51 protein-coding genes (2 of these 51 cut by a window edge) are annotated in these 56,525 nt (G+C 67.7%); 33 read left to right on the forward strand and 18 right to left on the reverse strand.

Going from position 1 to position 56,525, the window contains the following annotated elements; translation table 11 throughout:
• From M673_RS18500 to M673_RS18515, 4 genes are all read right to left on the reverse strand, one after another.
• A protein-coding gene (locus tag M673_RS18500) for an ABC transporter permease (RefSeq protein WP_061978174.1) crosses the window boundary here: on the reverse strand, positions 1-599 show its 5' portion. It extends 580 nt beyond the left edge of the window; the window shows 599 of its 1,179 coding nt (coding positions 1-599); the start codon lies at positions 597-599; its stop codon lies off the left edge, out of view.
• The gene (locus M673_RS18505; RefSeq protein ID WP_061978175.1) at positions 596-1,657 is read right to left on the reverse strand and encodes an ABC transporter ATP-binding protein; all 1,062 of its coding nucleotides are present in this window, start codon (positions 1,655-1,657) and stop codon (positions 596-598) included. The genes M673_RS18500 and M673_RS18505 overlap by 4 nt, the downstream gene beginning before the upstream one ends.
• A 73-nt stretch (positions 1,658-1,730) precedes the next feature.
• Positions 1,731-2,780, reverse strand: coding sequence for an ABC transporter substrate-binding protein (locus M673_RS18510; protein WP_061978176.1), 1,050 nt, complete (start codon positions 2,778-2,780; stop codon positions 1,731-1,733).
• A 95-nt stretch (positions 2,781-2,875) separates the two neighbouring features.
• Positions 2,876-3,424, reverse strand: a complete 549-nt coding sequence (locus M673_RS18515; protein ID WP_061978177.1) for a cupin domain-containing protein — start codon at positions 3,422-3,424, stop codon at positions 2,876-2,878.
• 133 nt (positions 3,425-3,557) lie between these two features.
• Here M673_RS18515 and hisD point away from each other — a divergent pair, with 133 nt between their 5' ends.
• Complete coding sequence (hisD, locus tag M673_RS18520; RefSeq protein ID WP_187301340.1) at positions 3,558-4,850, forward strand: histidinol dehydrogenase; 1,293 nt, start codon at positions 3,558-3,560, stop codon at positions 4,848-4,850.
• A gap of 106 nt (positions 4,851-4,956) precedes the next feature.
• Positions 4,957-5,646: a GntR family transcriptional regulator gene (locus M673_RS18525; RefSeq protein ID WP_061978179.1), complete on the forward strand. Its 690-nt coding sequence runs from the start codon at positions 4,957-4,959 to the stop codon at positions 5,644-5,646.
• Here the strand turns inward: M673_RS18525 and M673_RS18530 are convergent.
• Positions 5,643-6,977, reverse strand: coding sequence for an aspartate aminotransferase family protein (locus M673_RS18530; protein ID WP_061978180.1), 1,335 nt, complete (start codon positions 6,975-6,977; stop codon positions 5,643-5,645). The two genes, M673_RS18525 and M673_RS18530, sit on opposite strands and share 4 nt — an antisense overlap.
• A gap of 381 nt (positions 6,978-7,358) precedes the next feature.
• Here M673_RS18530 and M673_RS18535 point away from each other — a divergent pair, with 381 nt between their 5' ends.
• A complete protein-coding gene (locus M673_RS18535) occupies positions 7,359-8,351 on the forward strand; it encodes a phosphotransferase (protein ID WP_062215162.1) in 993 nt (330 codons plus the stop codon).
• A gap of 3 nt (positions 8,352-8,354) precedes the next feature.
• Here the strand turns inward: M673_RS18535 and M673_RS18540 are convergent, their stop codons facing one another.
• Together M673_RS18540 and M673_RS18545 are read right to left on the reverse strand one after the other, a co-directional pair.
• Complete coding sequence (locus M673_RS18540; RefSeq protein ID WP_061978182.1) at positions 8,355-9,509, reverse strand: CaiB/BaiF CoA transferase family protein; 1,155 nt, start codon at positions 9,507-9,509, stop codon at positions 8,355-8,357.
• Positions 9,509-10,729, reverse strand: a complete 1,221-nt coding sequence (locus M673_RS18545; protein ID WP_061978183.1) for an acyl-CoA dehydrogenase — start codon at positions 10,727-10,729, stop codon at positions 9,509-9,511. The genes M673_RS18540 and M673_RS18545 overlap by 1 nt, the downstream gene beginning before the upstream one ends.
• Before the next feature lie 103 nt (positions 10,730-10,832).
• Between M673_RS18545 and M673_RS18550 the strand changes: the two genes are divergently transcribed.
• The 3 genes from M673_RS18550 (at position 10,833) to M673_RS18555 (ending at position 13,158) form a co-directional block, all read left to right on the forward strand.
• Positions 10,833-11,834 (forward strand): LysR family transcriptional regulator, encoded by a 1,002-nt coding sequence (locus M673_RS18550; RefSeq protein WP_082639830.1) that lies wholly within the window; start codon positions 10,833-10,835, stop codon positions 11,832-11,834.
• A gap of 308 nt (positions 11,835-12,142) precedes the next feature.
• The gene (locus M673_RS23760) at positions 12,143-12,286 is read left to right on the forward strand and encodes a DUF1127 domain-containing protein (protein ID WP_082639832.1); all 144 of its coding nucleotides are present in this window, start codon (positions 12,143-12,145) and stop codon (positions 12,284-12,286) included.
• 398 nt (positions 12,287-12,684) lie between these two features.
• Positions 12,685-13,158, forward strand: a complete 474-nt coding sequence (locus M673_RS18555; protein WP_061978184.1) for a hypothetical protein — start codon at positions 12,685-12,687, stop codon at positions 13,156-13,158.
• A gap of 39 nt (positions 13,159-13,197) precedes the next feature.
• Here the strand turns inward: M673_RS18555 and M673_RS18560 are convergent, their stop codons facing one another.
• Positions 13,198-14,673: a protein adenylyltransferase SelO gene (locus M673_RS18560; protein ID WP_061978307.1), complete on the reverse strand. Its 1,476-nt coding sequence runs from the start codon at positions 14,671-14,673 to the stop codon at positions 13,198-13,200.
• A 351-nt stretch (positions 14,674-15,024) separates the two neighbouring features.
• On the opposite strand from M673_RS18560, the gene msuE reads away from it, so the two are divergent.
• From msuE to M673_RS18600, 8 genes are all read left to right on the forward strand, one after another.
• Positions 15,025-15,603: an FMN reductase gene (msuE, locus tag M673_RS18565; RefSeq protein WP_061978185.1), complete on the forward strand. Its 579-nt coding sequence runs from the start codon at positions 15,025-15,027 to the stop codon at positions 15,601-15,603.
• A gap of 22 nt (positions 15,604-15,625) precedes the next feature.
• Complete coding sequence (gene sfnG, locus M673_RS18570) at positions 15,626-16,732, forward strand: dimethylsulfone monooxygenase SfnG (protein ID WP_061978186.1); 1,107 nt, start codon at positions 15,626-15,628, stop codon at positions 16,730-16,732.
• Positions 16,733-16,768: 36 nt separating this feature from the next.
• Positions 16,769-17,641, forward strand: a complete 873-nt coding sequence (locus M673_RS18575; RefSeq protein ID WP_061978187.1) for an ABC transporter ATP-binding protein — start codon at positions 16,769-16,771, stop codon at positions 17,639-17,641.
• Positions 17,641-18,540 (forward strand): branched-chain amino acid ABC transporter permease, encoded by a 900-nt coding sequence (locus M673_RS18580; protein ID WP_061978188.1) that lies wholly within the window; start codon positions 17,641-17,643, stop codon positions 18,538-18,540. Before M673_RS18575 ends, M673_RS18580 begins: the two co-directional genes overlap by 1 nt.
• Before the next feature lie 4 nt (positions 18,541-18,544).
• The gene (locus tag M673_RS18585; RefSeq protein ID WP_082639835.1) at positions 18,545-19,579 is read left to right on the forward strand and encodes a branched-chain amino acid ABC transporter permease; all 1,035 of its coding nucleotides are present in this window, start codon (positions 18,545-18,547) and stop codon (positions 19,577-19,579) included.
• Between the two features lie 72 nt (positions 19,580-19,651).
• A complete protein-coding gene (locus M673_RS18590; protein WP_061978189.1) occupies positions 19,652-21,019 on the forward strand; it encodes an ABC transporter substrate-binding protein in 1,368 nt (455 codons plus the stop codon).
• Between the two features lie 65 nt (positions 21,020-21,084).
• Positions 21,085-21,888 carry an ABC transporter ATP-binding protein gene (locus tag M673_RS18595; protein ID WP_061978190.1) on the forward strand — a complete coding sequence of 268 codons (804 nt, stop codon included), beginning with the start codon at positions 21,085-21,087 and terminating at the stop codon, positions 21,886-21,888.
• Between the two features lie 22 nt (positions 21,889-21,910).
• On the forward strand, positions 21,911-23,158 hold the full coding sequence (locus tag M673_RS18600; protein ID WP_061978191.1) for an SfnB family sulfur acquisition oxidoreductase: 1,248 nt from the start codon (positions 21,911-21,913) through the stop codon (positions 23,156-23,158).
• 173 nt (positions 23,159-23,331) lie between these two features.
• On the opposite strand, the gene M673_RS18605 is transcribed toward M673_RS18600, so the two are convergent.
• Together M673_RS18605 and M673_RS18610 are read right to left on the reverse strand one after the other, a co-directional pair.
• Positions 23,332-23,766 carry a DUF1476 domain-containing protein gene (locus M673_RS18605; RefSeq protein ID WP_187301341.1) on the reverse strand — a complete coding sequence of 145 codons (435 nt, stop codon included), beginning with the start codon at positions 23,764-23,766 and terminating at the stop codon, positions 23,332-23,334.
• A gap of 122 nt (positions 23,767-23,888) precedes the next feature.
• Positions 23,889-24,968, reverse strand: coding sequence for an ABC transporter ATP-binding protein (locus M673_RS18610; RefSeq protein ID WP_061978193.1), 1,080 nt, complete (start codon positions 24,966-24,968; stop codon positions 23,889-23,891).
• A 51-nt stretch (positions 24,969-25,019) separates the two neighbouring features.
• On the opposite strand from M673_RS18610, the gene M673_RS18615 reads away from it, so the two are divergent.
• The 12 genes from M673_RS18615 (at position 25,020) to M673_RS18670 (ending at position 40,003) form a co-directional block, all read left to right on the forward strand.
• The gene (locus tag M673_RS18615) at positions 25,020-25,739 is read left to right on the forward strand and encodes a GntR family transcriptional regulator (RefSeq protein ID WP_082639840.1); all 720 of its coding nucleotides are present in this window, start codon (positions 25,020-25,022) and stop codon (positions 25,737-25,739) included.
• Positions 25,736-26,710, forward strand: coding sequence for an alpha/beta hydrolase (locus tag M673_RS18620; RefSeq protein WP_061978194.1), 975 nt, complete (start codon positions 25,736-25,738; stop codon positions 26,708-26,710). The genes M673_RS18615 and M673_RS18620 overlap by 4 nt, the downstream gene beginning before the upstream one ends.
• A 42-nt stretch (positions 26,711-26,752) precedes the next feature.
• Positions 26,753-27,952 (forward strand): ABC transporter substrate-binding protein, encoded by a 1,200-nt coding sequence (locus tag M673_RS18625; RefSeq protein ID WP_061978195.1) that lies wholly within the window; start codon positions 26,753-26,755, stop codon positions 27,950-27,952.
• A 195-nt stretch (positions 27,953-28,147) separates the two neighbouring features.
• The gene (locus M673_RS18630) at positions 28,148-29,056 is read left to right on the forward strand and encodes a carbohydrate ABC transporter permease (RefSeq protein ID WP_061978310.1); all 909 of its coding nucleotides are present in this window, start codon (positions 28,148-28,150) and stop codon (positions 29,054-29,056) included.
• Complete coding sequence (locus M673_RS18635) at positions 29,053-29,886, forward strand: carbohydrate ABC transporter permease (protein WP_061978196.1); 834 nt, start codon at positions 29,053-29,055, stop codon at positions 29,884-29,886. The genes M673_RS18630 and M673_RS18635 overlap by 4 nt, the downstream gene beginning before the upstream one ends.
• A gap of 56 nt (positions 29,887-29,942) precedes the next feature.
• The gene (locus M673_RS18640; RefSeq protein WP_061978197.1) at positions 29,943-30,824 is read left to right on the forward strand and encodes a sugar phosphate isomerase/epimerase family protein; all 882 of its coding nucleotides are present in this window, start codon (positions 29,943-29,945) and stop codon (positions 30,822-30,824) included.
• Positions 30,821-31,816 (forward strand): Gfo/Idh/MocA family protein, encoded by a 996-nt coding sequence (locus M673_RS18645; protein ID WP_061978198.1) that lies wholly within the window; start codon positions 30,821-30,823, stop codon positions 31,814-31,816. The genes M673_RS18640 and M673_RS18645 overlap by 4 nt, the downstream gene beginning before the upstream one ends.
• Before the next feature lie 511 nt (positions 31,817-32,327).
• Positions 32,328-33,623, forward strand: coding sequence for an extracellular solute-binding protein (locus M673_RS18650; RefSeq protein WP_061978199.1), 1,296 nt, complete (start codon positions 32,328-32,330; stop codon positions 33,621-33,623).
• A gap of 190 nt (positions 33,624-33,813) precedes the next feature.
• Complete coding sequence (locus M673_RS18655; RefSeq protein ID WP_244493139.1) at positions 33,814-34,644, forward strand: carbohydrate ABC transporter permease; 831 nt, start codon at positions 33,814-33,816, stop codon at positions 34,642-34,644.
• A complete protein-coding gene (locus M673_RS18660; RefSeq protein WP_061978201.1) occupies positions 34,641-35,483 on the forward strand; it encodes a carbohydrate ABC transporter permease in 843 nt (280 codons plus the stop codon). The genes M673_RS18655 and M673_RS18660 overlap by 4 nt, the downstream gene beginning before the upstream one ends.
• 20 nt (positions 35,484-35,503) lie before the next feature.
• Positions 35,504-38,524, forward strand: coding sequence for an alpha-mannosidase (locus M673_RS18665; protein WP_061978202.1), 3,021 nt, complete (start codon positions 35,504-35,506; stop codon positions 38,522-38,524).
• A 261-nt stretch (positions 38,525-38,785) separates the two neighbouring features.
• Positions 38,786-40,003: an ROK family transcriptional regulator gene (locus M673_RS18670; RefSeq protein ID WP_061978203.1), complete on the forward strand. Its 1,218-nt coding sequence runs from the start codon at positions 38,786-38,788 to the stop codon at positions 40,001-40,003.
• 215 nt (positions 40,004-40,218) lie between these two features.
• Here M673_RS18670 and M673_RS18675 read toward each other — a convergent pair whose 3' ends face one another.
• A complete protein-coding gene (locus M673_RS18675; RefSeq protein ID WP_061978204.1) occupies positions 40,219-41,262 on the reverse strand; it encodes a LysR family transcriptional regulator in 1,044 nt (347 codons plus the stop codon).
• 89 nt (positions 41,263-41,351) lie between these two features.
• Here M673_RS18675 and M673_RS18680 point away from each other — a divergent pair, with 89 nt between their 5' ends.
• From M673_RS18680 to M673_RS18690, 3 genes are read left to right on the forward strand one after another with little or no spacing between them, the layout of a single operon-like run.
• A complete protein-coding gene (locus tag M673_RS18680) occupies positions 41,352-41,993 on the forward strand; it encodes a GNAT family N-acetyltransferase (RefSeq protein WP_061978205.1) in 642 nt (213 codons plus the stop codon).
• A gap of 3 nt (positions 41,994-41,996) precedes the next feature.
• The gene (locus tag M673_RS18685; protein ID WP_061978206.1) at positions 41,997-42,260 is read left to right on the forward strand and encodes a hypothetical protein; all 264 of its coding nucleotides are present in this window, start codon (positions 41,997-41,999) and stop codon (positions 42,258-42,260) included.
• An 11-nt stretch (positions 42,261-42,271) separates the two neighbouring features.
• A complete protein-coding gene (locus M673_RS18690) occupies positions 42,272-42,622 on the forward strand; it encodes a hypothetical protein (RefSeq protein ID WP_062215161.1) in 351 nt (116 codons plus the stop codon).
• A gap of 27 nt (positions 42,623-42,649) precedes the next feature.
• Here the strand turns inward: M673_RS18690 and M673_RS18695 are convergent, their stop codons facing one another.
• From M673_RS18695 to M673_RS18725, 7 genes are all read right to left on the reverse strand, one after another.
• On the reverse strand, positions 42,650-43,021 hold the full coding sequence (locus tag M673_RS18695; protein WP_061978208.1) for a helix-turn-helix domain-containing protein: 372 nt from the start codon (positions 43,019-43,021) through the stop codon (positions 42,650-42,652).
• Positions 43,022-43,295: 274 nt separating this feature from the next.
• The gene (locus M673_RS18700; protein ID WP_082639876.1) at positions 43,296-44,564 is read right to left on the reverse strand and encodes a glycoside hydrolase family 5 protein; all 1,269 of its coding nucleotides are present in this window, start codon (positions 44,562-44,564) and stop codon (positions 43,296-43,298) included.
• Between the two features lie 13 nt (positions 44,565-44,577).
• Positions 44,578-45,735 (reverse strand): DUF1972 domain-containing protein, encoded by a 1,158-nt coding sequence (locus M673_RS18705; protein WP_061978209.1) that lies wholly within the window; start codon positions 45,733-45,735, stop codon positions 44,578-44,580.
• Positions 45,736-45,908: 173 nt separating this feature from the next.
• Entirely contained in the window at positions 45,909-47,102 is a 1,194-nt protein-coding gene (locus M673_RS18710; protein WP_061978210.1) for an FAD-dependent oxidoreductase, read from the reverse strand.
• A 29-nt stretch (positions 47,103-47,131) separates the two neighbouring features.
• Positions 47,132-48,610: a glucosamine inositolphosphorylceramide transferase family protein gene (locus M673_RS18715; RefSeq protein ID WP_061978211.1), complete on the reverse strand. Its 1,479-nt coding sequence runs from the start codon at positions 48,608-48,610 to the stop codon at positions 47,132-47,134.
• A gap of 166 nt (positions 48,611-48,776) precedes the next feature.
• A complete protein-coding gene (locus M673_RS18720) occupies positions 48,777-50,135 on the reverse strand; it encodes a VpsF family polysaccharide biosynthesis protein (protein ID WP_187301342.1) in 1,359 nt (452 codons plus the stop codon).
• 64 nt (positions 50,136-50,199) lie between these two features.
• Positions 50,200-52,233, reverse strand: a complete 2,034-nt coding sequence (locus M673_RS18725; RefSeq protein ID WP_244493137.1) for a GumC family protein — start codon at positions 52,231-52,233, stop codon at positions 50,200-50,202.
• A gap of 233 nt (positions 52,234-52,466) precedes the next feature.
• Here M673_RS18725 and M673_RS18730 point away from each other — a divergent pair, with 233 nt between their 5' ends.
• From M673_RS18730 to M673_RS18745, 4 genes are all read left to right on the forward strand, one after another.
• Positions 52,467-53,627, forward strand: a complete 1,161-nt coding sequence (locus tag M673_RS18730; RefSeq protein ID WP_061978213.1) for a glycosyltransferase family 4 protein — start codon at positions 52,467-52,469, stop codon at positions 53,625-53,627.
• The gene (locus M673_RS18735) at positions 53,624-54,895 is read left to right on the forward strand and encodes a hypothetical protein (protein ID WP_061978214.1); all 1,272 of its coding nucleotides are present in this window, start codon (positions 53,624-53,626) and stop codon (positions 54,893-54,895) included. Before M673_RS18730 ends, M673_RS18735 begins: the two co-directional genes overlap by 4 nt.
• Positions 54,888-56,102 carry a GNAT family N-acetyltransferase gene (locus M673_RS18740; RefSeq protein ID WP_061978215.1) on the forward strand — a complete coding sequence of 405 codons (1,215 nt, stop codon included), beginning with the start codon at positions 54,888-54,890 and terminating at the stop codon, positions 56,100-56,102. The genes M673_RS18735 and M673_RS18740 overlap by 8 nt, the downstream gene beginning before the upstream one ends.
• 165 nt (positions 56,103-56,267) lie before the next feature.
• Positions 56,268-56,525, forward strand: partial view of a SapC family protein gene (locus tag M673_RS18745; protein WP_061978216.1) — the 5' portion only. Its footprint extends 567 nt past the window's final position; 258 of the gene's 825 nt are visible here — the first part of the coding sequence; the start codon lies at positions 56,268-56,270; its stop codon lies off the right edge, out of view.

Genomic DNA, 56,525 nt, shown 5'->3' on the forward strand with positions numbered 1-56,525 from the left:
GCCATCAGCATGGCATAGGGCAGGCCGATGGCGAGACAGCAGAGCGTGATCGTGCCGGCGATGACGAAAGTGCGCGAGATGATGAGCCGGTTGGCGGAACTGCCGGCCGGCAGCTCGGCGATCGCGCCCGTGTCGTCCCGCCCGAGATCGGCGGCGGCCAGGAGATTGCGGTCGGTAAAGGCGGAGGAGGCGTTGCGGATCGCCGTCCAGAAGGCGGGGTCGGCCCAGCGCGGGTCGAGCGCGGTGAGATCCACCGGCGCGCCTTCGGCCGCGTCCTTCACGGCGCGCTGGGTCTTGGGGATCAGCGAGCGAAAGCCGGAGACTTCGCTGTTGAGGCGGCGCACCGCCGCCCCGAGTTCGATCGCCTGCACGCCGCGCAGGTCGTTGGCGAGCGCGCTCTGAACCTCCGGCGCCGGAACCCCCTCCCCGCTCCAGCCGGTAATCGCCGTGGCGGTCTGTGGCAGGGCCGAGGCCACGGCGGGATCGCGCATGGAGACGGAGATCATCGTCCAGAGCGGCCAGAGAAAGAAGAAGCCCAGAAACAGGAAGAGCGGCGCGATCAGTGCCACGCTGCGAAGGGACGAGCCGGCGCTGGTCATGCCGGAAACACCGCGCAGTCGGCCGGCGCGGCCGAGAGCCAGGTGCGCGAGCCCAGAGCGGGGGGCACGGCGGTCCGCTCGCAACGCGCGACGAAGCGCAGGGCACCGCGCGAGAGATGCAGCCGGAGATGATCGCCCTGATAGACGACGTCGTCGACGCCGGCCTCGATGGCGTTGCTCTCGGCCTGGGGGCGCAGATGCAGCCGCTCGGGCCGCACCGAGAGCATGACGCTGGCACCCGGCTCCAGCCCGGCCGGCCCTTCGGCCTCCAGCCGCGCGCCTTCGCCGAGATCGATGAGAAGCCTCTCTCCGTCGCGCCGCTCGACCTTTGCGGGCAGGAGATTGGTCTCGCCGATGAACTGCGCGACAAAGGCGTTCTCGGGATGGTCGTAGACCCGGGAGGCCGTGCCGATCTGCGAGATGCGGCCCTTGTCGAAGATGGCGATGCGGTTGCTCATGGTGAGCGCCTCGCCCTGGTCGTGCGTGACGAAGACGATGGTGAGGCCGAGCTGGCGGTGCAGCTCGCGAATTTCGAGCTGCATCTCTTCGCGCAGCTGCTTGTCGAGCGCGCCGAGCGGCTCGTCCATCAGGACGACCTTGGGCTCGAAGACAAGGGCGCGGGTCAGCGCCACGCGCTGCTGCTGGCCGCCGGAGAGCTGGTCGGGCCGGCGTTCGCTGAGATGGCCGAGGCGCACGCGGTCGAGCGCGCGCGCCACGCGCTCCTGCGTCTCCGCCTTGCCGAGCCGGCGCATCTGCAGGGGAAAGGCGACGTTCTCGGCGATCGTCATATGGGGAAACAGGGCGTAGTTCTGGAACACGACGCCGATACCACGCTTGTGCGGAGGCAGGTCCTCGATGCGCTCGCCATCCATGCGAATGGTGCCGGATGTGGCGTTCTCGAAGCCGGCCAGCATCATCAGGATCGTCGTCTTGCCCGAGCCGGACGGCCCCAGCAGCGACAGGAACTCGCCCTTCTCCACCTCCAGATCCAGGTTCTCAACGACCTTCGTCATGCCGAAGGATTTCGATACGTCGTGGAAATGGATGAAGTTCTTCATCGAGCCCTGTTCGCTTGCTGCGGGAGCCTTGGCGGTCCGGCGGGTCGGCAGAAGAGCCGGCCCGCCAGACGTCTTACTGAGAGACCCAGGCGTTGAAGCGGGCCGTCAGCGCTTCGATATTGTCCACCCAGAAGTCGGTGTCGAGCGGAATGGCGACATCGAGGTTGGCCGGCGCGGTCGGCAGGTTGGCGGCGACGTCCGGCTTCAGCATCGCGCCGGCTTCCTTGTTGGGAAGACCATAGGCGATATAGTCCGGCAGCTTGGACTGGTTGGCCGGCTCGCTGGCGAACTGGATGAAGTCGAAGGCGGCGTCCTTGTTGGGCGAGCCCTTGAGCACGACCCAGCTGTCCACGGCGTAGATCGAGCCGGGCCAGACGATCTGGAAGTTCTTGCCCTCGGTCTTGTTGATGCCGGCGAGGCGCCCGTTATAGGCGGAGGTCATTACCACTTCGCCCGAGGCGAGAAGCTGGATCGGCTGCGCGCCGGCCTCCCACCAGACGAGGTCCTTCTTGATCGTGTCGAGCTTCTTGAAGGCGCGGTCGACGCCCGCCGGGGTCGCGAGCGTCGTATAGACGTCCTTGGGCGCGACGCCGTCGGCGATGAGGGCGAATTCCAGCGCGTATTTCGGCCCCTTGCGCAGCGCGCGCTTGCCGGGGAACTTGGCGGTGTCGAAGAAGTCGGCCCAGCTTGTCGGCGCCTGCTTCAGCTTGTCGGCATCGTAGCCGAGGCCCGTGGTCCAGACGATGGCGCCGACGCCGCAATCGCTGACGGCGGAGGGGATGAACTTGTCCTTGCCGCCGAGCTTCGACCAGTCCACCGGCTCGTAGATTCCGTCGGCGCAGCCGAGCGCCAGTTCCTCGGCCTCGACCTGCACCGCGTCCCAGTTCGGCGTGCCGGCCTGCATCTTGGCCGAAAGGACACCGTAGCCGCCGTCCCACGATTCTTCCAAGAGCGGCTTGCCGGTCTTCTCGCTGAAGGGCTTGAAGTAGATGGTGCGCTGGGCGTCCTGGTAGTTGCCGCCCCAGGAAACCACCGTCAGGTCCCGCGCCGAAGCGGGAGCGGCGATCAGCAAGGTCGCGGCAACGAGGCCACCGAGGAGTTTGCGAGTTCCATTGCGTGACATCGAGCGTCTCCCAAATTGAAGAATTCAAACCTGAGGCACGAAGGCGCACGGGCGCAACGACTTCCCGCAGCTGGTCGAAAAACTCACCACGGCGCTCAATAGGTCGGCGGCGTGATCGCGCTGATCAGTTCCGCCGGCTCGGCGCCGGCGTTGCGGAAACGATGCGGCGTCTCGCTGTCGAAGTAGTAGGCGTCGCCCGCCTGAAGCCGGCGCGCCTGATCGCCGACCGTGACCTCGACCTGGCCTTTGAGCACGATGCCGGCCTCCTGCGCCTTGTGCGAGAAGGCATCCCCCGTATCGGCGCCGGGGCAATAGGTTTCGTGCAGCATCAGAAGGCGGCGGTTGGGATGGTTGATCCCGACCATGCGGTAGGAAATGCCGTCGCTTCGCCCGATTTCCGGCAGATCGTCGGCGCGGTAGAAGGGCGAATGGGGCAGCCGGTCGCCGATCTCGGAGAAGAAGCCGGTGAGCGTCGAGCCCATGGCTTCGAGAATGGCGCTCAGCGTATCGACCGAGGGGCTTAGCCGGTCCCGCTCCAGAAGCGAGATGGTGGAATGCGAGATGCCGGAGCGCACCGCGAGCTGGCGCGTCGTCAGCTGTCGGCGGCGTCTGAGCTCCCGGATCGCGGCTCCAATGGCGGGCATTCCCATCTCCAGGTTCGGCCCTTCAGGGCTCTGCGGTCTGGTGACGATACTAGACAGCGGCGCGCGGCGCCATTGTCCCTTCGTGCTGCGTCTGCGAGCGTTCTGCCGCAAACAGCGGCAAAGGATGAGTGACATGGCGCCCGAGATTGAAGCCCTTCGCAAGCGACTCACATTCGTAAAGGCGCCCCAGGCCGACAAGGAGACGCAAACCAGCGTGTCGGGCACCGTCGCGGAGGTTCTCTCGGCCGTTCGTCAGGAAGGCGACGCGGCGCTGCGGCGCTACTCCAAGGCCTTCGACAAGATCGAGCCGGAGGCGTTCGAGGTGACGCTGGAGGAGCGCGAGGCGGCGGTGGCAAAGCTCGACCCGCAGACCCGGGCCGACACGGAATTCGCCATCGGCAACGTGCGCGCGTTCGCCGAGGCGCAGCTGAAGACCATGCTGCCGCTGGAGATCGAGCTGCGGCCGGGCCTGCATCTCGGCCACCGCGTCATCCCCGTCGCGCGGGTCGGCGCCTATGTGCCGGGCGGCCGCTATCCCCTGCTTTCGGCGCCGATCATGACCATCGTGCCGGCCAAGGTCGCGGGCTGCGCGGAAGTGGTGGCGTGCCTGCCGCCGACGGCGGCCGAGGCCATGATCGCCGGATGTCACTTGTCGGGCGCGGACCGCATCTTCCGGGTCGGCGGCGCGCAGGCCATCGCCGCCATGGCCTTCGGCACGGAGTCGATCCCGGCGGTGCACAAGATCGTCGGACCGGGCAATGCCTATGTGAACGAGGCCAAGCGACAGGTCTTCGGACCCGTCGGCATCGACCAGCTGGCGGGGCCGAGCGAGATCTACACGCTGGCAGACGAGACGGGGAATGCCGAGATCATCGCGATCGACCTGCTGGCCCAGGCCGAGCACGACGTTCACACCCGCGTCGGCCTTCTCACCACCCATCGTCCGCTGGCGGACGCCGTGATCGCCGAGGTCGAGCGGCAGTTGCAAACGCTGTCCACCGCCGCGGTCGCGCGCGTCGCCTGGGAGCGACAGGGCGAGGTGACGGTCTGCGAGAGCGAGGCGGACCTCATCGCCTATTCCGACTGGATCGCCGCCGAGCATCTTCAGGTCCACACGCGGGACGCCAAGGGGCTGGCTGCGCGCCTGTCGGGCTACGGCTCGCTTTTCATCGGCACCAAAGCGAGCGTCGTCTATTCCGACAAGTGCTGCGGCACCAACCACACGCTGCCGACCATGGGCGCGGGGCGCTACACCGGCGGGCTCTGGGTCGGCTCCTATGTGAAGATCGCCACCCATCAATGGCTGGAGGACGAGGGTGTCGCGACGGTGGCCCCGCCCGCCGTCCGTCAGAGCGCCAGCGAGGGGCTGGAAGGCCACCGCCGCGCTGCCGCGCTACGCTTGGAGAAGCCCGAGCTTTTCGCCTGACGGCTGGCGAGGCCGAGCGGGAGAGGCGCCCAGTGCCTCCCCCGAAAGCTTAGGCGGGCTCGCGCCGCGATATATGATATGCAGGGTTTCGCACGGAGACGCCTGCTTGTCGAAGATCGAATACCGAACCCTCAACGACCTCGCCTATGACCGCATCCGCGAAGGGCTGATGGCGGCGTCCTTCCATCCCGGCCAGGTCCTGGTGATCCGCACGCTGGCCGAGAGCTACGGCATCTCGACGACGCCGGTGCGCGAGGCGTTGCAGCGGCTGGTGGCCGAGCGTCTTTTGGTTCTCTTGCCCAACCGCTCCATTGCCGTGCCGGGCCTGGAGGCGGCGAAATATGCCGAGATCGCGCGCATCCGCTGCGAGCTGGAGGGCTTGGCGGCGGAACTCGCCACGCCGCGCCTCGGCAAGCCTGCCTTGCGAAAGCTCGCCAAGCTCGTCTCCGATATGGACGCCAGTCTGGAGCGGCGCGATCACGACGCCTACCGCCGAGAGAACCAAGCCTTTCACTTCGCGATCTATTCCGAATGCGGTTCGCCGCGCCTGTTCCAGCTGATCCAGGATCTCTGGAGCGAGACCGGCCCCTATATGAAGGAGCTCTTCGGCGCGCCGGCCTACGAGCCCAAGGCCAACGAGGCGCATCAGGCGCTGCTGCGGGCGCTGGACCGGCGCGAGCCCAAGACCGCGCGCGCCAGCGTCATCGCCGATCTCACCGTCGCCGGCGGATTCCTGATCCCGCATCTCGAAGCGCTGGAAGCCTCACGCGACGGTAAGGCCAAGACGTCGACTTAAGCCGTCGCTTTCAGCGAGTCGGAGAGAACGGACACGAAGAGATCGGCATTCTCGCGGGTGAAGACGAGCGGCGGGCGGATCTTCAGGCTGTTGTGGTTCTTGCCCGAGATCGAGATCAGAACGCCGCGCTCGCGCATGGCGTTGACGACGCGCGAGGCGCGCTCGCGGTCGGGCGTCCGGCTCGCGCGGTCCTCGACGAACTCCACCGCCAGAAACAGCCCGACGCCGCGCACGTCGCCCACCGCCTCGACCCCGGCGCAGGCTTCTTCGATGCCGTGGAGAAGCGCGCGCCCGGTCTCCAGCGCGTTGAGCTGCAGGCCCTCCGTCTCGATCGCGTCGAGCACCGCCATGGCGGCGGCGCAGGACACGGCATTGCCGCCGAACGTATTGAAATAGCGCGCGTTGCGGCCGAACCGGTCGACCACCTCCGGCTTCATGACGACCGCCGAAATCGGCTGTCCGTTGCCCATGGGCTTGCCGAGCGTCACCATGTCCGGCACCACGCCATGCCGCTCGAAGCCCCACATGGCTTCGCCCGTGCGCCCGAAGCCGGGCTGCACCTCGTCCGCGACGAAGAGACCGCCCGCCGCGCGGATCGCCTCCGCCGCGCCGACTAGGAACCCGGTGGGGCCGGTCAGGACCCCGTCGCTGGTGAAGAGCGTGTCGACGATCAGGATTGCCGGCTTGATGCCATGGCGCTTGAGATCGCGGATCGCCGCCTCGACATCGCGTCTGAACGCGGCCCCGACGTCCTCACCGGCCAGATGATAGCGGTCGGGCGCCGGCACGGTGCGCACATGGGCGCCGAGATCGACCGAGGCGCCCAGCGAGGGCGAGAAGGCGGCGACGGCTTCGGTGATCCCGTGATAGGCGTTTTCGGTGACGATCACGCCCTGTCCGCCCGTGTGCGCCTTGGCGATGCGCAGCGCGAGATCGTTCGCCTCGCTGCCCGTGCAGGCGAACATGACCTGGGAAAGGTCCGTGGGGAAGGTCGCCGTCAGCCGCTCGGCATAGTCGAGGATCGCGGTGTGGAGATAGCGCGTGTTGGTGGCGAGCGTGCCGACCTGGGCGCGGATCGCCTCCACGACGCGGGGGTGGCAATGGCCGATCGAGGTGACGTTGTTGTAGGCGTCGAGAAAGCGCCGGCCCGTCTCGTCATAAAGCCAGACCCCCTCGCCGCGCACGAGATGGAGCGGCGAGTCGTACATCAGCCGATAGGCCGGCCCCAGCGTGCGCGCCCGGCGCTCGATCAAACCCGCGTTCTCCGGCGAAACGTCGCCGCGTCCGGGGACGAAGGCGTTCGGCATGGCGAGGTCGGCGGCGGAACTCATGAGGCACGACTCCAGCGGGCGTGAGGCGAAGGCTTTTGGCGCTTGGTCGCTAGGGTGCGAGCAGGGCGAGCAAGGGCCTTCGAGCTCTTGGGTTTGATGCATGATATATCATTGACCGAAGTGTGGAAAGTGCCGGCCGTGACTTGCTTGGCTGATCGTGTGAACGCCGGCCGAGATATGGACTAAACCGATTGATCGGCGGCCGGTATATGATATATCATGATAGCAAATCATGTCGTCCTCATCTGAGCGTCTTGCCACATAGGGTTGATCCGTCCCCCTCTCGCGCACCCTTCGGAGTCTCCATCCCTCATGTCCACAGGTTCCGACGGAGCAAAAGAAGCAAAAAACGCCTTCACGACGAGCGCGCCGGACTTTTCCTTGAGCGAGATCGAGGCCTTGGTGGCGGCGCGCTATGGGCTCGCCGGGCGCGCCTCGTTTCTGACGAGCGAGCGCGATCTCACCGTGCGAGTCGATGCCTCGGGCGGCGAAAGTTTCGTCCTCAAGATCGCCAATGCGGCGGAAGACCCCGCCGTCTCCGAGTTCCAGAACCGCGCGCTCGAACACCTCGAACGGATCGCGCCGGATGTGCCGGCCTCTCGCCTCGTGCCGACTTTGGACGGCGCGTCTGAATTCCTAGCGGAGAAGCACGGTCAGCCGCATTTCACCCGGCTCCTGACCTGGCTTCCCGGCCGCCCGCTTTTCGGCACGCCCCAAACCGCGCCGCAGATGCGCGCACTCGGGACCGCGCTCGGCCAGCTCGCCAAGGCGCTGTCGAACTTTCGCCATCCGGCCGCCGACCACGAGATTGTTTGGGATCTGAGGCGCGTGCCGCAACTGATTCCGCTCACGGCCCATGTCGGGGACGACGCCTTGCGCGAGCGGGTGGAAGCGGCCTTCCTGCGGTTTCGCGACGAAATCCTGCCGCTGGCGCCGGGCTTTCGCACGCAGGTCGTGCACAACGACTTCAACCCGTTCAATCTCCTAGTCGCGCCGGACGACAGCGACCGGGTCACCGGCATTCTCGACTTCGGCGATCTCGTCTCGACCTCAGCGATCTACGATCTCGCCATCGCCTGCGCCTATCAGGTGGCGGAGGATGGGCCGCCGCTCGCCTTCGTGGCGGAGCTGCTGGCAGGCTATCACGCGGTCCATCCCGTGCCCGAACGGGAGGTCGATCAGCTTTTCGATCTCATCGCCGCCCGCCATGCGATGACCATCACGATCGGGGAATGGCGCGCCAGCCGTTATCCCGACAACGCCGCCTATATCCTGCGCAACCACGCGCGGGCGCGCGCCGCTATGACCCGTTGCGCCGCCCTGCCCCGCGCCGAGGCTCAGTCGATCTTGCGCCGGGCCTGCGGCTATGCGTAGACCTTAACCGTGGTCGAAACCGCCCGCCCGATCCATCTCGCCCAGCACCGGCGAGGGGCGGTCCAGCGACAGTCCGGCCTCGCCGAAGCGGATCGGCGTGCGCAGTCCCGGCACCCCGCCCGGCGCGATCCGCAGGCCGCGATGGGTCACCTGCGGATCGTCGAAGACATCGGCCAGCGTGTTGATCGGCCCGGCGGGCACGCCCTCGCGCTCCAGCGCGGCCAGAAACTCGTCGCGCGAGCGGCGCGCCAGCCGCTCCGTCATGACAGGCACCAGAACCGCCCGGTTCGCGACACGCGCCTCGTTGGTGGCGAAGCGTTCGTCCGTTGCGAGCTCCGATAGGCCAAGCTCGGCGGCCAGCCGGGCGAACTGCCGGTCGTTGCCGCAGGCGATCACGACATGCCCATCGGCGACGGGAAAGCTTTGGTAGGGCACGATATTGGGATGGGCGTTGCCGAGCCGCATCGGCGCCACGCCGCTGGCGAAATAGTTCAACGCCTGGTTGGCGAGGACGCCGGTCATGCAGTCCATCAGTGCCATGTCGATCCGGTCGCCGCGCCCGGTGCGCTCGCGCCGCGCCAAGGCGGCCTGGATCGCGATCGTGCCGTAGAGGCCGGTGAAGATGTCGGCGAAGGCGACGCCGATCTTCTGCGGCTCGCCCTCGGGATCGCCGGTCAAGTCCATGATGCCGCTCATGGCTTGAATCATGAAATCGTAGCCGGCCCGCGCGGCATAGGGCCCGTCCTGACCGAAGCCGGTGACGGAGCAATAAACGAGGCGCGGATTGCCGTCCGAAAGGCTCTCGTAGTCGAGTCCGTATTTGGCGAGCCCGCCGACCTTGAAGTTCTCCACCAGCACGTCCGCCTCGAGCGCCAGCCGTCGCACCAGCGCGCGGTCCTCCTCCATGGCGAAATCCGCGACGAGCGACCGCTTGCCCCGGTTGCAAGCGTGGAAATACGCCGCCACCCGCTCGCCTCCGTGGGTGACGAAGGGCGGACCCCAGCGGCGCGTGTCGTCGCCTGCGGGCGCCTCGACCTTGATCACCTCCGCGCCGAGATCGGCCAGCGTCTGGCCGATCCAGGGTCCGGCCAGGATGCGGGCGAGTTCCAGAACCTTGAGGCCCTTGAGCGGCGCGTCCGCCTTGCCCTCCGATGGCATCAGAAGAAAGCCTGCAGGCCGGTCTGCGCCCGGCCGAGGATCAGGGCATGAACGTCGTGCGTGCCCTCGTAGGTGTTCACCGTTTCCAGGTTCTGCGCGTGGCGCATCACGTGGTACTCGCCCATGATGCCGTTGCCGCCATGCATGTCCCTCGCCTCGCGGGCGATGGCCAACGCCTTGCCGCAATTGTTGCGTTTCACCAGCGAGATCATCTCCGGGGCCATGCGGCCCTCGTCGAACAGGCGGCCGACGCGCAGCGCCCCTTGCAGACCCAGCGCGATCTCGGTCTGCATGTCGGCGAGCTTGCGCTGGACGAGCTGCGTCTGTGCCAGGGGACGGCCGAACTGCGTGCGCTCCAGCGTGTAGCTTCGCGCCCGGTGCCAGCAATCTTCCGCCGCGCCCATCGCGCCCCAGGAGATCCCGTAGCGCGCCCGGTTGAGGCAGCCGAACGGCCCTTTCAGGCCCGACACGTTGGGAAGCAGCGCGTCTTCGCCGACTTCCACTCCGTCCAGAACGATCTCGCCCGTCACCGAGGTGCGCAGCGACAGCTTGCCCTCGATCTTCGGCGCGGACAGGCCCTTCATGCCCTTTTCCAGAACGAAGCCACGGATCGCGCCGTCATGCGCGGCCGATTTCGCCCAGACCACGAAGACATCGGCGATCGGCGAATTGGAAATCCACATCTTGGCGCCCGACAGGCGGTAGCCGCCATCGATCCGCTCGGCCTTGGTGCGCATGCCGCCGGGGTCCGAACCGGCATCGGGCTCGGTCAGGCCGAAGCAGCCGATCCATTCGCCGGAAGCGAGCTTCGGCAGATACTTTTGCCGCTGCGCCTCGGTGCCATAGGCATGGATCGGATACATGACGAGCGAGGATTGCACGCTCATCATCGAGCGATAGCCAGAATCCACCCGCTCCACGGCGCGGGCCACCAGCCCATAGGCGACATAGGAGGCGCCGGCGCAGCCATAGTCCTCCGGCAGCGTGACGCCGAGAAGCCCGAGTTCGCCCATCTCGCGGAAGATCGATGCGTCCACCGTCTCCCTGGCATAGGCCTCGACCACGCGCGGTCGCAGCCGCTCCTCGGCGAACTGCGTCGCCGTCTCGAAGATCATCCGCTCGTCGTCGCTGAGCTGCTCGGCGAGATGGAACGGATCGGCCCAGTCGAAGGCGGCGGGCGCGGCGGAATGGTCGGGCTTGGTGGTCGGGGCGGCGGACATGGCTGCTCCTTCGGGGGCATCGGAAGCGCCATGTAACGTTGCGCGCCGCCCTTGTTCAAACGACAATCGTTTCTGAGTTCATCGGGAAAGTCGATCAACCTCCATGCGCAACGTCCATCATCCCACGGTCGCGGAGCTGCGCGCCTTCGTCGCCTGCATGGAAAAGGGATCGGTGACGGCGGCGGCCGACAGCCTGTCGCTGACCCAGAGCACGGTCAGCCGATCGCTCGCCCTGCTGGAGGAGAAGCTCGGCGTGCCGCTGTTCCACCGTGTGCGAAAGCGCCTCGTGCCCTCCGATGCTGGTCGTCTCTTCGCGGTGGACGCGGCCGGCATCCTGGCCCGGCTGGAAGAGGCGACCGTCAAGACCATGGCCTTCGGCGGGCGGCGGGACATCCTCAATCTCGCCGTGCTACCGACCTTCGCCTCGCGCTGGCTGACGCCGCGCTTGCAAGGCTTTTCGACTTCCGCGCCGGAGATCAGCCTCAACCTCGCCGCGCGCCTGCTTCCCGTCGATCACGAGCGGTACGGGTTCGACGCCTCGATCCTGCGCACGGCGCAAGGGCCGGCTGGGTTCGGCGCTCTGATGCTCGAAACGGATCGGCTGGTGCCCGTAGCCAGTCCGCGTCTGATGGAGGGCGGGGCGGTGCGGGACGCCGGTGCGCTTCTGGCGCTGCCCCTGCTGCAGCAGGCGACGCGGCCGACGCTTTGGCTGGAATGGTTTCGCGAGGCGGGGCTCGACGTTCGCAACATCCTGCGCGGCCATCGCTTCGACCAGTTCGCCACCGTGGTGGAAGGCGCCGTGGCCGGGCTCGGCGTGGCGCTGGTGCCCGACTTCGCCGTCCGCCGCGAGCTGGAGGCCGGGCTTCTCGTGCCCGCCTCGCCCCGCACGCTCAGCCTCGCGCCGCCTTATACGTTGGTCTATCCCCAGCGCAGCGTGGAGCGCTCCGCCTTCCGCACGTTCCTGCGATGGCTGACGGAGCTCGCGGCGGAGGCGCCGTCTCAATTGGCCGGTACGGCCCCGGACGGCACGGGCGCGCGCGAGCCGTCCGCCGGCGTCGTGCCCCCGGGGCCGACCGTGACGGACGGACCGCCGCTGCCGGAATAGAAGGCGACCGCCAGCACGACGAGGACGATCGCGGCGGTCACGACCATCCAGGTCGAGCCTCGGCGACGGTTGAGAGGTTTGGGCGATTTGGGCATGGGCGCTCCTTCGGTGACATAGCTAGGGCGCGCGGCGCGAACAGGTGCCGGTCATCGTTCATACTTTCGTAACCGGCCATTCCGTCCGCGCGGGTCTCCCATTCCGGCTTTACGCTACTGCGGGAGAAGCGAAGCGCCTATGTTCGGCTTGTCAGCAAACACCAAGCAGGAACCGGCCACCATGGACGAGAGGCCGGACACTTAGGAAAACCCATGAACCTCGCTCGCTCCTTCAGCACCTGGCGCCAGTATCGCAACACCACCAACGAGCTAAACCGTCTTTCGCAGCGCGAACTCGCCGATCTCGGCATTGCGCGCGCGGACATCCCGGCCATCGCCCGTCAGGCGACGCGCTAACAGTTTCACGCTTTCGCCTCGGCCGGTCCTCCCCCGGTCGCGGCGCTCGAGCCGAACGGGTCCTCCCCCCTTTCGGCTTACCCCTGACGCCCTTGCCGGTCCTCCCCCGGCGAGGGCGTTTTCATTTGTGCAGTCTTCCAATGGCTGTGACGGGCTCTCGCTGCTTTCCAGCAAAGCGTCCCGGTTCACGGCAGCCCTTCCCTGCCGCATCGTCGTCAGTCAGGAGCATGGGACTCTCGCAAGGGCCCGGCGGATCAGCGGCGCATCACGCCAGCGTGAATGAGGTTCGGCCCCCTCTTGCCCGTTCGTGAGCATTTGAAACGAAGGGTTCGCTGATTGTCTCCAATCTGTGGCGCCGCCGTCACGGACAGGACTTCGGCAAGGCGCTAGGTTTGCCTATGGTCCTGCATTTTCTCCGCTTTCCCGTCGTTGCACCGATCGTCGCCGCGTCGCTTCTTGGTGCCTGCACCAGCATGAGCGGCCCGCAGGATCTCTTGGGAAGCGTGTCTCCGGCGCCGGCGCAGCAGCAGGTCACGAGTGGCACGTTGCCACCGCCCCCTGGCCTGTCGGCCCATCCCCAAAGCGCGCCTTTGACCCCCGGCCGGATCGCCTCGTCCGCGCAACCCGCTCCCGTGGTCGATCTGGAGGAGCGCGTGCCGGAAACGCCGACCATGCGGGTCGAAGCGCTGGGCGATCTGCCGCGCCGAGCGGACGGCGTCATGATCCTTCCCCCCGCGCCGCGTCTCGACGTGATCGATATCGGGGCCGTGCGGGACGGTCTGGCCGGGACGCCGCCGCGCTCGGCCCGCTCCGCGCCGGTAACCTCCCCCTCCGCGTCACCCGCCGCGCAAGGCCAGGGCGGTCTGCTCTAGGAACCCGCGCGGTCTTCGGCTCGGCCCCACACTCAGCCGCTAGGTTCCGCAGAAGGTTCGGTAGGCCCTCTCTCTGGCCGGCGGCAAGGCGGCGTAGGCGGCGAGGTCCGGTTTGTCGAGATAGGGCTCGGCCAGAGCCTCGTTCAGATGCTCGAACGGACCGGTGTCGCCGCCCATCGCCGCGGCGAGCGCGTTCTCGACGAGGTGATTGCGGGGGATCACGGCGGGGTTTGCCGCGTCCATCGCGGCTTGGCGCTCGCCCGGCCCCATCGGCTCCTTTGCAAGTCGCGCGCGCCAGCGCATGGCCCAGCCGTCATAGGCGGCGGGGTCAGTGAAAAGGGCGCGCAGCCCCGCATCGGCCTGCTCTGCCTCGGCAGCTTTGCCCAGCCCTCGGAATGTCAGGGTGAAGTCGGCGCCCTGCTCGGCCATGGCCTTCAGAAGGTCTTGGATCAGCGCGGCGTCCTCCTCCTGCCGTTCGCTCAACCCGATCTTGCGCCGGAAACCGTCGAAATAGGCGGTGTTGAACGCCTCGGCGAAACCGGACAGCGCGTCCTTTGCGATCTCGACCGCTTCCCCTTCCTCGGGCGCGAGCTGCGGCAGCAGGCATTCGGCGAGGCGCGCGAGGTTCCAGTTCGCGATCGCCGGCTGGTTGCCATAGGCGTAGCGCCCGTTCCGGTCGATCGAGGAGAAGACGGTCGCGGGATCGTAGGCGTCGAGAAAGGCGCATGGGCCGTAGTCGATCGTCTCGCCGGCGATCGACATGTTGTCGGTGTTCATGACGCCGTGGACGAAGCCGACCTGCATCCAGCGCGCCACCAGCGCCGCCTGCCGCGCGCAGACGCCTTCCAAGAGGGCGCGGACGGGATGGGGTGCGGCGGCGGCCTCGGGATAGTGCCGCTCGATCACATGCTGGGCCAGTTGGGCGAGCGCCGCGTCGTCGCCACGCGCGGCGAAGAACTGGAACGTGCCGATGCGAATGTGGCTCGAGGCGACGCGGGTCAGCACCGCGCCCGGCAGGGCGGTCTCGCGGTACACATCCTCGCCCGTCGCGACCGCCGCCAGCGCCCGTGTCGTCGGAATGCCGAGCGCGGCCATGGCTTCGCTGACGATGTACTCGCGCAGGACCGGGCCGAGGCCCGCCCGCCCATCGCCGCCGCGCGAGAAGGGTGTCGGCCCGGAGCCCTTCAGCTGGATGTCGCGGCGGCGCCCTTGCCGGTCCACCACCTCGCCGAGAAGGATCGCCCGCCCGTCTCCCAGCTGCGGCACGAAATTGCCGAACTGATGCCCGGCATAGGCGGCGGCCAGAGGCTCGGCCCCCTCCGGGACCTTGTTGCCGGACAGGATCTCGGCGCCCTCGGTGCTATCCAGCGCGTCCGCGTCGAGCCCGAGCTCGGAGGCCAGCGGGCGGTTCAGCTTGACGAGGCGCGGCGCTGCGACGCGCGTCGGCAGAACGCGCCGATGAAAGGTGTCTCCAAGGCTGACATAGCTGTTGCTGAAGGGAAAATGGGTCGTCATGCGCTCCGCCTTGCTTGCCTGCACCGTTGAGGACCGCCGGCTATCCGTCGTCGGGCATCTAGCGCACCGAACGGAAATCTCGCGGGGGCTGGCCCAGCGGATCATCGCACCGGACAATTCGACGCGAAGGCCCAGCCGTGCGGCCTCGTATCGATCACGCTTGGTTTCTCTCCAGCACAATCCCTTCGACTATCCCTTCACCCGCAGGTCATGTCCCGGGCCTGACGGAGAGACGAGAGCCCGCCGACGAATTTTCTCCCAGCGACGCGCAAAAGAAAATAATCTATCTCACCTATGGATAGATAGAATTTATGCTCCGGCCCGTATCGTCACGATCGGACAGCGAAGCGCATGGCTCCCCTTCGAATTCTCGGCCTTTCCGGCAATGTCACGCAGCCCTCTCGCACCGCCGCTCTGGTGGCCAGCGTCGTCGAGCGGCTTGCCGAGCTGACCGGGGGAGAGGGCGATCTCGTCCAGCTGGCCGACGCTGCCCCGCATGTGCTCTCGGCGCTGACCCGCGCGACCGTGGGCGAAAAGGGCGAGGCGATCCTGCGCCGGGTGGAGACCGCCGATCTGCTCGTGGTCGGCTCGCCTGTCTACCGCGCGTCCTACACCGGCGCGCTGAAACATTTGTTCGATCTCGTGGATTTCAACGCGCTGGCCGGCAAGCCGGCGATCCTCGCCGCCACGGGCGGCAGTCCGTTGCACGGGCTCGTCACCGACCACCAGCTTCGGCCGCTCCTGTCCTTCTTCCGCGCGCTCACCCTGCCGACCACGCTTTATGCCGTGGAGGCCGATTTCACCGATTACCGGCTGGACAGCCCGGCCATCGCCGCGCGGATCGAGCGCGCGGCGCAGGAGGCCGCCGCGCTTCTGGCCGGCGCGCCGGCCCGCGCAGCGCAGCCGATCGCCGTCGCTCTTCACCGCTGACCCATCCTTCAGGAGGAAACCCATGTCCGCACCGACCGAGAACCACGCGCTGAAATTCGCCTATTGGGTGCCGAACGTCTCCGGCGGCCTGGTGATCTCGAACATCGAGCAGCGCACCAGCCATCATCCCCAATACAATCGCGAGCTGGCGCAGATCGCCGAACGCGCGGGCTTCGACTATGCGCTGAGCCAGATCCGCTTCACCGCCGGCTACGGCGCGGACGAGCAGCACGAGAGCGTGTCCTTCAGCCAGGATCTTCTGGCCGCGACCACCAGCCTCAAGGTCATCGCCGCTATCCTCCCGGGACCATGGAACCCGGCCTTGGCGGCCAAGCAGCTTGCGACCATCAGCGTGCTCAGCGGCGGGCGTATCGCGGTCAATATCGTGTCGGGTTGGTTCCGGGGCGAGTTCCACGCCATCGGAGAGCACTGGCTCGACCATGACGAGCGCTATCGCCGCTCGGAGGAGTTCATCCGCTCGCTGCGCGGCATCTGGAGCGAGGATTCCTTCACCTTCCGGGGCGACTTCTACCGCTTCAACGATTATTCGCTGAAGCCCAAGCCGGTCGATCCGCAACCCGAAATCTTCCAGGGCGGGTCGTCCCGCGCCGCGCGCGACATGGCCGCCCGCGTCTCGGACTGGTACTTCACCAACGGAAACACGCCCGAGGGCCTCGCGGCCCAAGTCGAGGACATCCGCGCCAAGGCGGCCGAGCACGGGCGCTCGGTCAAGGTCGGCATCAACGCCTTCGCTATCGTGCGCGACACGGAGGAGGAAGCCTTCGCCGTGCGCGACGAGATCGTCGCCAAGGCCAACCCGGACGCGGTCAAGGCCTTCGGCCACGAGGTGAAGAATGCCGGCAAGGCCTCGCCGGAAGGCGAAGGCAACTGGGCCAAATCGAGCTTCGAGGACCTCGTTCAGTACAATGACGGCTTCCGCACCAACCTGATCGGCACGCCGCTTCAGGTCGCCGAGCGCATCGTGGCGCTGAAGCGGGCGGGCGCCGATCTCGTGCTGCTCGGCTTCCTTCATTTCCAGGAAGAGGTCGAAGCCTTCGGTCGCACCGTTCTACCGCTGGTTCGCGAACTGGAAGCAGAGGGCGACACGCAGCGGCTCGCGGCGGAATAGCGCGCCCAAATCCCAACGCCATCAGGAGATGACGAGATGACGGTCTTCCCCCTGGAAGCCCTGCCGACCTCGCGCGCGCCGATCCGCCCGATCCGGTCAACACTGGCGCGAGCCGACAGCGCCATGTCGAGCGAGACCGCGCTGGCGCTGTCGGGCGTGTCGCTCTCCTTCGGCGGCGTCGCGGCGCTGAGTAATATCGACCTCACTGTCCGGCCGGGCGAGATCCGCGCCATCATCGGCCCCAACGGCGCCGGCAAGAGTTCGCTGGTCAATGTGCTGAGCGGCCTCTACCGGCCCGACCGGGGTCAAATCCGTATCGGCGATCGCAGCGTGTCCAGCGTGCGGGCCAGTCGCCTCGCGTCGCTCGGCATCGCCCGCACCTTCCAGAACCTCGCCCTGTTTCGCGGCCTGTCGGTTCGCGACAACGTGGCGGCGGGCCTCACCCATCGGCGCCGGGCGACCTGGTTCGGCCATGTCCTTGGCTCGCCCGGCGCGCGCCGGGAGCGGGCACGGGACAGCGCCGAGGTGGAGGAGGTGCTGGCCCAGCTTCACCTGTCGGCCCACGCCGATCGGCTGGCCGGCGGCCTGCCTTACGGGCTGCAGAAGCGGGTGGAACTCGCTCGCGCCCTGGTGGCGCGCCCGCGCGTCCTGCTGCTCGACGAGCCGATGGCCGGGATGACGGCTGGGGAAAAGGTCGAAATGGCGGGCTTCGTGCGCGAGGCGCGCGATCGGCTGGGCACAACGGTGGTGCTGATCGAGCATGATATCGGCATCGTCATGGGCCTGTCGGACCATGTCGCCGTGCTCGACTACGGACGCAAGATCGCCGACGGCACGCCGGCGGAGGTGTCCGCCGACCCTGCCGTGATCGCCGCCTATCTCGGCACGGTCCCGGCGGAGGCGGCGTAATGGCCGAGGGGTTCGACTGGCTCTTCTTCACCGAGGTTCTCGTCGGCGGGCTCCTCGCCGGCGTCATGTACTCGCTGGTCGCGATCGGCTTCGTCCTGATCTACAAGACCTCGGGCGTCCTCAACTTCGCGCAAGGCGCGATGCTGCTTTTCGCGGCGCTGACCTTTGTCAGCCTGGTCGAGCGCGGCCTTCCCTTCGTGCTGGCCCTCATTGCCACGCTTCTGGTCATGGCCGTGCTGGGCCTTGCCATCGAGCGGGCGGTGCTGCGGCCCCTCACCAACCGCCCGCCCATCACCCTGTTCATGGCGACGCTCGGCCTCGCCTATGTCATCGAGGGCGCGGCGCAGCTTCTCTGGGGCACGCAGGTCCATGCGCTGGATCTCGGCATCGAGGATCTGCCCTTCGATGTCGGCGGCGTCTTCGTCTCGCAGTTCGACCTGTTCGCCGCCGCCACCGCCGGCCTTCTGGTGGTTGGCCTCATCGCCTTCTTCCGCTGGACGCGCATCGGCCTCGGCTTTCGCGCCGTCGCGGACGATCAATACGCCGCCCTTGCGGTCGGCCTGCGCCTGCCGGTGATCTGGGCCAGCGTGTGGACGGCGGCAGGCGTCGTCGCCCTGGTCGCCGGTCTTCTCTGGGGCGCGCGGCTGGGCGTCCAGTTCTCGCTGTCGCTCGCGGTGCTCAAGGCCCTGCCCGTTCTGGTTCTCGGCGGCTTCGACTCGATCCTCGGCGCAATCGTCGGCGGCCTTCTGATCGGCGCGGGCGAAAAGCTGGCCGAGGTCTATCTCGGCGAAATGTTCGGCGGCGGCATCGAGAGCTGGTTCGCCTATGTCGTGGCGCTGGCCTGCCTGTTGGTTCGTCCGGGCGGCCTGTTCGGCAAGTCCGTGGTCGAGAGGGTCTGAAGCCATGTCCACCCTACCGCTCGACCGGCCCGCGGTCCGACCCCGCCGGCCGGCCCCCACGGCGATCCTCGCGCTTCTGGCCCTCGCCTACGGCATCGTGCCGCTCGTCGGCACGGACTATCTCTTCGACGCGCTGCTGACCCCCTTTCTAGCGCTCAGCCTCGCCGCGCTCGGGCTCAATCTCCTGACCGGTTATGCCGGCCAGCTTTCGCTCGGCTCGGCCGCCTTCATGGGGGTCGGCGCCTTTGCCGCCTTCAATCTGGAGCTGCGCCTGCCCGGTCTTCCGCTTCTCGCCTCGATCGCGCTCGCGGGCGTCTGCGCGGCGGCCGTGGGTCTCGTCTTCGGTCTGCCGAGCCTCCGCCTTCGCGGCTTCTATCTCGCGGTCTCGACGCTCGCCGCGCAGTTCTTCGTCACCTGGGCGCTTACCAAGTTCGGCTGGTTCTCCAACGACAGCCCGTCCGGCGTGATCGACGCCCCGCCGCTGCGCATCGCCGGCTTCACGTTCGCCTCACCCGCCGAGCGCTATCTCTTCTCGCTCACGCTGGTCGCCGGCCTGACCTACCTCGCCCACCGGCTGGTGCGCTCGCCGATCGGCCGCGACTTCGTCGCGGTGCGCGACAACGAGACGGCGGCGCGCATTATCGGCGTGCCTGTGCTGCGCACCAAGCTTCTGGCCTTCGCCCTGTCCTCCTTCGTGATCGGCGTTGCCGGGGCGCTCTGGGCCTTCGCCTATCTCAGGACCGTCGAGCCGCACGGCTTCAATCTCGACCGGTCCTTCCAGATCCTGTTCATCGTCATCATCGGCGGGCTCGCGACGCTTCGTGGCGCTTTTCTCGGCGCGGCGCTGATCGTGGTCTTTCCGCTGCTTCTGTCCCGCGCCGGACAGGCGCTGTTCGGCTCCGTGTTCGACAGCGGCGCCATCGAGATGACGCAGCGCATGATCCTCGGCGCCCTCATCATCCTGTTCCTGATCCTCGAACCCGACGGCCTCGCCGCCCTGTTCGACCGCCTGAAGCGCCGGCTCCTGCCCCAGCGTTGAACGCGGCCGCCCTTTCCCACCACACCGATGTCGAACCGCACGGCGCTTCGACAAACGCCCGGAGTTTGCCCGATGAAACCGCTTTCGCTTCTTCGATCCGCCGCCCTATCGACGGCTCTCGGCCTTGCCGCGCTGGGTCTTGCCTGCGCCCACGGGGCCCGTGCCGACGAGCAGTACTTCCCGCTCCAGAGCTACCGCGTCGGCCCCTATGCCGCCGGCGGCACGGGCTTCTTCGGCGGGTTCATCGACTATCTCAACCTCGTCAACACGCGCGACGGCGGGGTCAACGGCGTCAAGCTGACCTGGAGCGAGGGCGAGACGCAATACGAGGTGGAAAAGGGGGTCGAGGTCTACGAGCGCCTGAAGACCCATCCCGACATTGCAGCCTGGAACCCGCTCTCGGTCGGCATCGCCTATGCCATGATCGACCGGATCACGCAGGACAAGGTGCCGCTCGTCACCATCAACCACGGCCGCACGGACTCCACCGACGGCCGCGTCTTCCCCTATGTCTTCCCGCTGCTGCTCAACCCCTATAGCGAGACGTCGGGCATCGTGAACTACATCGCCGCCAAGGAGGGCGGGCTGGAGAAGCTGAAGGGCAAGAAGCTCGTGGTGCTCTACCACGGCTCGCCCTACGGCAAGGAGACGATCCCGATCTACGAGCTCTTGGCCGAGCAATACGGCTTCACCGTGCAGCAGATCGAGGTGCCTCATCCCGGCAACGAGCAGCAGGCGCAATGGCTGACGATCCGCCGCGCCAAGCCGGATTATGTCGTTCTGCGCGGCTGGGGTGTGATGAACCCCGTGGCGCTGAAGACCGCGCAGAAGACGGGCTTCCCGGCGGACCATATCGTCGGCAACGTCTGGTCCAATTCGGAAGAGGACGTGAAGCCGGCGGGCGACGCCGCCAAGGGCTACACCGCGATCACCACCCAGGCCTCGGGCAACAGCTATCCCGTGGTGCAGGAGATCATCAAGACGCTCTACGACAAGGGCCAGGGCAACCTAGCGGACACGAGCCGCATCGGCTCGGTCTACCACAATCTCGGCATCGTCAACGGTATCCTGAACGTCGAGGCGATCCGCATCGCGCAAGAGAAGTTCGGCAAGCGAACGCTGAGCGGCGACGAGGTGCGCTGGGGCTTCGAGCATCTCCGGCTCGACCCAGCCCGCGTCGAGGCGCTGGGCGCCAAGGACCTGTTCCACTCGATCAACGTCACCTGGGACAATCACGAGGGCGAGGGCCGCGTGACCTTCCAGCAATGGGACGGGCAGAAGTGGAACGTCGTGTCCGACTGGATCGCGCCGGACTGGGCGCTGCTGCGCCCGATCATCGAGAAGTCGGCCGAAGCCTACGCTAGGGAAAAGGGCATTCAGCTGCGCACCGCCGAGGATGCCGAGAAGGTCGCCTCGGGCAAGCAGGCCGCCGCGCAGTAAGGCGCCTTTCCGCCGCTGGAGGAAGCCTCCAGCGGCTCCTCCCCCGTCCTTCGGATAGGCCCGCCATGTCCGCTCTCGATTCCAGCCCGCCTCTTCTCGACATCGGCTCGGTGCATGCCGTCTACAACGAGGCGATCCTTGCCTTGTCCGGCGTCTCGCTCACCGTCCGAAAGGGCGAGATCGTCGCGCTTCTCGGCTCCAACGGCGCCGGCAAGTCGACGGTTCTCAAGGCCGTGTCGCGGCTTCTCAAGGCCGAACGCGGGCGCCTCACGCGCGGCCATATCCGCTTCGAGGGTGAGGACGTCGCCGCGCTAGGCCCCGGCGAACTCGTTCGTCGCGGCCTCGTGCCGGTTCTGGAGGGGCGCCATTGCTTCAAGTCGCTGAGCGTCGAGGAGAATTTGCTGACGGGCGCGCTCGGGCGCGGCTCCAGCCGGCGCGAGGCCGCGCAGGATCTCGAGCGCGTCTATAGCTTCTTCCCCCGCCTCGTCCAGAAGCGGCGTCTGGCGGCCGGGCTGGTTTCGGGCGGCGAGCAGCAGATGGTGGCGATCGGGCGCGCCTTGATGGGCCGCCCGCGCCTTCTGGTGCTGGACGAGCCCTCGATGGGCCTCGCGCCCCAGATCACGCAGACGATCTTCGCGACGCTGGCGGATCTCAATCGCCGCGAGGGCCTGTCGATCCTCGTCGCCGAGCAGAATGCGGCCGTGGCGCTTCACCACGCGAGCAGAGCGGTCGTGATCGAGAACGGCGTCTGCGTCCTTGCCGGCCCGGCCGAGGAGTTGAAGGCGCGGGGCGACATCAGCGCCTTCTATCTCGGCCTCGCGCCGACGCCCCGACCCGCCGCCGGCGCAACCGGCCATTCCCTTCACTGAAAACCCAACAGGAGAGTTCGTCATGACGATCGCCGGTCAGAAGATCGAAGCCGCCGCCAAGGCCGTTCCCGGCCTGCCGCGCCCCTCCGCGCACGCGCATGTCATCGCCGACGACGCCGAGGCGATCGCGGTCGCGACAGCAATCGCTGATCGCATCCGCCCTGGCGCGGCGCGGCGCGACGCCGAGCGGATCTGGCCGGTCGAGGAACTGGACGCCTATTCCCAGTCCGGCCTCTGGTCGATCAACGTGCCGAAGGTCTATGGCGGGCCGGAGGTCTCCTACGCCACGCTCGCCAAGGTGATCGAGATCATCTCGGCCGCCGACCCGTCCATCGGCCAGATCACGCAGAACCATCTCGGCGTGGTGGCGGCCATCCGCACGGTGTCCGACGAAGCGCAGAAGGCGCTTCTGTTTGCCGAGGTGCTGCGGGGCGTGCGCTTTGGCAACGCCTTCTCCGAGTTCGGCTCCAAGCGTGCCGCCGATTTCGAGACGAAGTTTACCGATGCCGGCGATCATGTCGTCGTCACCGGCCGCAAATTCTATTCCAGCGGCGCGCTGCTCGCCCATCTCGTGCCGATCGTCGCCTTGGACGAGGAAGGCCGCGCCTGGTACGCGATCGCCGACCGCAACGCCGAAGGGCTCACCGTGATCGACGACTGGTCCGCCTTCGGCCAGCGGACCACACTGTCTGGCACCGTTCTCGTCGACCATGTGAAAGTGCCCAAGACCCATCTCGTGCCGGGCTACAAGGGCTACGAGGTGCCGACAGTCGACGGCGCGATCTTCCAGATCATCCAGGTCGCCGTGGACACCGGCATCGCCCGCGCGGCGATCGAGGACACGATCGACTTCGTGCGCACCAAGTCGCGCGCCTGGGTGGATTCCGGGCTGGAGCGCGCGTCGGACGATCCCTATACGATCCAGGCGGTGGGCCGCCTGACGCTTCAGCTCCACGCCGCGCAGGCGCTGCAGCACCTCGCCGGCGAGGCGGTGGACCGCGCCGTCGCCGCCCCCTCCGCCGAGAGCGTCGCGGCCGCGCAGATCGCCGTGGCCGAGGCCAAGATCCTGTCCACCGAGATCGCGATCGAGGCGACCAACAAGCTGTTCGAGCTTGCCGGCACCCGCTCCACGCTGGCCGAGCACAATCTCGACCGGCACTGGCGCAACGCCCGCACCCACACGCTGCACGACCCCGTGCGCTGGAAGGTCGCGATCCTCGGCAATCACGCCCTAAACGGCGTCAACCCGCCGCTTCACGCCTGGAGCTGAACGGTTTACGAGCAAACGGGATGTCGCGGTCCGGCGGTAGGGGGCCGCCGGCCGACGCGTCATCGCTTTTAGGAGAGCGATAGACGTCCAACCGCACCGGCACCTCGCAGGATACAGCTTTCGACAACGCTTAGCGAAAGACCCGATGTCGCCCGGTCGATCCGGGCCGGCTTTCACCGCCGATCGAGTGCGCTCGGATCGGCGCCCATCACTTGCGTCCGGGCGCCGGTTTCCGCCTGTAGCATGGCCTGTTGCAACTCGGTGGGGGACGCAGACACGCCGCGCGCCGCCAGATCGCGTTGGACTTCTGCAAGAAGCTCGGCATCCGTCTTTCCGTCGAGCGCGCCCTTCACAAGCGACCGCGCATAGGCGGCGGCCGCTTCTTCATCCTGCCCCATCCGCCCGGCGGCCCAAAGGCCGAAGCGGCGCTCGCGCGCCATCCGGACCAGAAACGCGACCTCCTCGTCATGAACGAATTTCTGCTCGAAAGCCGCTTCGCGATCCGGAAAAATGCTCATCTTTTCCTCCTCCTGGCCGACCGGGTCCGGGACGCGCGGGCCACGAGGCATCGACGCTTGAGAGTTTAGGCGACGGCGAAGTCCGCTCAAGGGCCACGCGGCACACAAGTTCATCTGTGAGCGAAGACCATGGAACCGGAGCGGGGCAGGCTTGGTCCAGCCGGGGCGACGATCGAGCCAAGAGCCGAGCTTTGAATTGTGGGCATCGTCCTTCAGTTGAGGCGACGTCCATCCTCCTTGGCGAAGAGATGGGCATGGTCGGCGCGCCCGGCGACGGACAGGCGCTCTCCGACACGAACGGGGCTGGTTCGGGGGAATTCCACCGTGACCATGCGCTCCTCGCCGATGTCGAGATAGCCGAAGGTCTGGCTGCCCAGGCGCTCCACCACCGAAAGCTCGCCCGTGAACCAGGCGGCCTCCGGCGCGCTGATTTCGAGGTCTTCCGGCCGAATGCCGAGCGTGACCTGCGTTGAGCCGGCGGCGGACGCCAGGGGCGGCAGGCTGATCTCGCGCGCGGGCAGGCGCAGGCGCAGCTCCAGCGCGTCGCTGCCGAGGATTTCGCAATCCAGCGTGTTCATGGTCGGGCTGCCGATGAACTTGGCGACGAACAGGGTCTGCGGTCGCTGGTAGAGGTCGAGCGGCGCGCCGACCTGTTCCATATGGCCGCCGTTCATCACCACGATCCGGTCCGCCAGGGTCATCGCCTCGACCTGATCGTGCGTGACATAAACCGTGGTGGCGCGAATGCGCCGATGCAGCTTGGCGATTTCGAGCCGCATCTCGACGCGCAAGGCGGCGTCGAGATTGGACAAGGGCTCATCGAACAGGAAGGCGTCGGGATCGCGCACGATGGCCCGGCCCATGGCGACGCGCTGGCGCTGGCCGCCCGATAGCTGCGCGGGGCGCCGGTCAAGAAACGGGTCGAGCTTCAGGATGGCGGAGGCGTTCTTCACCTTGCCGTCGATGGCGGCGGGATCGCCGTCGCGCATCTTCAGGCCGAAGGCCATGTTCTCCTCCACCGACATATGCGGATAGAGCGCGTAGTCCTGAAACACCATGGCGATGTTGCGCTCGGCCGGCGGCAGCTGGCCGACGGAGCGCCCGCCGATGAACAATTCGCCGGCGCTGATCTCCTCCAGCCCGGCGATCATGCGCAGAAGCGTGGACTTGCCGCAGCCGGACGGGCCGACCAGCACGATGAATTCGCCGCTGGCGATCTCGAGATCCACGCGCCGGATCACGTTCACCGCACCGTAGTCCTTGCGGATCGCCTTCAAGGCAATGGCCGACATCGAGTTCCTCCCAGACCCCTTGATCTCAAATTATCAATAATGATATCGATAATGAAGAGCAAGGAGATCGTCGTGGAAGAAGCGCGGGGCGGGGAGGATCGGCAAAGGGCGGGTGGCAGGCGCGCGGCGTCCGGCAAGTCCGCTGCCGCCTTCACATCGCTGAAGCGCGAGATCATGCTGGGCGAGCTGCGGCCGGGCCAGGCGCTGGTCGAGCTGGAACTCGCCACCCGCTTCGGCTGCAGCCAGGGCACGGTGCGCGAGGCGCTGCTGCAGTTGCAGGACGAAGGACTGGTGCTGCGCAACGGCTATCGCGGCACGCAGGTCTCCGACTGCACGCTGGAAGAGGCGGTGGAGCTGTTCCGCATCCGCCAGTCCATCGAATGCCGCGGCATCGTCCATGTGCTGCGCCATCCCAGCCGCACGCTGGTTTCCGATCTCAAGGCCATGCTCGCCGACATGACCCGCGCGGCCGAGCGGGAGGACGAGCTGGAGCTCGCCTCGATCGACCGCGAGTTCCACGGCCGCATCTTCGCCGATGCCGGCCTGCCGGCGCTGGACCCGATCCTGCGCCGCTGCCTCATCCACAATCATCGCTACAAGATCTCGCGCTCGACGCAGGCGCGCGACCTTGCCCAGACCGCCCGGCGCCACGAGCCGATCGTCGCCGCCATCGAGGCGCGAGACCTTGCCGCCGCCTCGGCCGCCCTTTTCCACCATATCGCGACGATCGTGGATTTCGGCCCGAACGTCTTTCCGGATCACGTCCAATGAGCCACGCCCCCAGCCCCGCGCCCTTTCCCACCGACCTTGCTCCCGAAATGGCGGCGCTCGCCGCGCGCGTCCTTGCCGAGGATGGGCCGCAGCCCGACCCGACGCTGCTGCCCGCCGCCGAGGGGCGCCGGCTGGCGGAAGCGGGCAATCGACGCTGGACTGTCGATCTGCCCGAGATGGCCCGCGTCGGCACCGCCCATGTCCCGGCCGACCCGACGCTCGGCTCGGCAGAGGTGCGGCTTCTGGTGTTGGTGCCGCCCGAGGCGAAAGCGGGTGCGATCCTCTTCGTGCATGGCGGCGGCTTCGCCTTCTGCAGCCCCGAAACGCATGAGCGCTGCGCCCGGGTTCTCGCCGCCGAGACGGGGCTTCCGGTGATCCTGCCGGACTATCGTCTCGCCCCTGAGCATCCCTATCCCGCCGGGCTCATGGATGTCGTGGCCGCCTGGCGCGGCGCGTTTGAGGCTACCGCCGCCCTTGGCGTGCAGCCGGGGCCGATGATCCTGGCGGGCGACAGCGCCGGAGCCGGGCTCTGCGTTTCCGCGCTCGTGCACGAGGGCGCACGGGGAAGGGCGGATGCGGCGCTCCTGTTCTACGGCGTCTATGCCGCCGATTTCGAGACGCCGTCCTACCACGCCTTCGCGGACGGGCCGGGCCTGACGCTCGGCAAGATGCAGCGCTACTGGGATTTTTACTTGGCCGACCCGGCGGCGCGTGGCGACCCGCTGGTCTCTCCGCTCCTGGCGAGCGACGAGGCTTTGGCAACCCTGCCGCCGCTCCATCTCATGGCCGCCGGCATCGACCCACTGCTCAGCGACACGCTGAATTTCGAGGCGCGGCTCGCCTCGCTCGGCCGCAGCGAACGGGCGGGAATCGTGCCCGGCGTCGTGCACGGTTTCCTGCAGATGAGCCGCGACCTGCCCCAGGCTCGGGAGGCCCTGGGGCGGGCCGCCGCTTTCGTGAACGCGATCTGACGACGGCCAAGACGACCCATAAGAAGAACGGGAGGAACCAACATGACGAGACTGAGGACCCTGGCGGGCGCGCTCGCCCTTTTCACGACGCTGGGCACCACGCTGGCCGAGGCCGAGACGGTGCGCTTCTGGTACCATTTCGACAATCCGGAAAATCCGATGTCGGCGCTGGTGGAGAAGTTCCAGACGGCCAATCCGGGCATCACGGTCGAGGCCGAGAACGTTCCCTGGAACAGCTATTACGACAATCTCTACACCGCGCTGGTCGGCGGCAACGCGCCGGACGCGGCCATGGTGAAGCTCTTCGCCCAGCCGCGCCTTCTGGAAATGGGCGCGCTGGAGCCGCTGGGCGAGCGGATCGCAGCCTGGCCGGGCAAGGCCGAGCTTCTCGACAATCTCCTGACGCTGAATGCCGGGCCGGACGGACAGAACTACTATCTGCCGATCCAATATGTCGTTCTCTATCTCTACTACCGCACCGACCTGTTCCAGGCCGCCGGCCTCGAACCGCCCAAGACCTGCGAGGAGTTCCGCACCGCCGCCAAGACGCTGACCAAGGCGCCGGACACCTACGGCTTCGGCTTTCGCGGCGGCAAGGGGGGGTGGGACCAGTGGGGCACGTTCACCTTCTCGCGCGGCGCGGCCTTGAAGCCGGGCGGGCTCGACAACGCGGAGGCGATCGCCGCCAACCAGTGGCTGATCGACATGTTCGCCGTGGACAAGTCGATACCCCCGTCCTCGCCCAATGACGGGTTCCAGGAGATCATCGGCGCCTTTAAGTCGGGCAAGACGGCGATGACCATCCACCATATCGGCTCGTCCAAGGATCTGGTGGCGGCGCTCGGCGACAAGGTCTCGGCCGTGCCGGTGCCGGCCTGCGACGGCAAGGCCTGGACCTCCTATGGCGACGAGTCGCTCGCGATCTTCGCCAATTCGGAGGCCAAGGACGCGGCCTGGAAATGGGTCTCCTTCCTGGCCGAGCCCGAGAACAACGTCGAGTTCGTCAAGGCGACCAACCAGCTGCCGGTGACGAAGACGGGCTCGGCCAACTGGACCGGGCACGAGAAGCGCTTCGTCGACGCCACGCTCGCCTCACTGCCCTTCGCGGCCGTCCTGCCGCAGTCGTCCGCCACCGCCGACTTCGTCAACACGGAATGGCAGGCGACGATGCAGCAGGCGATGACGGGCCAGATCTCCTCGGCCGACATGATGAAGAAGCTGCAGGCCCTGTTCCAGAACTAGCGCCTGTCCGGGCAGGGCGGACACGTTCTGCCCGGGATGGTGCGGCGAAAGCAACGATCAGGAGCCTGTCCGGTGATCCGGATTCGTTGGACAATCTCCAGACGCCCAATCCCTTCGTCAGGCGCCGGCCCTCAAAACCGGCGCCTCTCTCCTCGGTGAAACCGAAGGTCCGATCCCATGTCCACGCTCGATGAGATGGCCGCGCTGGAAGGCGCGCCGCCACCGCGCTTCTCGCGCGCCAGACTGATGCCCTATGCGCTTCTGGCGCCCGCCGTCCTGGTCGTCGCGGTGGTGGTCTTCCTACCCATGATCGAAGCGGTGGTGACCAGCTTCTACGAGCTGATCCTGTTCCGCCCCAATGCCAGCCGGTTCGTCGGCCTCGCCAATTACGTCAAGCTCTTCGCCGATCCCGTGTTCTGGGAGGCGCTCGGCCACACCGCGCTGTGGATCGGCCTCACCGTGCCGTTGCAGATGGGGCTCGGCCTCGTCGCCGCGATCCTTCTCAATCGCGACTTCGCTTGGCGCGGCCTTGCCCGCGCGCTGGTCATCATTCCCTGGGCGCTGCCAAGCGTCGTGATCGCGCTCATGTGGCGCTGGATCTACGACCCCAATATCGGCGTGCTGAACGACCTCCTTCTTTATCTCTCCGTCATCATGGCGGCGGTGCCCTGGCTGGCCGATCCCGGCATCGCGCTCTATGCCATCATCGGCACGCTGACCTGGCAGGGCTTTCCCTTCTTCGCGGTGATGATCCTCGCCGCGCTCCAGGGCATTCCCAAGAGCCAGTACGAGGCGGCCTCGATCGACGGGGCGAGCGCCTGGCGCCAGTTCCGACACATCACGCTACCCGGCATCGCGCCGGTCCTGGCGACGGCGGGCCTTTTGCGCGTCATCTGGGTGGCGAACTCGATGGATGTCATCTTCGTCATGACGTCGGGCGGGCCGGGCTATGCCACGACGACGCTGCCGCTCTACGCCTTCGTCAAGGCACGGCAGAATCTCGACTTCGGCTACGGCTCGTCGATCGCCGTCACCTTCACCCTGATCCTGGGGTCCGCGGTCGCGATCTATATCGCCCGCACCATGCGCGAGGTCGAGCGATGAACCGCCAGAGCTTTCTGCGCCGTCTTCTCACGACGCATATTCCCGTGGTGCTCGTCGTGCTCCTTGCGGTCGGCCCCTTCGCCTGGATGATCCTGACCTCGCTCACCCCCTCGGCGCGGATCGTCGCGCAAGGCGTCTCGCTCGGGCCATCCGGCTGGAGCGCCGACAATTACGTCCGGCTCATGGGCCAGACCTCGTTTCTGGGCAATATGGGGCACAGCTTCATCGTCGCGCTCGGCACGGTGGTGCTCGGCCTTCTGGTTTCGGTAACGGCTGCCTACGCCTTCTCGCGCTTCCGCTTTCCCGGGCGCAAGGCGCTGATGCTGCAGTTCCTTCTGGTCAACATGTTCCCGGTGGTGCTGCTGATCCTTCCGCTCTTCGTCATGATGCGGCGCCTCGGCATTCTCGACACGCATCTCGGTCTCATCATCGCCAACGCGACCACGGCCATTCCCTTCGCGGTCTGGATGCTGACGAGCTATGTCGGCGCCATCCCCAAGAGCCTCGACGAGGCGGCGATGATCGACGGCTGCTCGCGCCTCACCGCCATGCGCCGCGTCGTGCTGCCGCTGGCGCTACCGGGCATCATCTCCACCGGCATCTACATCTTCATCACCGCCTGGAACGAGTATCTCTACGCCCTGACGCTGGGCGGGCGAAACGTGCGCACCGTCACCGTCGCCATCCAGACCCTGATCGGCGAGTACCAGATCGAATGGGGCCTGCTCGCCGCCGGCGGCGTCGTCGGCGCCCTGCCGGTGACGATCCTCTTCCTGCTCGTCCAACGCCGGCTGGTCGGCGGCCTGACGCAAGGGGCGGTCAAGGGCTGACCGCAGCCTCCGGCCTGCCGTGCCTTTTCCAACTTCTCGAAGGAAAGACGCTTGTCATGAACCCGGTCGGGTTGATCTCCATGCAATATGCCAGGCCCTTCACGGCCGAGCATTTCCCACTCTTTGCCCGCATGAAGGCGCTGGGCTACGATTTCGTCGAGCTGCTGGTGCCCGAGCCCGGCGAGCTCGACGCCCGCGAAACGGCGAAGGCGCTGTCGGACGCAGGCCTGGGCGTAGTGCTCGCCGCGCGGGTCAATCTCCAGCGCAACCTCTCGTCCGCCGAACGGGACGCCCGCAAGGGCGGCGTCGACTATCTCCGATACGCCGTGGACGTCGCGGCCGAGATGGGCGCCGAGATCGTCGGCGGTCCGCTGACCGGCAACCCCCTGGTCTTTGCCGGGCGCGCGCCGGCCCCGGTTGCGGAAGACGAGCGCCTCGCCCGCAAGGCGCGCTGCGTCGAGGGGCTGCAGGCGGCCGGCGCCCATGCGGCCGGGACGGGCGTGACGCTCGCCGTGGAGCCGCTGAACCGCTTCGAGAGCGACGTGCTCTGCACAACCAAACAGGCCATCGAACTGCTCGACGCCGTCGACCACCCCTCCGTCCAGCTCATGCTGGACACGTTCCACATGGCGATGGAGGAGGCGTCCATCGCCGAGGCCATCCTGCTCGGCGGCTCGCGGCTCAAGCATTTTCAGGCCAACGAGAACCATCGCGGCTTTCCCGGCACCGGCTCGGTGGATTGGGTCGCGGTCGGCCGCGCGCTGCACCAGATCGGCTATCGCGGTCCGGTGTCGCTGGAGCCCTTCCGGCGCGACGACGACCGGTTCGGCGTGCCCTTCGCGCAGTGGCGCCCGCCGCACGAGGACGAGAGCGACCGCCTCGCCGCCAGCGCCGCCTTCATCAAGTCCCACCTCACCCTGACGGAATTCAGACGATGACACTTCGGATCGGTTGGATCGGCTGCGGAATCCACGCCACGCAGATGCTGTTGCCCCAGCTCCTGCGCCACGATGTCGAGATCGCCGCTCTTTGCGACATCGACAAGGACCGGCTGGCCCAGGCCGGTCGCCAGTTCGGCACGCGCACCTTGACCTCGGACGCCAATGAGCTGATCGCAACCCCCGGCATCGACGCGGTCGGCATGGCGGTTGGCCCCGACCAGCATCTCGCCTTCGGCAAGGCGGCTTTGGAGCGCGGCCTGCCGGTCTTCATGGAAAAGCCCCCCTCCGGCTCGGCCGCCGGGGCGCGCGAGCTGGCGGAGGCTTCCCGCCGCTCCGGCAAGCCGCTGCTCGTCGGCTTCATGAAGCGCTATTCCGTCGGCAACAAGATCGCCCACAACGTCCTGAAGTCCGGGCGCTTCGGCGAAATTCTCGGCCTCACCGGCTACTACATGACGGCGCCGGGCTATTTCGCCGGCAATGTCGACTATACCGGCTTCCTGCTGCATCACTGCGTTCATTACATGGACCTCGTCTCGCATCTCGTTTCGCCGGTGACTCGCATCGCCGCGCGCAAGGTGGAGAAGACGCCGGGGCGCATCCTCTTCCATGTCGGCTTCGATTTCGAATGCGGCGCCATCGGTACGATCGTCATGGGCACGGCGCAGTCGCGCGGCACGCCGGTGGAGCGGATCGAGATCATGGGCGACCACCAGCGGCTGGAGGTCGAGGACGTGGTGGAGGTGCGCTGGCACCGCAACCCGCCCTTCAAGGTCGCCGACCCCGCTGCCACGCTGCTCGACGCCGAGGACACGCTCTGCTGGAAGCCCAATTTCACGGCCGCCGCGAACGAGGACTACAAGGGCTATTACGCGCTTTTGGCGGATGTCGTTCCCGCTCTCCAGGGCCAGGAAACGGCGGCCCCTACCATCCATGACGGGGTGATCGCCATGGAGCGGCTGGAAGAGATGCGTCGGCAACTCGACATCTGAACGCACGAGGCGACGCCGTTTGGCTTCGATCCGGACGGACAGGGTTCGTCCGGGCGTCGGCGCGCCCGGTCGTCACTCTCGGCCGCTGACAGTGCTCGGCTTCGGTTGCCGAAACAACTCGAAGGTTGTTGTCGGTCATTCGCGCAATGCGCTGGCCAATTTCAAATCGCACGCGCCCTTCGGTTGACCGCATCACGCAGACCAATCGCCTGGACTTGTCGGCCCGCCGCGCATCCGCGACCGGTTCGACAGCCCGCCCGGCGAGCCCATCGCATCAGCACCCGCGAACGCACGGCAGTCGCGTTGGGGACGGCTGACGACCGGAATGCGTCTCAACCGCTTCTCGAACCCTCGATCATTCAACACACGCGAAAAGGCGTGAGCGCAAAAGCAGGACCCTATCTTGCTGATATAAAATCGATGTGATTTATTCGCGTGGAGCGCGGATCGAACCGTGCCGGCAAGGGCGGCTGAGAACCGTCTTTTCGAGGAAACACTGGAGATCCGATCGATGCGCCTGCGTCTGGCTTCCGCGCTGCTGGCTTCGGCCGTCGCGCTCACCTCCCTTTCGGCCCAGGCCGAAAACCTCGTCGCGAAGGATCGGATCGGTCCCGCTGACGCGTCCAAATCCCTCACCCTGCGCCTGACGCAGGATGGCCCCAACAGCAACGACCCCGTCTGGGCCGACGGCTACAAGGCGCTGCTCGTCGACTTCATCGGCCGCCATCCTGGCTGGAAGATCAGTCTGGAGACGATGTCGGACAATATCGGGCAGGAGCAGGCCCGGATGCTGGAGCAGGTGAAGTCCGGCCACGGGCCGGACTGCGCGGCGGTGGATTCCTTCGTGCTGGCCCTGTTCAAGAGCGCCGACGTGCTGCAGCCTCTCGATAGCTATTTCAGCAAGGAGGATGTGGCCGACCTCTTCCCCTTCGTGCGCGAGGGCATCACGGGCAAGGACGGTCGGATCTATGCCTGGTGGTGGGACACGGATCTGCGTGTTCTCTACCGCAACAAGGAGATCGTTCCCGACGCGCCGCAGACCTGGGACGATTTGAAGGCCGCCGCCCTCGCCTCCAAGGACCAGCGGCTGGAAGGCGTTCTCTTCAACGGCGGGCGCTGGGAAGGCACGACCTTCGACTGGCTGGCCAATTTCTGGTCGCAGGGCGGCAAGCTGGTGGACGAGGCCGGCAAGCCCGTCTTCGCTTCGGGCGAGAACCGCGACAAGTTCCTGAAGGCGGTGCGCTACTACAAGGATCTGGTGGACAGCGGTGCCGCGCCCAAGCGCGTCGCCACGATCAGCAATTACGACGAGTTCAACGCGGCGGCCGCTGCCGGCACCACGGCGCTCTTCGTCGGCGGCAATTGGCAGCTCGGCCAGCTCAAGAACACGATGGAGCCCGAGGAGTTCGCCAAGTGGACCTTCTCGGAACTGCCCGGCCCGACCGCCGACCAGCGCGCCACGGGAACCGGAGGCTGGACGATCGGCGCCTTCGCCAAGGACCCCGAGAAGGTCGCGCTCTGCGCGGCGATTGCCAAGGAGGTCTATTCCGGCCCCGGCAACGCTCTGCAGATGCAGCTGCCGACGGCCAAGGCGCTCTACGACAAGTACGAGGTCTTCAAGACGCCTGAGAACCAGGCCTTCGCCAAGGCGCTGCAGCATGGGCAGGCGCGGCCCGGCGCCACGATCTATCCCGAACTCTCCAACCAGATCCAGATCATGATGGGCGACGTCCTGTCCGGCACCAAGACGCCGGAAGCCGCGCTCGATGCCGCCGACGCGGCCGTGCAGGCGTCCTACGCCCGCTGATGGGTGAAGCGCGACGGGCGGCCGGGCAACGGGCCGCCCGCGTCCGGCGCCAAACGCCGCGCGTCGAGGGGAGGAGTTCATGACCGCATCGCAAGCCCATGCCGACTTGGTGCCGCCGCGCCAAGCCAGGCGCCGACCGCGCCGACGTTTGGAGGACAGTCCCTTCGTCTGGCTCCTGCCGACGGCTGTGATGCTCGGCCTCTTCTACCTCTATCCCATCCTCGACGCGGTTCGCCTCGCCTTCACCAACGCCTCGCTGCTCGGCGGCGAGGTGCGCTATACGACCGGGACCATAACAGCCGTGCTCGGCCACGCGGCGCTGGGCGAGATCCTCGCCAACACCGCCGTCTTCACGCTTGCGAGCGTCGCCGGGCAGCAGGCTCTGGGGCTCGCCATCGCCCTCCTCGTGGTGCGGGGCGAGCGGCGGCGCCTGCCGGGCATGGTGCTTCTGCGCACGATCGTCCTCGTCGCCTGGGTCATTCCCGGCATCGCCAACGGCATCATCTGGCAGCTTCTGTTCAGCGAGGCGCCCTTCGGCGCGATCAACGGCGTCCTGCGGCTTCTGCATGTCGCGCCCGTTCCCTGGCTGTCGGACCCGACGCTCGCCATGGTTTCCTCGGTGGTCTCCAACATCTGGCGCGGCACGGCCTTCTCGATGATCGTCTTCTACGCCGCGCTGAAGGGCATCGACACGACGCTCTACGAGGCGGCTGATATGGACGGGGCGAGCACGAGCCAGACGTTCCGCCATGTCACGCTGCCGCTGCTGCGACCGGCCATTCTGGTCAATTCCATCCTCGTCACCATTCAGACGCTGAACGTCTTCGACGCCATCATCTCGCTGACGGGCGGCGGGCCGGGGCGGGCGACGGAGGTTCTGTCGCTCTTCACCTTCTTCGCCGTGTTCCGCAACTACGATCTCGGCGGCGCCAGCGTCCTGTCCATCCTGATGCTCGTGATCAGCCTCGTTCTCGCCGTGCTCTACGCAAGCTTCCTGCCGCGCGATGAGGACCGCGCATGAGCGCCCGCCCCCGCCAAAGGCTCGCGGACGCCGCGACCTATGCCTTCGCGATCCTGATCGCCGCCTTCTTCCTGACGCCGCTTCTCTGGCTCCTGTCGCTTGCGCTGCGCACGCGCCAGGAAGTGTTCCTGGGCGCCAGCCGGTTCATCCCCAAGAACCCGACGCTCGCCAATTTCGAGCAGGTGCTGAGCGATCCGACTTTTCTTCTTTATCTCTGGAACGGGCTGAAGCTCTCGGCGCTGGGCGGGCTCGGCTGCCTCGTCGTCGCGGCGCCCGCGGCCTACGCCTTCTCGCGCTTCTGGTTCGCGGGCCGCTCGGGCCTGATGCTCGCGATCCTCGGCTTCCAGATGGTCTCGCCTCTGGTGATCCTGGTGCCGCTCTATCGCTACATGAACGCGCTCGGGCTGCTCAACAGCCATTTCGGCGTCACCATGGTCTATGTCGCGGTCGGCGTTCCCATGTGCACCTGGATGCTGAAGGGCGCGATCGACGCCATCCCGCGCGAGGTGGAGGAAGCCGCCCAGATCGATGGATGCGGCCGCTTCGGCATCTTCTGGCGCATTACGCTGCCGCTCGCAGCGCCCGGTCTCGCCTCGACCTTCATCCTCGTGATGATCCTCAACTGGTCGCAGTTTCTGATCCCCTTCCTGCTTCTGAACAAGGACGGGCAGCTGCCGATCGCCGTCGCGATCTTCAACTTCGCCGGCACGTCCAACGCCTCGACCACGCAGGTCCTGGCCGCCGCCTGTCTCGTGGCGGTCGTGCCCGCCATCCTCGCCTTCATCGCCCTCCAGCGCCTCGTCGTCGGCGCGCTCACCGCCGGTGCGGTGAAGGGCTGAGTTTCCAAAAGGAGTTCCCCATGTCGTTGACGCTTACGCAGCGGATCGACCGCCTCGACGTCCGCAGCCGCGAACTGCCCCATTGGCGCGAGCGCGCCAGCGTGCCGATCGAGCGCTGGACCTTCGACGGCGAGCCGCTCGCCCTCGGTGCCTTCTGGCCGCGCCGAGACGGCGTCTTCCGCTTCGCCGCCGAAGCCGAGGTGCCGGAGGGCTGGGCGCTGGAGGACACGCGCCTCCTTCTCGACCTCGGCGGCGAAAGCCTCGTCACGCTCAAGGGCGGGGCCGGCGAGAAGAGCTACGGGCTCGACCCATATCACCGCGAGTTCGCGGTGCCGGGCCGGCGCTTCGCCATCGGCTCGGAAACGGTCGCGCGCCTCCCCTTCGGCGAGCCGGTGAAGGAGCCGCGCCTGACGGTGGCGCGCCTTGCCTGGATCGAGCCGGCGGTGCACGCCTTCCATCTTCTGCTGCGCCAGCTGGTCGAAACGGCGCGGCTTCTCGGCTCGCACGAGGCGGTGGCCCATCTCGTCGGCGCCGGCGAGGACGCGTTCGCGAGCCTGGACTGGCCGTCGGCCACGGCCGATTATGTCGCGCGCATGGGCGACTTCACGCAAGGGCGCGCCATCTGGGCGCTGCCGGCGCTGAAAGCCCAACCGGCCGGGCTCACCGACGCGCAGCGCACGAGCGTCGCCGCCGCCCATGATGGGCTGGCGGCTGCGCTACGCGCCCTCAAGGCGCGCTATCCCCAGCAGGGCCGGGTCGCTGTTACCGGCCACGCCCATATCGATCTCGCCTGGCTCTGGCCCTATGCCGAGACGCGGCGCAAGGCGCGGCGCACCTTCCACTCCATGCTGGGGCTGATGGAGGCGTTTCCGGACTTCGTCTTCAACCAGTCTACCGCTGCCTTCTACGCCCAGATCGAAGAGGATGATCCCGCCTTGTTCGGGGCGATCCGTGAGGCGGTGAAGCGCGGCCAGTGGGAGACGATCGGCGGCATGTGGGTCGAACCCGACACCAACATGCCGACCGGCGAGAGTTTCGTTCGCCAGATTCTCTACGGCCAGCGCTATTTCGAGAAGACCTTCGGCGTGCGCCATCGGGTCTGCTGGCTGCCGGACTGTTTCGGCTTCTCGCCCGCCCTGCCCCAGCTCCTGCGCCAGGGCGGCATGGATTCCTTCTTCACCATCAAGGTCAACTGGTCGGAGACCAACCGATTCCCGCACGATCTCTTTTATTGGGAAGGGCTCGACGGCAGCCGTGTCCTCGCCCACACGTTCGACAATCCGCAGAACGGCTACAACGGCTCGGTGGAGCCGGCGGCGATCCTGCCGACCTGGGGCAATTTCCGCCGCAAGGACATCCACGACGAGACGCTTCTCGCCGTCGGCTGGGGCGATGGCGGCGGCGGCACCACGGCCGAGATGCTGGAGCGTCAGGCGCAGCTCGCGGATTTCCCAGTCGTGCCGGCGCTGCGCCCCGTTCGCGTCGAGGACTTCTTCGCCCGCATCCACGAGGAGGTGCCCGCCGAGACGCTGCCCGTCTGGTCCGGCGAGATCTATCTCGAACTCCACCGTGCCACGCTGACCTCGCAGAGCCACACCAAGCGCCTGCATCGCCACGCCGAGCGCGCGCTGATCACTGCCGAAACGGTCGCCTCGCTCGCCGCGCTCCTGGGCGCGGACGTGCCGGAAAGCCTGGAGCCCGTCTGGCGTACGGTTCTCAAAAACGAGTTCCACGATATTCTGCCCGGCTCCGGCATTCGCGAAATCTACGAGGATTCCGAGCGCGAACTGACGGAAGCCTTGGCTTCGGCCGAGGCCGCCGGACGCGCCGGTCTCGCCGCGCTCACAAGCCAGTTGCCTAAGGGCGAGATTGCGGAGGCTCTGGTGCTGGTCAATCCCGACCTGCACGAGCGCGGGGTGCGCGCCGAGATCGACGGCGCGCCGCTCACGATCGACACCGCTTTGCCGGCGCTGGGTGTCCTCGTTCTCGACCGGGCCGCCGTTGCGGCGCCCGCCGGCCTTTCGGTCTCCGCGACGCATCTGGAAAACCGCTTCGTGCGGGTCGAGATCGCGGCGGACGGCACGCTGGCCAGCCTGTTCGACAAGCGGACCGGGCGCGAGGCGCTGGCCGGGCGCGGCAACCAGCTCTGGGTCTATCCCATGGACAAGCCGCGCGACTGGGACGCGTGGGACCTCGAGAACGACTATCGCCGGGGCGGCATCGAACTGACGGCGGTGGATGCGATCGAAATCGTGGAAAGCGGGCCGCATCGCGCCACGATCCGCGTCGAGCGACGCTTCCGCGACTCCACGATCACGCAGACGCTGCGCCTTTGGGCCAACTCGCCGCGCCTCGAAATCCGCACCGATCTCGACTGGCACGACCGCCGCGTCCTCCTGCGCACCGAGACGCCGGTGGACGTTCGCAGCGATTTCGCGACCTTCGAATGCGCCTTCGGCGTGGTGCGCCGCGCCACGCATGACAACACGTCCTGGGACGAGGCGAAGTTCGAGGTGCCGGCCCATCGCTTCGCCGACCTGTCGGAGCCGGGCTTCGGCGTCGCGCTTCTCAACGATGCCAAGTATGGCCACAGCGTGAAGGGCAATGTGCTCGGCCTCAGCCTCGTGCGCTCGCCGATCTATCCCGACCCGCTGGCCGACGAAGGGGCGCAAAGCTTCACCTACGCGCTTCTGCCCCATGCCGGCGACTGGCGCGAAGGCGGCGTGCGAGAGGAAGCACTGGACCTCAATCAGCCCGTGCTCGCCACGCTGGCGAGTGGCCTTGCCGCCGGCCTCCACCGGCCGCTGGCGGCGACGGGCGTCCCCGCCGCGCTGGCCGGCCTCAAGCCGGCGGAGGACGGCAACGGCCTCGTCGCCCGCGTCTACGAGCCAGCCGGCGCGCGCGGCGGCTTCGCGCTCGACCCCGCCCGGGGCTGGGCGGTGGCGGAGGATGTGGATCTCCTGGAGGAGCCAGTCTCGCGCCCCGCCGGGCCGGACCTCAAACCCTTCGAGGTGCGGAGCTGGCGCCTGACGCGGGTGTAGGTCATAGGCCCCGCGCTCGGGCCGCAAGCGAGCGATGGGCCTAGTGGAAGGCCGGCTACGGGAGAAGGGTTTGACAAAGCCCGCCCTCGCCGGCCTTCATGCGAACGGAGCGGTGCCCCTTCTCAGGCGCTGCCATGTGTCCGGCCGGCACGTGGCGCACTCGAGGCGAGCCGCGCTTTGCCGATCCAAGGCTGGACGTGAGGCTTGGAGCATGACGACCTCGATAAGGTCGGCTGGCTGACGAGTTGTTGCGGACGGGACATGACATCCACTTCTTCGCCGGGCGATCTGGCCGGCTCCAATTCCGGCCTCGCCGCGAGCCACAATCAGGCGGTCGTGCTGCGCACCATCCGCTGGAACCAGCCGATCTCGCGCACCGAACTCGCGCAGCGTTGCGGGCTCAGCAAGCAGGCGGTGGCGCGCATTACGGAAAAGCTGATCGACGACGGGCTCGTGATGGAGGCGCGCCGGCGCTACGGCCTGCGCGGCCAGCCGGCGATCGAGCTGGAGATCGACCCGCAGGGCTGCTCGGCGGTCGGCATCGGGCTGGGGCGCGACCATCTCACCATCGTCGCGGTGGACGCGCTCGGCCGGGTGCAGGACCGGGTTCATCGCGAGGCGCGCTATCTCCTGCCGGACGCCTTCTTCGCCGAAGTGCGCGAGGCGCTCAAAAGCTTTCGCCGCCGCCGCGCCATCGACGAGAGCCGCCTGTGCGGCATCGGCGTCGCCTTTCCCGATTGGCTTGGGCGCATTCCCTTCATCGGCATGCCCGAGCGCTATGCCTTGTGGGAGGCGACCGACATCCGCGCGGGTCTCGCCGAGATCACCGACCGGCCGATCTTCATCGACAACGACGCGACCGTGGCGGCGATCGGCGAGACGAACTACGGGCTCGGCGCGGAAATCCGCAGCTTCTTCTACATCTTCATCGGCGCCGGGCTCGGCGGCGGCGTGGTGCTGGACGGCGCGGCCTATCACGGCGCGGGCGGGATCGCGGGCGAGATCGGCTGGCTTCCCGTCGCGCCGGACGGCGGCGAAGGGCCGGTGCGCCCGCTCGGCGAGGTCGTGTCGCTTTTCCTGCTCTACGAGTTCCTGAAGTCCCACGGCTTCCATGTGGACGAGCCGCAGCAATTGCTGGCACTGGACGAGCGCGGCCGCGCCCTGGTGGCGGAATGGCTGCGCCGCGCCGCGCGCCCCCTGGCGGAGGCCGCGATCGACATCGGCCTGACGCTCGACCCTGACGCGGTGGTGATCGGCGGCCGCCTCCCGGTGACGCTGATGGACCGCCTGATCCAACATGTTCACGAGGCGCTGGCCGAGGACCCGCGCCCGTCACCTCATGTCTACCGCGCCGCCGGCTCGGAGGATGCCGCAGCGCTCGGCGCCGCAGCCATGCCGCTCGCTCACGCGCTCAGGCTGGAATCAGCAGACCCCGCCCAGCTGACGCGCTCGCCGCTGCGCGGCCGGGCGCTGTTATAGAGCGCCCAACAAAACCTAACGGGGTCGGCTACCCGAAGTCCTTTCACCGCACATGCTTGGCCCCGCGCCCTCGCGTCGATCGCGCTTCGTTCCTCCGCGCCGGCGAAAATCCCTCGACCATCCTCCACCCGGAATTTTTTCCAGGCATTGCGAATAGGCGGAGCGCCTGACGGCCTCGCGAGAACGTGGCCTCGACTGTGCCCCGACCGAAATCTTCAAAGCTGCTCCAGCTTGTCGATCGGCAGCGGCTCCGCCATCGGATTCAAGGGCGTGAACCCCGAGAAATAGCCCTTCAGCTTGGTCGAACCGCGTAGAAAAGCTTCGATTTCCTCCGGCGCCATGTAGCGATCGCCGAACCAGGGATAGGTCTCGGCGCTGAAGCAGGTGTCCAGCCATTCCACCACGGCCCGGTGCCGCGCGGTCTTCACCATTTCGGGGTGAACCGCGAGCCAGAGGTCCACCGGGATGCGGAGGCCGAGATCCAGGGGAACCAGATCGCCGCCGATGGCCGCGGCGTAGTTCGGCAGCATGCCGATGCCGGCACCCTTGGCGATCGCCCAGTAGTGGGCGCTGGCGAAGTTCGTCCGAAGCGCCACGATCCGCTCCGCGATCTCCGGCGTGTAGATCCGGTCCAGCCCGTAGCCCGTGAACTGGTCCATCTCCTGTTCGATGATGCGGTGGTCGGCCAGTTCCGCCAGCGTCGTCGGCAGCCCGTGCCGCTCGGCATAGGCGCGCCCGGCGAACAGCGTCATGTGAACGCAGCCGATCTTGTGCTTCACCACGTCGAATGCCGTCGGCTCGGCCGTCTGGATCGAGATGTCGGCCTCCAGCCGCAGGACGTCCACCGCCTGCAGCGCGCATTGCAACGTCACCTGAATGTCCCGCCCCGGCCCGGCCAGAAAGTCCACCAGCTGCGGCACGATCCAGAACGTGCCGATCCCCTCCGTCACGGCGAGGCGCACCGGGCCCTTCATCGTGTCGGAGGCGGACTGCGCGACGCGCATCAGGTCCATCATCGAGCGCTCCACCAGCCGCGCGGCGCTCACCACCCGCCTCCCCTCCACGGTCAGCTTGGCGCCGTCGACATGGCGGTTGAACACGGGAAAGCCGAACTGGTCCTCCAGCCGGTCGACGATGCCGCGCAGCGTGTTGACGCTGCGTCCCAGATCCTGGGCCGCCTGTCGGAAGCTCTGGCGATCGGCCACGGCGAGGATGACCTTCACCCCGTCCCAGTCCACGCTCTGCAGTAGGTGTTCCATATGGCGAACGCCCCGTCGTCAGCTTTGCTGCATCGGCGGCGCCGACAGTTGAGTAACCATCCTCTCCACAATCTATCGGAGAGAACAAGATGAGTTCTTCGCCCTTCCCCACCGCTTCTCCCGACTTGTCCCCCTCCGATGCCGCGCCCCGGCGCGCCCGGCGGTACGAAAAAGGGCTCGACGCCAACGGAACGGGCCTCGTGGTCGTCCACGGCATGGACGATTTCGTGAAGATGGCCGTGGTGCGCGCCGCCGTCTACATGGGCGAGAAGGCCTTCGCCTACGACCAGCAGTTCGACGGCAACGATTTTGCCGCCACCCATCTTCTCGCCAGCGTTCGCGGCGAGCCCGCTGGCTGCATCCGCATCCGCTTCTTCGGCGACTTCGCCAAGATGGAGCGTCTGGCGGTGCGGCGCGAGTTCCGCAATTCCCGCATCTCCTTCGAGCTGGTGCGCGCGGCGGTCGATCTGTGCCGGGCCAAGGGCTACCGCAAGCTCTATGGCCATGCCAGCGAGGAATATCTGAGCTTCTGGCTGCATTTCGGCTTCAAGGTTCGCGACAACGGCGCGCCGTTCGAGCTGGCCAGTTGGCCGCTGGTGGAGATGGTCGAGGACATCGAGCCCTTCGATGACGCCGTGTGCATCGGCGACGATCCGGTGCGCACGATCCGGCCCGAAGGGCTGTGGAACCAGCCCTGCGCTCTCGAGCGCCCCAGCACCCTGGCAGGCTGATCCATGGACGCGGAGGAAGAGCGCAGGCTGACCGAGTTGGCGCGAGGCCTGACGCGCGACCGGGAGCTGGCGAGCGGCCTGTCCCTGCCTTTCGTCACCCGCCTTCTCGATCTCGCGCTCCTGGAACTGGCCATGGTCTGGCACGGAAAGGAGCGCGGGCCGGGCTCGTCAGCCAAGGGCCAGGGCCCGCTCGAGGATTTCCTTCAGCTCAAGCTCCGCGTCGCCCTTCTGGAGCGAGACGCCGGAGCGCATTACCGAAGATCGTGAGGCAAGCCATCTTGGACATTCCCCATTCCACCGGCAAGACATGGGACCTCGCCGACGCCTCGTTCTCCGAGCCGAGCGAGCAGCAGTTCCTCGCCGCCTATCTCGCCGACCTGCTGCCGGCGGCCGCGCGGCATTCCGACGACGCGGTATCGCTTCTGAAGCGCGCGGTGGAAGCGCTCGATCCGCTGGTCGATCTGCCGGATATCACCTTCGGACGCCAGGCCCGGCACGGCGCCTCGCCCGTCGCGGCGCTCGCCTTCGCCGTCCGGGACCTGACGCCCGGCACGGGACCCCATCTCTGGGTCTCGATGGCCATCGAGATCCTGAAGGGGCATCGTCTGGAGGCGCTTGGCACGAGTTGAGCGCCGATCCGGCGACGGTCGGCCAGATCAGCTTTTGACGGATGTCAGCGCGTCCACCAGATCGGAAATCGACCGACGCAGATGTGGGTCGAGTAGGCCGATCTTCTGGGCGATCACCAGCGAGGAAAGATCGGCCGTTTGGGCGCCCGATCCTGCGTCTGTTTCCTCATCCGGAAAGAAGTCGCTGATTCGCACGTTGAGGACGCGCGCAATGCGCGCCAGCATTGAGGCCGAGACGCGATTCGTGCCGCTCTCGTATTTCTGCACCTGCTGGTAGGTGACGCCGACCTTCGACGCCAGCATGTCCAGCGACATCCGACGCGCCTTGCGAAGTGCGCGCACTTGCCGCCCGACGCTCACGTCGATGCTGTCGGGTTGCTCCTTGGGCACGCCCACCATATGATATTCCCACGCTCGGTCCGCAGGCAGCTATAGGCGCACGCGCACAAACGCTCAAGGCCGACCGGTCTCTTGAGGTAAACACCGGCACGCCCACGAGACTTCGGATTCTCACCCGTCCCCAAACCGTGATGCCCGTACGGCCAAACGGTCGCAGAAGCCGACAAATATACCCTATCTCTTGTCGTTTTCCGGCAGCCCGGCGAAGCGCCGTGCCGCTTGCCTGATCGCTGGGTTCGCGCCTCGTCCTGCACGAGGGCCATCGTCCGCCGAATCAGTTGGGCATCTTCAGGCCGAGCGCCGCCGTAATGGCCGGGTCGAGCGCGCGCGTCGTGTCGTCCATCACCCCCATTCCGTCGAAGAGATTCCAGAAGGCCCAGGGAAAGTCATGCGCTTCGGCGCTTTCGCGGACATCCCTGACATAGCGGGCGCGGTCCGGCGCGGCGGCGGCGGTGTAGTGCGCGTCCGTGCGCAGGGCGCCGAACTCGCCGAGCATCACTTGGCCGGGCGGGATGGCGTGTCGCCGCGCCCAACTGGCCGCCATATCGAGATAATGGTCGATATAGGGACGGCCCGGATCGGCCTCGAAATACTGCCGGAGAAGCCGGACCGTCTCCTCGTAGGCGGCCTCCGCCTCGACCCTGGGGCGGGTCGTATCCTGCGCCATGCGGGCGCGCACCGCCCGCAGCGTTGCGTCGAGCGAGCCTTCGCGCGCTGGCCAGGGCACGGCGTTGAGCGCGCGGTAGACCGGCTCACGCATCCAGGGCGCGCCCTGATGGCTGAACAGATAGGGCTCGTAGAAGTGAAAGGTGAAAAGCACCGGCCCTTGCGCCAGGAGCGGGGCGGGGTCGAGCGTTTCGAGCCCCATGATCATGCCGCCGCAGGCGCCGGTCGCCACCAGCGTCAGATCCCTCGCCTGCCCCCGCGCCGCCTCGAACAGGCGCCGCTGCATCCCCTGCCAAGCTTCGGCTCCGCAGGCCTGGGGCGGTTCGTTGACGGGCTCGAGCGCGACGCGCTGCGGGTCGAAGCTGGCGAGCCGATGCGCCACTTCGCCCGCGAAGGCGACATAGGCGGAAAACCCTGGCGCATCCGGCCCCGCGATCAGCCGGTCCTGGTTCCAGTAATGGGTCGCGCCGTTGACCTGAAGGTTGACGACGAGCTTCAGACCGCAATCGAGCGTCAGCGCGACCGCGTCCGCCAACATGTCCAGAAGCGCGCTTCGCTCAATGGGCGTGCCGGCGAGAAAGGGGCCGGGATCGACCGGCAGGCGAAGGAAGTCCAACCCCGCTGCGCGCAGGCGCAGGAGATCGGCACGGGTCGGCACCGGCCGCCCAGTCTGGAAGGGCGGCGAGCCGTAGTCCGTGCGCGGCGCGGGATATTCGCGCGTCAGCGAGAACCAAGGAAAGGCGTTGACGCCGCGCGAGAGCGTGAGCGGCTGGGGTCTTCGATTTGCCTCGGCCGCCGCCGGGGCGCCTGCCAGAAGGGCAGCGGAGGCCGCGAGCCCGCCTTGCAGGACGCGGCGGCGGGTCGGGCGCGGGTTCACCGCCAAACCCGGATCATGTCAGGACGCCCAGCGGCTGGGACGCTGCGGGATAGCCCGAAAAGCTCGCGAACTCCCGCTCGTAGGCCGAGAGAATATCGTCGAGGCGGAAGGCCGAACGGGCGCGCTCGCGCGCGGCTGTCCGGGCGCGGGCCACCAGGGCGTCGTCGGCGAGCACGGCCTCGATCGCCGCTTCGCAGCCACCCCGATCGCTGAAATAGGTGGCGGCCTCTCCGGCGGTCCAGCGGTTGAAGACGTTGTCATGGGCGATGCAGGCGTTACCCGCCGCCAGCGACTCCACAAGGGAAGGGTTCGTGCCGCCGACCGTGTGCCCGTGGACATAGGCCCGCGCATGGTAGCGCAGCGCGGCGACGACCGCGCCGTCATAGATCGCGCCGGGGAAGACCACTTCGTCGCTCGCAGCCTTCAGCAGGCGGTCGTGATAGGCAAGACCGCGCTGCAAGGTGCCGAGAACCACGAGCTTGGCGCCGCGCCGTCGGCGCGAGAAGGCCTCGACGATGGTGTGGATGTTGTTGTCGGGCTCGATCCGGGCGATCGAGACGAGATAGGTGCCGGGCACCAAAGCCAGATCACGCACCGGCCCTTCCGGCTGCGGCGGCACCTCGTTTGCGCCATAGGCGATGGTCGCGATATGCCGGCGCGGGCGCCGGGTGGCCAGATGATCCGCGATCGCCGGGTGGTCGGCGATCAGGCGATGGGACGACCAAGCCGCGATCCATTCGTTGACCCAGAACCAGGCCTTGATGGCCGGCCCCCACTTGGCCCGCCGCCATTCCATCCCGTCCATATTGGTCAGGACCGTCTTGCCGCGAAGGCGCAGATAGGGAAGGAACAGTCCGCTATTGTAACCGAGAACGAGACAGAGGCCCTCCTCCGCGCCCGCGTGGCGCACGGATTTCCAGTCGAATTCGAGGGTCGATTTCGGGCCGGTCGAGGCGATCTGGATGTGAACCAGCTCCACCCCGCGCCAGATGTCGGTTCTCAAGCCCTCGGTCACCTCGGAGACGTCGTGCTGACAATAGACCACGACCCTCCATCCCCTCGCCACGAGAAAGAGCGAAAGCTGTTCGGCGAAGGTCTCGAACCCACCGTGGGCTGCGGGCACCCCTCGGGTGCCCAGAATGCGCAGAATGGGGCTCATTTCGTCCGGCATGAGGGCCTTGCTTTCTGTGGTCCCGATTTCGTCTGGCGGAAGGTTCGTCTGGTGGAAGGGTTGAAGGGGGAGCGTTCACGAAACGGGCCGAGCGCGATTGGGCATCGCGCTCCACTTTATCGGCTTGATCGTTCGCCGCAACGCTCGCGTGTGAGAGTGCGAGCGAGATCCATCTAACCGTGCGCCGGCGCAGGCCGAAGCGCCAGCAGCGAGCGGCGGACCAGCTGGTTGCGCCCGCGCCGCAGCCGCCAGACCATGCTCTCCCCGACGCTCACCTGCCGGGCGTACCAGCTGACGCGCATGCCGACCCGGTCGGTTTCCACCTTCACCGGGTCGCGGTAATAGCTGCCGATCTTGTCGACGCCCATGCCTGGCGTCGCGAACCAGGCGGGGATGTGGACGTTGCACAGGCGCTCCACGTCGGTCATCACGCGGCTGATGCCGACGCCCGGCACGGGGCAGGTCGTGCAGAACGCATCTCCCACCAAGACGAGGCCCGGCTGCTTGTAGCCCTCGCTGACGCTGAGATCGACCGGCCGCACCGAGACGGGACCGGCCAGCTCGAAACCTCCGCAAAGGCTCTCGATTTCGGGCATGAGTTCGCGGAGCATCGCCTGCGGCTCCGCGCGGAAGCGCTTCACGAACGGGTCCGACATGTCGCGATAGGTGAAGAAATTCGCCCGCATCGTGTCGCCGATCGGGAAGAAGGTGAGGTAGGCGTAGCGCTCCTCGAACCGCTTGCTGTAGTAGTTCAGCGTGCCGAAGCCGTAATCCTTGGCCTGCCCCGCCAGATCGAAGCCGAAGGCCAGCGAATGGCCCCGCGAGGTGACGGTCCGTTTGACGCCCGCCATGCGCCGCACGGCTTCTCCCAGCCCGGTCGAGATGACGACGAGCCGCGCGTCGATCTCGGTTCCATCGGCCAGTCGCAGCCGCCGCCCTTCGGCCAGGGGCTCGATCTCCGTGACCTTGCCCGTGACGCAGAGCACTTCCTTCGGCACGGCGCGACGCAGCGTGTTGACGAGCTGGGCATAGGAAAAGCCGAATTCGGGAATGTCCTTGCGGGCATAGAGCCGCCCCAGCCGGTAGACCTGATTGTCGAGCATCGGCGTCAGGGCGGGCCGGGCGATCCCGTCGAGACCCAGCTTCTCGAACAGGGCGAGATGGAGGAGGCCCATCTTCTCCGCCCGAAACTCCTCGGGATGCTCGGCATTCGCGTCCACCAGGACGACCTTATACCCAAGCGCCGCTAGGCGCAGCGCACTCGCCGTTCCCGCCAGCCCCGCGCCGATGATCGCCACATCCACCAACGCGCGCGCCCCCGCCGGTCCGGGGCGATCGAGAGGTTCGAGGGAGTGCGGAGAGGACATGGGCTCGGGCTTTCGTGGGGCGGCCAAGATCAGGACCAGCGCGGCGCGGTGCCGGACCCGTCGATGAATTCGAACGGGCCGGCGCGGTTCAGACTATGCAGGCGACGGCCCGGCCAGCGCGGGCCGGGGGTGAGGATCGTCTCCACGGACTGCTCGAAGCCCTGCCCGTCGAGGCGGAGAACCTTGGCAAGCCCGAGTGCCGCACCATAGCCGCGACGGCAATCCTGCACCGGGCGCCACAGCGTGCCGTCCCGCCAGACCATGCGCCCGGCGGGCCGGGCCGAGGCGATGTCGACGAGAACGGGATTGGCGGGATGGGCCGTCCAGGGGCCGCGAAAATCCGGCGCCGACCAGAGATGAAGCGCGTCCGAGAAGGCGCCGCCCCCGTCGCGCACGGTCGCGAACAGCCAGAAGGCGCCGTCCTTCTCCGCCAAGGTCGCGTCGCTCGCCGAGAGGCCGGACACGAGCACGGCTTCGCGCACCCATCCCCCTGGAAAGGCGGTGGCGCGAAACAGCTCGATCGTTCCACGCTGGTTGGTCTCGGGGATCATCCACATCTGCCCCTCGCGCTCGAAGACGAAGGGATAGGACAGGTGACAGTCCTGCTCCATGACCGGCACGGGCGTACCGAGCGGCCCATCGGGGCCGAACGCCACGGCGGAGATCAGCCCCTTGCCGAGCGCGTGGACGTAATCCTCCACGAAGAGCGTGAGGCCGCCCGCCGTCTCGATCGGAAACGGATCGGCATAGAAGCGCTTCCCGTCGTCCGGCAGATCGGTCCATCCGGTCTCGGGATGGGCCTTGAGATCGAACAGGTCACCGCCCTCGATCCGCCGCCAGCCGACGCGCCAATGGGGCGTGCGATAGCAGAGCCGATAGATGCGCCGAAGCACCGCGCTTGCCGCCGTTCGCAGGGCGCGTTGCGCCAGCGGGCGCCCGGCACCCACGATCGCTCGCGGCGCCTCGTCGGGCAGGCGCGGCAGCGCGCCCGGCCCGCCTTTTTCCACGCAGGCGACGATTAAGGTGACCGTGCGGGCCAAAACGTCCTCGAACGTGGCGAGCGCGACGCCGGGATATTCCGTGCCGAGGCGTCCTTGAGCGAGCGAACGCCCGTCCTCGATCAACTCGGCCAGAATGGTCTCGTCGGCGAGGATGGCCGAAAGGAGCCCAATCTCGCCGGCGGCGCCGTTGAAGGCCAGCCGCCAAAGGCGCGAACCCTCGGGCGCCGCTCCGCCCCAAAGGTCGATGTCGAGATCGGGCGGCGTCGGCTCGGGTGCGGGGAAAACCGGCCGCTCCGCCGGGCCGAGGCGCGCCGACAGGCGCGGCGCGGGCAGGCCATGCACCACGGATTCCAGCCGGAACAGGGCTTCGATGCCATCCGGCGCGCGAGAGGGAGCATCGGAAAGGGCCAGCCGAACGGTGCAGGACGGCAAGGCTGCGAGACGCTCCAGCAGCAGGACATGCCACCGGCGGAGGTCGGTCTCGTTCACATGCACGACGATCCGCACGCGGCGTCACTCCTCTATGTCCGACAAGTGGTGGGTTTCCCGAACGGAGCCTCCGGTCCCGGCACCACGCGGCCCCACACCGAACGCTAGAGAAAACGGGTTAAAGGATCGCCTTTTGCTTCGTTCAGCTTGCAGATACTTCACCCCTTTTCCTGCGTGGGGCCCGTCACCGTCCGCTGCCGCCTGACGGATCGTAGGTGCGGCTGGCATAGGCGGCGGCCGGTCGCGCAGGCCCACGGGTTCCGGGTGGATGACGTGGAGGCGACGCGGGGCGACCCGACTCCGGCGATTGCGCGCTCGAACTTGAGCGGTAGAGGCAAAGCAGGATCACGGCGAACTTCGCCATCAGCGTCGTCTTCGAGGCGAGGCTTTCGGAGGCGTTGACGAGGATCAGCCATGCGATCATCGGCAGCCAGCTTCCCGCCCGGCCGCGCGCCAGCTCCATCATGAACAGCGTGAAGCCGATCAGCATGAGGAGCATGAACAGAGCGCCCTGGTAGAGCATCATGCGGATGATCGGGTTCTCGATACCCCATTCCAGGCCGGAAATGCGCCTGACGCTTTCCAGAAGCTCGACATCGGGCCCCAGCAGAAGATCGGGCAGTGAGAAATGGTCGAACAGGCCGAACATCTCGACGCGCGCATTCGCGCTGCCGCCGTCCGACACGAAGCGCCCGGCCAGTTCGTCGAAGAAACCTCCGGTCGCCAGAACGGCCAGCGCGACGGGGGCGAGCGAGGCGGCGAACAGCAGCCCGGCGGCGGCCACCAGATGCACGCGCCGGCGGCGGATCGCGGCAAGGCTGCGCCAGGAGCCGTAGCAGAGGCCGAGCGCCACGACGATGACGATCGCCGTGCGCCCCCCGAACGCCACCAGCGCCGCGAGCTGAAGCAGGATCAGCCCAAGGCGCAGCGGCGCCGAGAGCTGCCGCGATCCGCTCATGAGCGCCAGAACGTAGCAGGCCGTCAACGTCGCGTTGGCCAGCGGGTGGCCCTGGAGGGCGGAAGATCGAAGGTCCGTCGGGAAGGTCTCGCCATCGAAGCGATAGGGAAAGACCAGGATCTTGGTGGCGAACTCGAAGAGCGCCAGCAGCGCGTTCACCGTCATCACGCCGTGGACCAGCGCCTCGATCCCCCTTCGCAGGGGCTCGTCGGTTTCCGCCAGAATTAGAACGAGCAGCCCCGCGCCCAGGAACGTATCGACGAGACCGGCCATGTTCGGCCGTCCGCGCAGGACGACGGAGACGAGCGCCCCGATCGAGATCAGCACCATGAGAAGAGTCGCCGGCCTTCGCCCGCCCACGAAGGCGAGATAGCCGATCGGATTGCCGAAGGCGCAGGCGCGCCAGACCAGAAGCAGGATCGTGAGATAGGTCGCGGGATGCAGCTTGGTCAGCGCGCTCCCCATCAGCCCGTCGTAATTGTACCCGGCATACCAAAGAAGGCCGCCCGACAGGCTGAAAAGCGCCAGGACGGTGCCGAGAATGCCGACGCGCGACACGCGGTCGAGGCGCGGCACGCCGGCCATCGTACCCGCCCGGGGGGCCGCGTGTCTGTCGCTGACGAGGGAGGAGCCGCGCAAGGCCCGGCGCTCAGCGGCCGGGGCCGACGAGCAGCGCGCCGGTCAAGCTCCGACCCATCACGCCGGCGGCCGTCGCCTGCGCACGGATCGCCTCGATCGGCGTCGCCCGCAGCCGGGCGACGAGCAGGATGTCCCCCGCTGTGGCGACGAGCGCCGCCGCGCGTAGATTGGCGGTGAGGTCACCCGCATCCACCACGACGAGATCGAAACTGTCGGCCGCGTCGGCCCAGAGCCGTTCGGTGAAGCGCAGCGCGTCCCGCTCCTTCAGGACCGCGCGGTCGCCGCCCATGGCCATGTAGCGGATCGTGTCGCCGTAGCAGTCCTGAACGGCGTTCGACAGGCGGGTTTCGCCCGACAGGACGTCGATCAGGCCGGCGGGCGCCTGCGCGCGGCTGTGCAGGAGATCGGCGTCGATCATCAGGACACGGTCCCCGCGCGAGGCGGCAGCGGCGGCGAGTTCCGTCGCGACATGCGTGCGCGCCACCGCGTCGCCCGCCGCCGAGCAGAGCAGCACGACGGCCACGGGCGAGCGGCCATCGCGGCGCGCGCCGGACAGGCGGCGCAGGACGAGGCCGAGCAGGCCCGCGAGGTTTCGCGCCCCGCGCCCGGAGCGATGCGAGCGACGGCTCCGGGCGAGCGAGCCCGGCAGAACGGCGAGCACCGGCGCCCCGGCCGCGCCGCGCACCTGCCGCTCCGACAGGGCCGTGGGCGAGGCGTATTCCACCACCAGCGCAAGCGCGGCGCCAAGGCCGAGCCCGCCGAAGAACCCTGCGACCGCGAGAAGCGGCGTCGCCGGTCCCTTCCTGTCGACCGGGACGATCGCCCGACTGATGACGCGCGAATTGGTGCTGTCGATATTGGCCTGCTCGCGCACCTCCTGGCTGCGCTTGAGATAGTTGGCGTAAATCTCGCGCACCGCCTCGCGGTCCCGCTCCAGCTCGCGCAGCCGCACCTGGACCTGATCGGTCACCCGCGTCTGGCCTTCCAACGCCGTCTGGCGGGACTCCAGCTCCTTTTCGGCTGCCACCGCCCAGTCGTAGTCGGCCGAGGCGGAGGTGGCGATCCGGTCGAGCTCGGTCTTGATCTGCCGTTCGAGGCCCACCTTCTGCGCGCGGGCCGACTGCAGCGCGGGGTGGCGCGCTCCGAACTGGATGGTCATGTCGGAGATCTTCTGGTCCAGCGCGGCTTCCCGGTCCCGCAGGCTGGAGATGACGGTGGATCGAAGGACCTCGGCGGTGGAATCCAGCGCCTTGCCCGAAGCCCGTACGGCCTGGATCTGCTCCACCCGCGCCTTCTGATAGGCGGTCAGGTTTCGCGCGTTGGCGAGCTGCGTGTTGATGTTGGTCAGCGCCTGATCCGATACGAGCACGCCGCCGCTCATGAGGAGATTGTTTTCCGAGCGGTAGCGCTCCACCGCGTCTTCCGCCTCCTGCACGGCGCGGCGCTGCTCGGCAAGGCGCGAGGTCAGGGCGTCGGCCGCCCGGCGCGAGGACTGGGCGCGGGCCTCGCTCTGATCGGCGAGGTAGGAATCCGCGACGAGATTGGCGAGCCTCGCGGCCTCGGCCGGTTGCTCGGCCGTCACCGTCACGTCGATCACCAGAACCTTGTCGGCGCGCTTGACCGACAGATTGCGGCGCAGCCTGTCCAGCACCCGCGCCGTCGCCTCGTCCGCGCTCGGCTCGGCCGCCGGCGCGCGGCCGAGAAGGCGGGATTTGAGGCGCGTCAGAAGGCCCGGCCGGTTGAAGGCGGGGTCCTCGGTGAGCTTGCCCGCCTCGATCGCGCGCAGCAGCACCGAGTTGGACTGCACCACTGCGACCTGACTTTCCACCTGCGTGATGCCGCCATCGGGCGAGATTTCGCTGGGGTTGATGGCGTTGCTGACGATCTGTTGGTCGCGCGGGTCGATGATGATCTCGGCGGTCGCGCTGTAGAGCGGCGGCGCCGCGAGGCCGTAGACGAGCGCCAGCAACGCTAGAAGCAGCGCCGTCCCGAGGATCAGGGCCCGGCGATGGACGAGGATCCCCTTCAACTCGCCGAGTTCCACGGTGGATTCGTCGTGGTCGGGTGGGCCTTCCCTATCGTTACCAGAAAGTTGAGCCCAGCCGCCCATGATCCACCCGCGCCGTTCACACAATCTGCACTGGTCACACTTACAGTCCGAATGGCTAAAATTCTGACACTCGTTGTCTTCCGACGTTAAATCTTGGCTTCCGGCTCGGGCAAGCGACGGTGGACAAGCGCCAGGCACAGGATCGCCGGGCGCGGGGGCAAAGGGCCATGCGGCTTTCCTGCATTCATCAAGGCTACGAGCTCTACGGGTCCGACCGGAGCTTCATCGAGAGCGCGCGCGCCATCCGCGCCGCCTTCCCCGAGGCGGAAATCGAAATCGTCATCCCGCGCGAAGGCCCCCTGGCCGAGGCGCTGCGGGCCGATGGCCTGTTCCCCACGATCGAGCCGCTCTGGGTCCTGCGTCGCCATTCCCTCGCCCGGCTTGTGGTCACGGCCGCCATCGACCTGCCGCTCGCGCTGTGGCGCGCCTTCCGGCGGATGCGGCGCGCGGACCTCGTCTATGTCAACACGGCCGTCGTGTTCGACCACACGCTGGTCGCCCGCCTGTTCCGCGCCAAGACGATCATTCATGTCCACGAGATTCCCGAAGGCGGCGCGCTGCGGGTCCTGCGCGCGCTTCTGCGCTGGAGCCGCGCGGAGATCGTGTTCAACTCGCAGGCGACGAAACGCACCTATCCCGGCCTCGCCGGCCAGCGCAGCCATGTCATCTACAACGGTGTGGCGCTCGAGGCCGAGCCGCAGCCGGTGAAGGCCGTGGCGGGCGGCCCGCTTCACATTCTCATGCTCGGCCGCATCAATCGCATCAAGGGCCAGGAGGTGCTGCTCGACGCGCTCGCCCTCCTGCCGCCCGCCTCGCGCGAGCGCTTGTCGGTGCGCATCGTCGGCAGTGCCTTCGAAACGCGCGAGCCCGAGATCGAGCTGGAACGGCGCATCGCGGCGGCCGGGCTCGGTCCCGTGGTTCGGCTTCTCCCCTTCCAGCCCGATCCGGCCGAGCATTTCCGCTGGGCCGATATCGTCGTCGTGCCCTCGCGCCTGCCGGAATCGCTCGGCCGCGTGGCGATCGAGGCGCAGGCCTATGGCCGGCCCCCCATCGTCTCCGACATCGGGGGCCTCGGCGAAGTGGTGGAGGACGGGCGCACCGGCTGGCTCGTGCCACCAGGAAATGCCGCCGCGCTCGCCGCGCGCATCGAAGCGATACTTGCCGATCCAGCACTGCTCGCCGGCTTCGCCGAGGCCGGGCGCGCGCGGTTCGAACGCCTCTTCTCGCAGTCGACGGCCGCCGACGCGCTGACGGGGGTGCTGCGCGCCAATCTCGCGCGTAGCAACAGGCCAGCCCCGCGCACGGGGCGGGAGCGGAGCGCGTCATGAGGCGCGCTCTTCCTCTTCTTCGCCGGCTTCTGGTGATGGTCGGCGGCGAGGCGATGCAGAGCGCCTTCCATTTCGCGCTGAACATCCTGTTGATGCACCGCCTGTCGGCCGAGAACTACGGTCTTTTCGCGCTTGCCATGGTCATCAGCGGTGTGGCGATCAGCTATGTCCGCTCGCTCACCGCCGTTCCCGCCAGCATCTGGATCGGGCGGCAGAACGGGCGCCATCGCGCCCATGCCTATGATGTCAGCTTCGCGTCGGGCGCCTTCGTCCTGTCGGTCGGCATCAGCCTCCTGACCGTTCTCCTGATGGTCGCATGGAAGGCCACGGAGATCCTGTCGGTCGGCGTGTTCGTTCTCTTCTGGTCGTTCCGCAGCCATCTGCGCACCAGCAACTTCGCCTTGGGTCGGCCGGGTTTGGTGGCGCTCAGCGATCTCGGCTTCACGCTTTCCAGCGTCGCGGCGATCGCCCTCGTGATCTGGCGCGGGGGCGACCTGCTGCACGAGACCTTTCTGGCGATGGCGGCCACCAACGCGCTCGGCGTCGCGGTCATGCTCTTCGGTATGCGGCGGCCGATCCGCTTCACGCTGCGCGCCAGCATGCGCAGGCGCTGGCTCGGCCTATGGCGCTCCGTGCGCTGGTCGGCCGTGAGCGCGACGACCACGACCCTGCAGGGGCAGGCCATGGCGCTTCTGGTGGCGAGCTTCGCGGGCCCCGCCGCCTACGCCCCCATTGCGGCGGTGCTGGTCTTCTTCACACCGCTGCGCATCGTGGCGACCGCCATTGCCAACATGGTGCAGCCCGAGATCGCGCGGCTCGTCGGGCGGGACGACGCGGCGATCCGGCGGCTGATGGGGCTGTGGACGCTCGGCCTCGGGCTCGTCGGCCTCTGCTATGGCGCGTTCGTCCTCGCAGCCCTCCCCTACCTGAAATCCGACGTGCTCGCCGGGACCGACGGCTGGCTCATCGGCCTGTTTTCCTGGGCGATCTTCTTCACCATGATGCTCTACGTCATGCCCCGCATCACCCTGGAAGCCTTCGGCGATTTTGGCACCGTCGCCACGACGACAGGTGTCGCCGCCTTGTTCGGTGTCGGCGCCATCGTGCTCCTCCTGTTTCTGGCGCCGCCGGACTGGGTTCTGGCCGGAGCGGCTGCCTCGGAAGTCCTGGTTGCGATCCTGTCCTGGGTCGCGATCGGCCGGCGGCTCGCGCCGCGCGAGGCTGGCTCGCTGAGTCCTCGCCTTTTCTCGGGGCGATCGAATGGATAAGCCCGTCTGCGAGCCTCGCGCCTCGCTCCGTCCCCGCGCGCGCCTGCATGAGGGTCTGGAGTCCGTGCGCGATCTCTGGCTCGCATTCGAGACGCAAGGCGCCTGCAACGCCCATCAGCGCTATGGCTGGATGGCACTCGTCGTTGAGCGCCTGCTCTCGTTGGAGCGCGCCGAGGTCCTTGTCGTGGAACTCGATGACGAGGCGACCGGCGAGCCGATCCTGCTTCTGCCGCTGGCGCGCCGCCGCAAGGCGGGGCTGGTCGAGATCGTTCCCTTGAGCGCGGGGGTCTGCGACTACACCGCGCCCATCCTCGCCCGGCCCGTGGTGTATACGCCGGAGGAGGCGTTCCGCATCTGGCAGGCGATCCGCGCCGTGCTGCCGCGCGCCGACCGGATTCGCCTAGATTCCATCCCGCATGAAATCCGGCCCGGACTACCGAACCCGCTGGCTCTCCTCGATTTCGTGGAGCCGTCGGCGCTTTCGGTGTCCGGCGTCGCTCTTGCGGGGCCGGAGGAGACGCTTCTGGAGCGCACCTTCCGGCCGTCCTTCGTCAAGCAGATCCGCAAAACGGGCCGGCGGCTGGAGCGGATGGGCGAGGTCGCCTTCATGGAAGCCAAGACCACGGCCGAGGTGGAGGAGATGATGGAGGCGCTCCTACGCCTTCGTCTCGACCGGTTCCGCAAGCTCGGCCGCTTCGACATCCTGGCCAGCCTGCCCTATTCCGACTTCTATCTCGAAGCGGCGCGGCAGGGCTTGGCGGGGGGCGCGGCGCGGGTTCTCGGCCTCAAGCTCGACGGCGATTGGCTGTCTCTTCTTCTCGTGCTGCGCGATCGCACGGTCGCTCACGGCATCCTGATCGCCATCGACGAGGAGCGCGCGAACAACACCGCGCCCGGCCTGTTCGCGATCACGCAGGCTGTCCTCCACGCCTGCCGCGAGGGCGTGACCTATTTCGACTTCTCCGTTGGCGCCCAGGGTTACAAGCAGAGCATGGGCACGGAAGGCCGTCCGCTTTATCGGCTGGAAGAGACCCACTCGCTTCGCGGCCGTGCAATGGCCCTGGCCGATCGAGGCCTCGAGGAGCTTCGAGCGCGGCTGAAGCGGCAGGATGCGCTCTATGCCCGCCTGCGTGCGGCACGCGGCAAGCTTCGCCGTTTGGCCCATCGCCTGAAGCGCGGCGTTGGAAGCAGTGGCGACGAAGCATAGCTCCGAGGTGAAGCGAGCGATGCGCCGCTCTCGCCCCTTTCGACGACAATCCGAAAGCATCGCTGGGGCCAAATCGGTCGCGGGCGACCGGATCGCACGCCTGATTGACCCGCGCCGGCATTCTTGGCAGGGATGACCTCCCTTCGACAGACCATGAGCCCGTGCATGAGCGACGTGTCCTCGATCCATCCCCTATCCCGCGAACGACACAAGGGGATCGGCTGGCGGCGGTTCGGGGATTATCGCTTCGCCGCCGGCGTCAGCTTCGCGCCCCTGGCCGACGCCGAACTCGCCAAGGCCGTGCTCCATCTGCCGCTCGGCTTCGTGCATCAGGACGGGCGCTGGCAGTTCGTGGCGCTGCTCGGCCTTCTGCCGGGGCGCAATCTCTTCGTGGCGCCGGACGGGCGCTGGCTGGCGGGCTAC

Origin of the sequence: Aureimonas sp. AU20 (assembly GCF_001442755.1) — a bacterium.
Taxonomy (GTDB): domain Bacteria; phylum Pseudomonadota; class Alphaproteobacteria; order Rhizobiales; family Rhizobiaceae; genus Aureimonas.

What these genes read in the sequence shown, in the direction of transcription:
- M673_RS18505 (WP_061978175.1), bottom strand. Translation starts at nt 1,657, where the DNA reads ATGAAGAACTTCATCCATTTCCACGACGTATCGAAATCCTTCGGCATG.
- M673_RS18510 (WP_061978176.1), bottom strand. Translation starts at nt 2,780, where the DNA reads ATGTCACGCAATGGAACTCGCAAACTCCTCGGTGGCCTCGTTGCCGCG.
- M673_RS18515 (WP_061978177.1), bottom strand. Translation starts at nt 3,424, where the DNA reads ATGCCCGCCATTGGAGCCGCGATCCGGGAGCTCAGACGCCGCCGACAG.
- hisD (WP_187301340.1), top strand. Translation starts at nt 3,558, where the DNA reads ATGGCGCCCGAGATTGAAGCCCTTCGCAAGCGACTCACATTCGTAAAG.
- M673_RS18530 (WP_061978180.1), bottom strand. Translation starts at nt 6,977, where the DNA reads ATGAGTTCCGCCGCCGACCTCGCCATGCCGAACGCCTTCGTCCCCGGA.
- M673_RS18540 (WP_061978182.1), bottom strand. Translation starts at nt 9,509, where the DNA reads ATGCCATCGGAGGGCAAGGCGGACGCGCCGCTCAAGGGCCTCAAGGTT.
- M673_RS18545 (WP_061978183.1), bottom strand. Translation starts at nt 10,729, where the DNA reads ATGTCCGCCGCCCCGACCACCAAGCCCGACCATTCCGCCGCGCCCGCC.
- M673_RS18550 (WP_082639830.1), top strand. Translation starts at nt 10,833, where the DNA reads ATGCGCAACGTCCATCATCCCACGGTCGCGGAGCTGCGCGCCTTCGTC.
- M673_RS23760 (WP_082639832.1), top strand. Translation starts at nt 12,143, where the DNA reads ATGAACCTCGCTCGCTCCTTCAGCACCTGGCGCCAGTATCGCAACACC.
- M673_RS18555 (WP_061978184.1), top strand. Translation starts at nt 12,685, where the DNA reads ATGGTCCTGCATTTTCTCCGCTTTCCCGTCGTTGCACCGATCGTCGCC.
- M673_RS18560 (WP_061978307.1), bottom strand. Translation starts at nt 14,673, where the DNA reads ATGACGACCCATTTTCCCTTCAGCAACAGCTATGTCAGCCTTGGAGAC.
- msuE (WP_061978185.1), top strand. Translation starts at nt 15,025, where the DNA reads ATGGCTCCCCTTCGAATTCTCGGCCTTTCCGGCAATGTCACGCAGCCC.
- sfnG (WP_061978186.1), top strand. Translation starts at nt 15,626, where the DNA reads ATGTCCGCACCGACCGAGAACCACGCGCTGAAATTCGCCTATTGGGTG.
- M673_RS18575 (WP_061978187.1), top strand. Translation starts at nt 16,769, where the DNA reads ATGACGGTCTTCCCCCTGGAAGCCCTGCCGACCTCGCGCGCGCCGATC.
- M673_RS18580 (WP_061978188.1), top strand. Translation starts at nt 17,641, where the DNA reads ATGGCCGAGGGGTTCGACTGGCTCTTCTTCACCGAGGTTCTCGTCGGC.
- M673_RS18585 (WP_082639835.1), top strand. Translation starts at nt 18,545, where the DNA reads ATGTCCACCCTACCGCTCGACCGGCCCGCGGTCCGACCCCGCCGGCCG.
- M673_RS18590 (WP_061978189.1), top strand. Translation starts at nt 19,652, where the DNA reads ATGAAACCGCTTTCGCTTCTTCGATCCGCCGCCCTATCGACGGCTCTC.
- M673_RS18595 (WP_061978190.1), top strand. Translation starts at nt 21,085, where the DNA reads ATGTCCGCTCTCGATTCCAGCCCGCCTCTTCTCGACATCGGCTCGGTG.
- M673_RS18600 (WP_061978191.1), top strand. Translation starts at nt 21,911, where the DNA reads ATGACGATCGCCGGTCAGAAGATCGAAGCCGCCGCCAAGGCCGTTCCC.
- M673_RS18610 (WP_061978193.1), bottom strand. Translation starts at nt 24,968, where the DNA reads ATGTCGGCCATTGCCTTGAAGGCGATCCGCAAGGACTACGGTGCGGTG.
- M673_RS18615 (WP_082639840.1), top strand. Translation starts at nt 25,020, where the DNA reads ATGAAGAGCAAGGAGATCGTCGTGGAAGAAGCGCGGGGCGGGGAGGAT.
- M673_RS18620 (WP_061978194.1), top strand. Translation starts at nt 25,736, where the DNA reads ATGAGCCACGCCCCCAGCCCCGCGCCCTTTCCCACCGACCTTGCTCCC.
- M673_RS18625 (WP_061978195.1), top strand. Translation starts at nt 26,753, where the DNA reads ATGACGAGACTGAGGACCCTGGCGGGCGCGCTCGCCCTTTTCACGACG.
- M673_RS18630 (WP_061978310.1), top strand. Translation starts at nt 28,148, where the DNA reads ATGGCCGCGCTGGAAGGCGCGCCGCCACCGCGCTTCTCGCGCGCCAGA.
- M673_RS18635 (WP_061978196.1), top strand. Translation starts at nt 29,053, where the DNA reads ATGAACCGCCAGAGCTTTCTGCGCCGTCTTCTCACGACGCATATTCCC.
- M673_RS18640 (WP_061978197.1), top strand. Translation starts at nt 29,943, where the DNA reads ATGAACCCGGTCGGGTTGATCTCCATGCAATATGCCAGGCCCTTCACG.
- M673_RS18645 (WP_061978198.1), top strand. Translation starts at nt 30,821, where the DNA reads ATGACACTTCGGATCGGTTGGATCGGCTGCGGAATCCACGCCACGCAG.
- M673_RS18650 (WP_061978199.1), top strand. Translation starts at nt 32,328, where the DNA reads ATGCGCCTGCGTCTGGCTTCCGCGCTGCTGGCTTCGGCCGTCGCGCTC.
- M673_RS18655 (WP_244493139.1), top strand. Translation starts at nt 33,814, where the DNA reads ATGCTCGGCCTCTTCTACCTCTATCCCATCCTCGACGCGGTTCGCCTC.
- M673_RS18660 (WP_061978201.1), top strand. Translation starts at nt 34,641, where the DNA reads ATGAGCGCCCGCCCCCGCCAAAGGCTCGCGGACGCCGCGACCTATGCC.
- M673_RS18665 (WP_061978202.1), top strand. Translation starts at nt 35,504, where the DNA reads ATGTCGTTGACGCTTACGCAGCGGATCGACCGCCTCGACGTCCGCAGC.
- M673_RS18670 (WP_061978203.1), top strand. Translation starts at nt 38,786, where the DNA reads ATGACATCCACTTCTTCGCCGGGCGATCTGGCCGGCTCCAATTCCGGC.
- M673_RS18675 (WP_061978204.1), bottom strand. Translation starts at nt 41,262, where the DNA reads ATGGAACACCTACTGCAGAGCGTGGACTGGGACGGGGTGAAGGTCATC.
- M673_RS18680 (WP_061978205.1), top strand. Translation starts at nt 41,352, where the DNA reads ATGAGTTCTTCGCCCTTCCCCACCGCTTCTCCCGACTTGTCCCCCTCC.
- M673_RS18685 (WP_061978206.1), top strand. Translation starts at nt 41,997, where the DNA reads ATGGACGCGGAGGAAGAGCGCAGGCTGACCGAGTTGGCGCGAGGCCTG.
- M673_RS18695 (WP_061978208.1), bottom strand. Translation starts at nt 43,021, where the DNA reads ATGGTGGGCGTGCCCAAGGAGCAACCCGACAGCATCGACGTGAGCGTC.
- M673_RS18705 (WP_061978209.1), bottom strand. Translation starts at nt 45,735, where the DNA reads ATGCCGGACGAAATGAGCCCCATTCTGCGCATTCTGGGCACCCGAGGG.
- M673_RS18710 (WP_061978210.1), bottom strand. Translation starts at nt 47,102, where the DNA reads ATGTCCTCTCCGCACTCCCTCGAACCTCTCGATCGCCCCGGACCGGCG.
- M673_RS18720 (WP_187301342.1), bottom strand. Translation starts at nt 50,135, where the DNA reads ATGGCCGGCGTGCCGCGCCTCGACCGCGTGTCGCGCGTCGGCATTCTC.
- M673_RS18730 (WP_061978213.1), top strand. Translation starts at nt 52,467, where the DNA reads ATGCGGCTTTCCTGCATTCATCAAGGCTACGAGCTCTACGGGTCCGAC.
- M673_RS18735 (WP_061978214.1), top strand. Translation starts at nt 53,624, where the DNA reads ATGAGGCGCGCTCTTCCTCTTCTTCGCCGGCTTCTGGTGATGGTCGGC.
- M673_RS18740 (WP_061978215.1), top strand. Translation starts at nt 54,888, where the DNA reads ATGGATAAGCCCGTCTGCGAGCCTCGCGCCTCGCTCCGTCCCCGCGCG.